This window comes from Veillonella parvula (assembly GCF_001553335.1).
GTDB classification, from domain to species: Bacteria; Bacillota; Negativicutes; order Veillonellales; family Veillonellaceae; genus Veillonella; species Veillonella parvula_S.
This window is the reverse complement of sequence record NZ_KQ960775.1, coordinates 1-57,671: the sequence shown is the minus strand read 5'-3', so window position 1 is coordinate 57,671 and position 57,671 is coordinate 1. Positions and strand designations below refer to the sequence as shown.

The following is a 57,671-nucleotide window of genomic DNA, read 5'->3' as shown; positions in this document are numbered from 1 at the left end:
CTCAGTTGCGCGAAAAGATGACTGAGCTAGAACAGTCATTAGAAGATCGTAAAATCATTCAAAAGGGAACTGGTATATTAATGAAACTATATTCTATATCTGAAGTGGAAGCGTATAATCGCATCCGCACCTTAAGTATGAATAAACAAATATCTATTATAGAAACATGTAATCTCATCATTAAACAGTCTAATAAGTCAAATAATATCTAAAAAGTCAAAAAATCAAAATTAGTACTTGCAATTATTTTAACTTCGGTTATAATAATACTTGTAATTAGCACTCAATGAGTTAGAGTGCTAATAAATTATGGAGATTAACTAGTAAAAAGGAGTGACATTATATGTTAAAACCATTAGCTGACCGCGTTCTTATCCGTCTAGAAGCAAAAGAAGAAAAAACTAAAAGTGGTATCTTCCTTCCTGATACAGCTAAAGAAAAGCCTCAAGAAGGTGTAGTTGTAGCTGTAGGTGCTGGTAAAGTATATGACAATGGTCAACGTGTAGCTCCAGAAGTTAAAGTTGGCGACACTGTTATGTTTGCAAAATATGCTGGTAGCGAATTAGAAATCGATGGCGCTACTCATTTGATTATTAGCGAACGCGATATTTTAGCAGTATTATAATCGCTGATTTATAGTCTATATGACTATAAAAACTGATGATACATTCTATATTGCCTAAGGGCACATATATTTCGTTACATTGGATAGTGTTACTATTTAGGAGGTAATACATATGGCAAAAGAAATCTTGTTTAATGAAGAAGCTCGTCGCGCTTTAGGTCGTGGCGTCGATCAATTAGCAAATGCTGTAAAAGTTACATTAGGTCCAAAAGGTCGTAATGTTGTGTTGGATAAAAAATTTGGTTCCCCAACAATTACAAATGATGGTGTAACTATTGCTCGCGATATTGAACTTCCAGATCCATTTGAAAACATGGGTGCTCAATTAGTAAAAGAAGTTGCTACTAAAACTAACGACGTAGCAGGTGATGGTACTACTACCGCAACAGTATTGGCGCAAGCTATGATTCAAGAAGGTATGCGCAATGTAGCAGCCGGTGCGAACCCAATGATTTTGAAAAAAGGCATTGAAACAGCAGTAAAAACTTTGGTTGAAGAAATTAAAAAACGCTCTATCAAAGTTTCTGGTAAAGCTGAAATTGCTCAAGTTGCAAGCGTATCCGCTGCTGACGAAGAAATCGGTGGTTTAATTGCTGAAGCTATGGAAAAGGTTGGTAATGACGGTGTTATTACTGTTGAAGAATCCAAAGGTTTGCAAACTGCATTAAATGTAGTAGAAGGTATGCAATTTGATCGTGGTTACATTTCCCCTTATATGGTAACTGACCCTGATCGTATGGAAGCCGTTATGGATAACCCATATATCTTGATCACTGATCGTAAAATCAGTGCCATCGCAGATATGTTGCCAACACTTGAAAAAGTAGTAAAAGTAGGCAAAGAACTTCTTATTATAGCTGAAGATGTAGAAGGGGAAGCATTGGCTACATTAGTAGTAAACCGTTTGCGTGGTACATTCAAAGCTGTAGCCGTTAAAGCTCCTGGCTTTGGTGATCGTCGTAAAGCTATGCTTGAAGATATCGCTATCTTAACAGGCGGTACTGTTATTACTGAAGATATGGGTCGCAAGCTTGATTCTGTAGAGCTTGAAGATCTTGGTACAGCTCGTCAAGTTCGCATCACTAAAGATGAAACTACAATCATCGATGGCGCAGGTGATAAAGATGTAATTGCTAAACGCGTTAACCAAATTCGTGCACAAGTTGAAGAAACATCTTCTGATTTCGACCGTGAAAAATTACAAGAACGTCTAGCTAAATTGTCCGGTGGTGTTGCAGTTATCGAAGTAGGTGCTGCTACAGAAGTTGAAATGAAAGATAAGAAACTTCGCATTGAAGATGCATTGAATGCAACTCGTGCAGCTGTTGAAGAAGGTATTGTAGCTGGTGGTGGTACTACATTCATCGATATCATCCCTGCATTGAATACATTGGAAGCTACTGGTGACGTTCAAACTGGTATTAACCTTGTAAAACGCGCTGTAGAAGAACCACTTCGTCAAATCGCATACAACGCAGGTCTCGAAGGTTCTGTAGTAGTAGAAAAAGTTAAAAATACTGAAGCTGGTGTAGGTTTCAATGCCTTGACTGAAGAATACATCGATATGGTTAAAGCTGGTATTGTTGATCCTGCAAAAGTTACTCGTTCTGCCCTTCAAAATGCCGCATCTATCGCATCTCTTGTATTAACTACTGAAACAATCGTAGCTGATAAGGTAGATGAAAATGCAGCAGTTCCTGCAATGCCTCCAATGGGTGGTATGGGCGGTATGATGTAATCAGCTGCTTAGAATTAATTTTATAAGAAACATAATAATCCTAATGAATTGTGAATTACATTTTTCATATTCATTAGGATTATTTTTTACTGATAAATTAATCTATTGTAAGGGTGTAATATTTTAAATTTCAAATTTCAAAAAAACTATGATTGTATTTAAGCTGACTATATTATGTTGATTACATCGATAAAATTGATTTTGTATACAATGTATGATATAATTCTATAGAATTTAATAGTGAGTCTTATTGACATAGTTATTCTCTAATAGTATAATTAGTGTATCGAATTTATTCGATTTATTATATTTGAATTGAAAGAAGGATCACTATGTTGAACTTTATTTTTAAAAGTAAACCTAATTATGTAAACTTTGGCTTATTGATTTATCGCCTTGCATTGGGCATTTCCATGTTTTATCATGGTTATTTAAAATGGCTTAGCGGAGCTGAAGGGCTCTACAAAGTAGGGACTATGTTAGCACCTTTAGGCGTATCCGGTGGTTATGAGATGCTGGGCACTATGGCAGCACTTGCAGAAATGATTGGTGGTATTCTCATTGCAGTAGGATTATTTACACGTATTGGTGCTATTCTAGTTGTAGGTACTTTAGCAACTGCGACTATTGTGAGTTTGAATGGTAGTTTCTTTAGCTGGGACTACCCATCTCAATTAGGCTTTGGTGCACTTATGTTATTCTTTGCTGGTGCTGGTCGCTTTAGTTTAGATAAAGCTTTATTTAAATAATTAGGAAATTAGAATAAAAGACTCATCGGCTGATGAGTCTTTTATTTATGTAGAAAGGTTATCATGAACAAAAAAACAGTTCCATTCACGTCAGAACAATTAGAAAATATTATTGCTCAGTATCCAACTCCATTCCATATTTATGATGAAGAAGGAATTATTGAGAATATGAAATTTTTCATCAATGCATTCTCTTGGAATAAGGGATTCAAGCAATATTTTGCAGTTAAAGCAACTCCAAATCCGTATATCATGCGTTTGTTACAAAAGCTTGGGGTTGGCGCAGACTGTTCTTCCTTAGCGGAACTACTTTTATGTGAAAAAGTGGGTATTACGGGCCATGATATTATGTTCACATCTAATGACACACCGTATGTGGAGTATAAAAAGGCACTTGAAATGGGTGCAATCATCAATCTTGATGATATTACACATATTGAATATTTAGAAAAAAATCATGGCTCTTTGCCAGATACATTCTGCGTGCGTTATAATCCGGGTTCTTTAAAAGAAGGGGGCAATACAATTATTGGCCTTCCTGAAGAAGCTAAATATGGTATGACACGCGAACAAATATTTGAAGCGTACAAACAATTACAAGCTAAAGGTGTAAAACACTTTGGTATTCATACAATGGTTGTTTCTAACGAACTTGATATTGACGGTTTAGTTGGTACAGCAGAGCTTTGCTTTAATCTTGCTGTAGATATTAAAAAAGAACTTGGTATCACTGTTGAATTTATTGATTTAGGTGGAGGTGTAGGTGTAGCTTATAAACCAGAACAAACACCAGTAGACTTCCGCAAATTAAGCAATGGTGTAGAAGAAGCGTATAATCGAATTTTAGTAGCTAATGGACTTAATGATGTAGCATTGGCTTATGAATGTGGGCGTATGGTAACAGGTCCATTTGGTTATCTTGTTTCTACTGCTATTCATAAAAAAGATATTTATCGTCATTACATCGGTTTAGATGCTTGTATGGCAAATCTTATGCGTCCGGCGTTGTATGGCTCTTATCATCACATTACCGTAATGGGGAAAGAAAATGCTCCCAAGGATCATGTATATGATGTAACAGGCTCCTTATGTGAAAATAATGATAAATTTGCTATTCAACGAGAGCTGCCAAAAATTGATATTGGAGATCGTGTCGTCATTCACGATGCTGGTGCACATGGACATTCTATGGGTTTCAATTATAATGGTAAATTACGTTCTGCAGAGTTATTGCTACATAAAGATGGCTCTGTTACACAAATTCGTCGTGCTGAAACATATGATGATTTATTTGGAACTCTTGATTTTTCAAATCTATAATTTAATATTGAGAATCGAATAGGATGAGAATTAATATTAATAAAAACCTATCAATATATGTAATACTTGATATTCTTTTAATTCCTGTATATTTTAGTAGGAATATCTTGCTATCATTTAGATAAGAATGTATAATGAGTGTAGATTGTTATGCACATACTTGCTAAGTTGGCGAGAATTACGGCGGTATTCACGTTAGTGCGTACCGCCTTTTTATATGTGTCAGTATATACGTTTTATATATAATGAGTGTATGTTTCTTATGGTTACATACAAATAAAAGGAGTGAACATTTTGGCTGAATTACTTCAGATAAAAGATTTAAAGGTATCTGTTGAAGAGAAACAAATCTTGAAAGGTATTGATTTAACAATTAATAAAGGTGAAATTCATGTTGTGATGGGGACAAATGGTGCTGGTAAATCTACACTTGCTAATGCAATCATGGGTAACTCTACATATACAGTAGATAGTGGTTCTATCATTTTTGATGGTAAGGATATTACTGAAGATGCAGTAAACGATCGTGCAAAAGCGGGTATTTTTATGTCCTTCCAAAATCCAATTTCTATTCCTGGTATTACTGTAGAAAACTTCATTCGTACAGCTAAATCCACAATTACTGGTGAAAATGTACGTGCATTATCTTTCAAAAAAGAATTGAAAGAAAAAATGGATGAATTATCCTTTGATTTATCTTATGCGCAACGTTATGTAAATGAAGGCTTCTCTGGTGGTGAACGCAAGAAGAATGAAATTCTTCAAATGTCCATTTTGAATCCTAAATTGGCTATTCTTGATGAAACTGATTCTGGCCTTGACGTAGATGCGGTTCGTATCGTATCTGAAGGTGTACAACGTTTCCATAACGAAGAAAATGCTGTATTAATCATTACTCATCATAACCAAATTTTACAAAAACTAAAACCAGACTATGTTCATGTGTTGATCAATGGCAAGATTGTTAAAACTGGTGATGCTTCTCTTGTACGTGAGATCGAAGAAAAAGGTTATGACGCATACAAAGCATTAGCATAGGAGGCATAATGGAAGAAAGAATGAAAACCCAAGTCGCGGATATGGACCGTGGCGTCTATGATATAAAGAACGAATTTGAATATTCTTATATCTCTGATGCCGGTTTAACAGAAGATATTATCCGTGAGATTTGGTCTAATAAAAATGAACCAGAATGGATGCTCGATTTCCGTTTAAAGTCTTTGGAAATCTATAATCGCATGGGCATTCCGAATTGGATTCCTGATATCTCGGGCTTAGATATGGCAAATATTCATACATATGTTAAGCCTAAAGTAGATATGAAAGAAAACTGGGATGAAGTTCCAGAAGAAATTAAAAGTACTTTTGACCGCTTAGGTATTCCAGAAGCGGAAAAAACATCTCTAGCTGGTGTTGGTGCTCAATATGATTCTGAAGTTGTTTACCACAGTATTCAAGAAGATCTTGTTAAGCAAGGTGTTATCTATACTGATATCGAAACAGCATTACATGAACATGAAGAAATCGTAAAAAAATACTGGATGACATTAATTCCACCTACAGACCATAAATGGGCTGCTCTTCACGGTGCCGTTTGGTCTGGTGGTTCCTTCGTATACGTTCCTGCAGGTGTACAAGTAGAGATTCCATTGCAATCTTACTTCCGTTTGAATGCACCAGGTGCTGGTCAGTTCGAACATACGATGATTATCGTAGAAGAAGGGGCTAAATTGCACTTTATCGAAGGTTGTTCTGCTCCTAAGTATGATGTGTCTAACCTTCATGCAGGCGCTGTTGAACTGTTCGTTAAAGATAATGCTACATTGCGTTATTCTACAATTGAAAACTGGTCTAAAAACATGTACAACCTTAACACAAAACGTTGTGTAGTAGGTAAAAATGGTACAATTGAGTGGGTATCTGGTTCCTTTGGCTCCAAAGTTTCTTGTTTGTACCCAATGAGTATTCTCAACGGTGAAGGTGCACATGCTGAATTTACAGGTGTAACATTCGCAGGTGAAGGACAATTCCTCGATACAGGTTGTAAAGTGGTACATAATGCACCATATACAACAAGTAATGTTAACTCTAAATCCATTTCTAAATCCGGTGGCGCTGCAATTTATCGTGGCCTTTTGAAGATTGGCCCTAAAGCTGAACATTCCAAAGCAACAGTTTCTTGTGAATCCTTGATGCTTGATGCTGAGTCTCAATCTGATACAATTCCGGCTATTATCGTAGAAAATGACAATGTGGATTTAGGTCATGAAGCTAAAATCGGTCGTATTTCCGACGAAGCAATTTTCTATCTTATGACTCGTGGTATTAGCGAAGAAGAAGCTCGTGCGATGCTAGTTCGTGGTTTCGTAGAGCCAATCTCTAAAGAATTGCCACTTGAATATGCAGTAGAAATGAACAATCTAATCAATCTTGAATTAGAAGGTTCTATCGGTTAAGGAGGAATTATGAGCGAATTACTATTTAATGAACTCCCTAGACCGACATTCAGATGGTTGCGCGTTAATCATACTGTAAGCTCTCTAGCTGGAGAAGATACAGCGGTACAATCTATCGCTGTGGAAGCTAATAAAGATATACTTTCACCATTACCTGTTGGTACAGCATTACTAGATGGTAATTATGAAGGTGCTAATAAAGAAGCTGTTCATGTATTAGTTGAAAAAGCGAAAGGCTATGCTATCAATGTGCCTCCTAAGGCGAAAGAAGTTGTAGGCATCCGCATTGATGCTAATGCTCGTGTGGCAAACCGTTTCCAATTTATCGTTGGTGAAGGTGCTGAGCTAGAAGTACAATTCTATGTAACTGGTTCTGGCGATGCATTGACAAATGTTAGCTATTTAAACGAATACGATGTGAAAGAAGCTGGTAAGGTTGTAGTAAAAAAGGTAAATCTTTTGCCTGAACATGTACAACATATCGAGCATCGATACACTAAATTAGAAGAAAAAGCAGATGTAGAATACATCAATATTGAAATTGGTGGCAGTGAAAACATCTTGAATTACTATCATGATTTAGTAGGTCAAGAATCCCGTATGGTTCATGACATTGCTTATCTTGGTAATAAAGAGCAAAAATTTGATATTTCTATGGTTATGAGTCATGGTGGTAAAAAATCATTTAGTGATATTCATACCTTAGGTGCTCTTAGTGGCAATTCTAAAAAATCCTTCAGAGGGACCCTTGATTTCCTTAATGGAGCAACAGCTTCTGAAGGTGCGGAAGAAGATACTTGCTTATTGTTAGATCCAACTGTAAAATCTGTTTCGTTACCACTTTTATTGTGTAAAGAAGATAATGTAGTTGGTAATCATGCAGCAAGTGCAGGCCAAATTGATCATAATAAATTGTTCTATATCATGAGCCGTGGCTTTAGTGAGGTAGAGGCAAAACATATCATTGTTGAATCTATGATTCGACCTATTATTGATCGCATTGGTGATGAAACGATTGAAGAAGCAGCGTTAGCAGCTGTACGTAATAAAATTTAAAGAGGCGTTTTTATGAGACCAATTGCAGAAGCATACAAAGACTTTCCTATATTACATAAAGAGCATAATGGGCATCGTGTTATCTATTTAGATAGCGGTGCTACTGCTCAAATTCCACAGTCCGTAATTGACCGTGTTGTGGAACATATGACACAACGTAATGGTAACCCACATCGTGGTTCTCATATTTTAGCCATTGAAGCATCTGAAGACTATGAAAATGCACGGGATCGCGTAGTTGAATTTATCAATGCTCGCGAACGAGAAGAGGTTATATTTACACGTAATAGTACGGAGTCAATGAACTTGATTGCCCACAGCTATGGCCTTCATAATGTGAAAAAAGGTGACAAGATTGTCATTACTGTTGCTGAACATCATGCGAATCTTGTAACATGGCAATATGTGGCAGAACAGACGGGGGCAACCTTAGAATACATGTATCTTGATGAACATGGGCACTTAAAAGATGGTGAAATCAATAAAATTGATGAAAAGACTAAAATTGTTGCTTTCGCTCATGTTAGTAACGTGCTTGGTATGGAATTCCCAGTAAAAGAATTAACTGAGAAGGCTCACTCTGTAGGTGCTATTGTTGTTCTAGACGGTGCTCAATCTACACCTCATAAAAAAATTGACGTACAAGCATTGGATTGCGATTTCTTCGTATTCTCTGGCCATAAAATGTGTGCATCTCAAGGGATTGGTGTACTATACGGTAAACGTGATTTATTAGAAACTATGCCTCCATTCCTATTGGGTGGCGATATGATTGAGTATGTAAAAGAGCAAACTGCTACATTCAATGAGCTTCCATATAAGTTTGAGGCAGGTACTCCAAATGCTGATGGTGCCGTTTCCTTGCATGCAGCTATTGACTATTTGGAATCCTTTGGAATGGATGCTATAGAAGCCTATGAAGAGGAGTTAGTAGCTTATATTCTTCCTAAGATTGTTGAATTGCCACATGTCCATGTTATTGGTTCTCAAAATCCTAAGGAAAAACATGGCGTTATTGCGTTCACTGTAGATGATGTACATCCTCATGACGTAGCTACAATTTTGGATTCTAAGGGGATCTGCGTTCGTTCCGGTCACCATTGTGCACAACCATTAGGTGCGTTCTACAATGTATCTGCATCTACTCGTTTAAGTATGTACTTATACACTCGCAAGGAAGATTTAGACGCATTCCTTGAAGTATTAAAGACTGTTCGTTCAGTAATGGGTTTTAAAGATTAGGAGAATTACCACTAATGGAAATGGATCAATTATATACGGAACTTATTTTGGAACATAACCAAGATAAACGTAATAAGCATGAATTATCTGAATTTACAAATTCTGAACATGGACATAACCCTAGTTGTGGTGATGATCTAACATTACAACTCAATGTAGTAGATGGTATCATTAAAGATGCTGCATATACAGGTTCTGGCTGTGCTATTAGCCAAGCATCTGCATCTATGATGATTGATATCATTAAGGGCAAATCTGTTGAGGAAGCGCTTCGTTTAGTAGAAATTTTCTTAGGTATGATTAAAAAAGAGATTACCGATGAAAATGAGTTAGAAGAATTAGAAGATGCTATGGCTCTACAAAATATTTCTAATATGCCAGCACGTGTAAAATGTGCAGTTCTTGCATGGCATACATTGAAAGAGGCTTTAAAGAAATAATATGAAGAAAACGATATTATTTGATTTAGATGGAACCTTAACTGACTCTCAAGAAGGTATTCTTAAAAGCATTAAATTTGCATTGGAACATTTCGGTTATACTGTACCTGATGAAGAAACATTACAATTGTTCTTAGGACCACCATTGGTAGATGCTTTCCAAGAACATTGTGGTTTGACCTTTGAGCAAGCGGAAGAAACATACTTTAAATTCCGTGAACGTTATGGTACCATCGGTAAATTTGAAAATAAAGTATATCCGAATATTGTAGACTTATTGGCTAAATGCAAAACTGAACAATATACTATAGCTGTAGCTACTGCAAAACCAGAACATTATGCTAAAGATATTCTTGATCACTTTGAATTGACACCATACTTTGATGTTATTGTTGGTGCTAATTACGAAGAGGGATTGTTACACAAAAAAGAAATTCTTGAAAAAGCTCTCACGCTATGTGGTAACCCATTAACTGATGAAAATGGTCGTCGATTGACATTCATGGTTGGAGATCGTAAGTACGATGCAGAAGCAGCTAATGAACTTGGCTGTATCTCCATTGGCGTTACCTATGGTTATGGTACGGAATCTGAGTTAAAGGAAGCGGATGCCGAATATATCTGTGACGATGTTGATGAAATTGCTGATGTTCTCAATCTTGAAGAAATGATGGTTCGTAGATAAGCTATATAAATAGAATTACATATCAACCCAAATAAAAAGCTAGAGGAAATCCTCTAGCTTTTTTGCATCTTCATTTTATGTTATTTTTTTAGGCCACTTTTTTTAGCTAATGTTTTGATAACCTTAGCACTTTGTTTTTTCAACTTGCCCCCTGTTTGTTTGAGTTGGATACGTGTACGAGAAACACGACCAAGTGTAGTAATCTTAGTTTTGCGACGTGGCTTCATATCACGTTCGTTACCAAAGTCGCCACGTTGCACACTTGTTGCCTTTACTTTTTCAGCTCTAAAAGATTTACGTAAGGCTTTCATAATTAATGTAAGTGGTAATGTTTGCTCGAAGGAATACAAATCAACTGCTACATAACCAAGTGCAGGATATGTGTGCAATGTAAAGTGAAAACCTGGTGCGACAGAAAGGAGGGCGATTTCCTCGTCCATAACTTGACAACTGATTTCATCTACATCAAGTTCAGCTAAGTCAAATGCGGTTGCTACACTTTCCTGTACAGCTGTAGCCGATGAAATTGCGTCTTCTTCGCAGGAATATAAATCAATTAACAGTTCTTGTCCTAATGCTTCTGCCATAACAACACCTTCCTTCAGAAAATAATATCTCATTTATTATACATAGATTTAAGGATTAAGTCCAATTATATGAAAATACATTAAAAGTCAAACGTTATTTTTATAAAATTTGACTTTTATATTGACTAAGGTCAAAAAGTCAAATATAATAGAGTTATGCTAAAGAACAAATAGTCAAAACTATAGTAAATAAACTTTAAAGGGGTGTTTTTTATGAGTATGATAGCTGATAAAATAGAAAAATTTATATTAGACCGTATGCGTGAAGAACAAGAAAAGCTAATTTTAAAGCGTAATGAATTGGCTGATGAATTAGATTGTGCGCCATCCCAAATTAGTTACGTATTAAGTACGCGTTTTTCTAATGAGCGCGGTTTCGATGTTGAGTCAAGACGTGGCTTGGGTGGATATATTCGAATCAAAAAAATTAACCCAGAAAGTTCAGATTCTTTACCTGCTGTTACAACTTATCGGATTTATGAAGGTCCAAATACGGTAGAACGATTAATTGATATGCGAGATGTAGATCAATCATTATTTCAATTATTACAATCTGAAAAGATTACCCGTCGTGAAGCTCAATTGATGCATAATTCTTTTGCTACATTAATTGAAAATGTAGACGTAGAAGAACGTAATGATGCTGTTCGTCAATTATATGCATCAATGGTGGACACTTTGCGGAAGGAGTGATGATTTGTGTTATGTGATCATTGCCATAAAAATGAAGCTACTATCCATATGACTAATATCATAAATAATCAAAAGACTGAGCAACATCTTTGCAGTGCTTGTGCCACCGAGTTACAACAAGCTAGGAAATTATCTCCTTATAGTTCTTTTATGAATGATATGTGGGATAATAACTTTTTTACTAATGATTTTTTTAAGAATATGGTGTATCCAGATAACTTATTAAAAGCTCATCAATCTAAGAGATGCCCTCAGTGTGGTATTACTTATGATGAATTCAATCGGGTAGGTAAGTTTGGCTGTGGTCAATGTTATGAGACTTTTAATAGTGAAATAAATCCATTATTAGAACGAATACAAGGTAGTTCTGAGTATGAAGGGACTATACCTAGTCGTGGTACTAATGTATTTAAAGCAAAGTATGAAGTAAAGCAATTGCGCCGTCAATTAGATACAGCTATTCAAGCTGAAAACTTTGAAGAAGCCGCAATTTTGAGAGATAAAATTAAAAATCTAGAAGTTATCATTGATGGTGATAACGAATAGGAGGTTCTTATGTTAGATACTATATTGGACTCTCCGCTAAGTCAGTGGCTGTGTCAGGATACAGAGGCGACAGACCACATTGTAATTTCAAGCCGTATACGATTGGCGAGAAATTTTGATGATATATTATTTACGAATCGTGAAGATACAGTTTCCTTAGAAAAAGTGAATATAATCTCTCGAGGCCTATTGCCAATATTAAAAAAGGCTGATGAGCACCAATATACAAATATTAGCCTTGAGCAATTAAGTCAACGTGAGCGTGCTGTCTTAGTTGAAAAGCATTTAATGAGTCCTGCTTTAGAGGAACAATTACCGTATCGTAATTTGATCGTATCTGATGATGCTTCTATCGCAATTATGGTAAATGAAGAAGATCATTTACGTATTCAATCTATGGCTCCAGGACTTAAATTGCAACAAGCTTATAATCATGCGGTTCAAATTGATAAAGCTATTGAAGCAAAATACCCTTATGCCTTTGATGAGCGATTTGGTTATTTAACTGTTTGCCCCACTAATGTGGGTACAGGTTTACGAGCCTCTGTTATGTTACATTTACCCGCATTGACGTTATCTGGTCGTATTACGAGACTCATTCGTAACATAATACAATTAGGTTACTCTGTACGAGGGTTGTATGGGGAAGGTTCCGAAGCTTTAGGTTGTATTTACCAGATTTCTAATCAACGAACGATGGGTATTAGTGAAGAAGCAACTATTGAGCAATTGATTAAAATCGTAGAAGGAATTATTGCAGAAGAACGAAAGTCTCGGCAATCTTTATTACACAACGATAAAGAAGGTTTGGAAGATATACTTTGGCGATCCTATGGAATTTTACAATATGCACGACGTGTAAGCGGTAAAGAGGCACTTAGTAAGCTTAGTGACATTCAATTAGGTGTAGATTTAGAAATATTACCATTCTGGGGTAAAGATACTTTTAATGAGCTTGTTGCTATAACTAGACCAAACTTCCTCTCTAAATACTTAGGTAGTGAAAATTTGACAGATACCGATCGCGACAGCTATCGTGCAAAGGTGATACGTCAAAAACTTTCAAATTAATATAAGTACATAAATAATTAATGCATGATTATTTATTTTGTATAGATTGATTTATATAATTTTCTTAGTTTACTGTTAAGAGATTTGTAAAAAATAGTAAATATTAATACTAGATAGCATAATAGATTAATAGAGTTTAATATTATTTTTGATATTCCAATGGTTATTTCACCATTGTTTATATATATTTGAAAAGAAATAATTACAATTTACATAGATAGATGAGGTGATATTATGATGCAACGGTTTACAGACGATGCACAGCGTGTTCTTTCGTTAGCTCAAGAGGCTGCTTTGGAGTTAGGACATGACTATGTCGGTACTGAACACGTACTCATCGGCCTTACAGAGGTTAAAAATGGTGTAGCAGCTAAAGCTTTAGAAGAGCTTGGCCTTGTTACAGAAGATATTTTTGAAGCTGTAGAAGAACATGTAGGACGTGGTAATAAAAAAGCAACGTCAATATATATGACACCTCGCGTCAAACATGTGCTTGAGCTTGCCATTCAAGTAGCAAATCAAATGAATCACAATTACGTTGGTACTGAGCATATTCTATTGGGCCTACTTAGCGATGGTAGCGGTGTTGCAGTTGCTATTTTACGAGCTATGAATATACGTAGTAATGATGTAGTAGAAGCAATTCGTAGTATTCTTGGCTCAAATAAAGGTAGCAACAATGGTGGTCAAGAGGGAATGAATAGCAATAATGATTTAGGTGAGCTGTCAGATTTTGCAACTGATCTTAATGAGTCTGCTAAACAAGGTAAGATTGATCCTGTTATTGGCCGCGATACGGAGATTCAACGAGTCATTCAAATTCTCAGCCGTAGAACTAAAAATAATCCTGTTCTTATTGGTGAACCAGGTGTAGGTAAAACCGCTATTGCCGAAGGCTTGGCACAGCGTATTGTGACTGGTAATGTACCGGAGATTTTACGTAATAAACGCATTATTTCTCTTAGTATTGGATCTATGTTAGCGGGTGCCAAGTACCGTGGTGAATTTGAAGAACGGTTGAAAAAAGCCATTGATGAAGTACAACAACATGATGATATGATTATCTTTATAGATGAAATTCATACATTGGTTGGGGCAGGTGCTACTGAAGGCGCTATGGATGCAGCTAATATCTTAAAGCCTGCTTTGGCACGAGGTGAATTCCAAGTTATCGGTGCCACAACACTTGATGAATATAAGAAACATATAGAAAAAGATGCTGCTTTAGAGCGTCGTTTTCAACCTGTTCAAGTAGGAGAGCCTAACGAAGAGGATGCTCTTGAAATTTTAAAGGGATTAAGAGATCGGTATGAAGCTTTCCATAAGGCTAAGATTACAGATGAGGCATTAACAGCAGCTGTATCTTTATCTAGCCGATATATTACAGATCGATTCTTGCCTGATAAGGCTATCGATGTAGTCGATGAAGCTGCATCTAAGGTTCGTATGAAAGTATTTTCTGCAGCACCTGATGTTAAAGCATTAGAGGATCGCCTTAATACAGTTAAGAAAGAAAAAGAAGCTGCTGTTACGTCTCAAGATTTCGAAAAGGCTGCAGAGCTTCGCGATGAAGAACAATCACTATTAAAAGAAATTGGTGATAAAAAATCTATCGCTAAAGAAAAAAGCGATCAAAAATTAATAGTAACAGAGGAAGACATAGCTGCTGTAGTAGCGCAATGGACAGGCATTCCAGTGGCTAAAATTGCAGAAGAAGAGTCTGCAACCTTACTACATTTGGAAGAAGAACTTCATAAACGCGTAGTAGGTCAAGATGAGGCTGTTACTGCTGTAGCTAAAGCTGTACGCCGTGCAAGGGCTGGATTAAAAGACCCAAAACGGCCTATTGGTTCATTCTTGTTCCTTGGGCCAACTGGTGTAGGGAAAACTGAGCTAGCAAGAGCGCTTGCATCCTCCTTGTTCGGCGATGAATCTGCTATGATTCGACTTGATATGTCTGAATATATGGAAAAACATACTGTGTCTCGCTTAGTCGGTGCCCCTCCAGGTTATGTAGGTTATGAAGAAGGTGGCCAATTAACAGATGCGGTACGTCGTAAACCATATAGCGTTATTCTCCTCGATGAAGTAGAGAAAGCACATGCAGATTTCTTTAATATCTTGTTACAAGTTCTTGATGATGGTCGTCTTACTGATAGCCAAGGTAGAACTGTTGATTTCAGAAATACAGTTATTATCATGACAAGTAACTTAGGTGCTAAAGCTTTACATAAGAACTCGCCAGAACTTGGTTTCTTAGCAGCTAAAAAGTCTGATTCTAATGTAGATGAAAATAAAGGAATTGATTTTAAAGAGGCTAAGAAATCGGTAATGGATGCGGTGAAACGTCATTTTAGACCTGAGTTTTTAAACCGTATCGATGAAATGATTGTATTCCATCCATTAACAGAAGAGGACTTAAAAGAAATTGTAACTATATTGATGAGTGATGTTACAAAACGCCTTAAAGAGCGTGATTTACAATTAGAAATCGCTCCTGAGGCTATGCAATTACTTGTTAAGGAAGGCTCTGATTTCACAATGGGGGCTCGACCATTAAAACGTGCTATTCAACGTTTAATTGAGGACCCAGTGTCCGATCTTATTTTGAAAGGAGATGCAAAAGAAGGCAAAATTATTAAAGCAGATGCAAAGGATAACGATCTTGTTGTATCAATATGATAAAAATACAAATTATACAGTTGATGACTACCTTTCATATAAAAAATATAAGTTAAATGGTATACTATAGAATGATGATAGTTAACCATGTAGTAAAATTATGCATAAAAGGTCATGAATGGTTATCATTCATGACCTTTCTTTTTAAATGTATTGAGGTGTTATGGCAAAAGCAAAATCTGTATTCTTTTGTCAAAATTGTGGGGCTGAATCCTCTAAGTGGATGGGCCGTTGTCCACAATGTGGAGAATGGAATACATTAGTTGAAGAAATCATTAAAGAAACTAAACATAGTCGAACACCTTCTCGAGGTGTTGGAAATCAAATGGCGAAGCCTACCGCCTTGCCAGATATCGAAATTTCTTCTATTGCACGCGTATCTACAACCTTTGGTGAAATTGACCGTGTATTAGGTGGGGGCATAGTGCCTGGTGCTCTAATGCTTTTAGGTGGTGATCCTGGTATTGGTAAATCTACTCTGTTACTACAAGTATCCCAGAAGGTAGCCGATACAGTAGGAGCAGTTCTTTATGCATCTGGTGAAGAGTCTCAGTTACAACTTAAACTTCGAGCAGAACGACTGCATATTAATAGTGAACGGTTACAAGTTATTGCAGATACTGATTTAGATCATATATTGGAGCAAGCTGAAGCAATGACTCCTTCCTTACTAGTCATTGATTCTATACAAACTATGTATACTGGAGATATAGATGCTGCGCCAGGCAGTGTTAGTCAAGTTCGTGAATGCACATCTCGCCTACTTCGCTTCTGTAAAGAACGAAATATACCTACTGTAATCATTGGTCATGTAACAAAGGAAGGCAATATTGCAGGGCCTCGTATGTTAGAGCATATGGTAGATGTAGTGCTTTACTTTGAAGGGGAGCGTTCTTATCAATTCCGTATATTACGGTCCATTAAAAACCGTTTTGGTTCTACATCAGAAACAGGCATTTTTACCATGGTAGAGGAAGGGTTACAGGAATTGTCCAATCCGTCTGCTTCGCTTTTAGCCGAGCGTTCCGATGAAGAAAGTGGCAGTGCTGTTATGATTTACCTCGAAGGGGTTCGGCCCATCTTAGTAGAGGTACAAAGCTTGGTTGTTACTACGGCCTTTGGTATGCCTAGACGTACGGCGATTGGTTATGATCTTAACCGATTAATTGTATTATTAGCAGTCTTAGAAAAACGCTGTAGCTTTACATTAGGTAATAAAGACGTGTATGTAAATGTCATCGGTGGTCTCAAGGTAAATGAACCTGCTTGTGATTTATCTATGGCGGTTGCCATTGTGTCAAATCTGAAAAATCGAATCGTTCCAACAGATATGGTAATTTTAGGTGAAGTAGGCTTAACTGGTAATGTTCGCAGTATTCCTCGCATTGAACAGCGTATAAATGAAGCCAAGAAATTAGGTTTTAAAAAGTTTATTATTCCTGAAGGCAACTATAAACAAATCAAGGATAATGATAGTTCTATCAAAATTAAAGGTGTCAAATCTATACAAGAGGCAATGCAACTTGTATTTTCATAATTAGGAGGTGATTTCATGATTTATCGGATTTTACGCTATGTAATAGCCATTTTAGTAGGTACAGCCGCCTACGTGGGAATGGATAGCTTAGCACCTATTATTGACCCATATTTGGTTTCTCAATTTGAATCTTTTGGGGACATGTCGTTAACAATTGCACGTATTGCAGTATTAATCGTAGGTACTCTATTAGGCCTTGTTATTGGTTATCTGATTTCATCATTTATTCTGAAACAAGGTTTAGTAATTGCTAAAAGATTAGAGCGTATTCTTACTCATATTCCAAATCAAGAATTGATTGCAGGCACCATCGGTTTATTATTTGGCCTTATTATTGCAAATCTAATTGGCGTTGCATTCAATCAAGTACCTATTATAGGACCTTATATTCCTATAATTTTGAGTGCTATTTTTGGATATAGTGGACTTAAAATCATGGCTCGTAAAGGCCCCGAAATGTACAATAATTACTTACAACAATGGGGAGGAGATAGCACTAAAAAAACAAGTCGTTTTAAAATGTTTTCAACTCATAAATTAGATAAATCCTCTAGTACGCCAAAATTACTAGATACTTCAGTTATCATTGACGGTCGTATCAAAGAACTATGTGCTACGGGCTTTATTGAAGGCCCTCTTATGGTGCCACTATTTGTATTAAATGAGTTACAGGTAATTTCTGACTCTGCGGATGCTACGAAACGCAACCGTGGCCGACGTGGCCTTGATATTTTGAAGGATATGCAAGATGCCAATAAGGTAGCTATAGAAGTTGTTGAAGATGATTATGATGATCTTGTAGAGGTTGATTCAAAACTTATGCGACTTGCTTTAGATAAGCAGTGGAAATTGATGACTAATGACTTTAACTTGAATAAGGTGGCTCGTGTACAGGGTATTGAAGTGCTTAACCTCAATGAATTGGCAAATGTATTAAAACCTGCTCTAATCGCTGGAGAATGGATTCGCGTTCAAATCATGAAAGAAGGTAAGGAAGTACATCAAGGTGTGGCTTATCTCGACGATGGCACGATGATTGTCGTAGAGGATGGTAAACCTTATGTTGGTCAAAATGTAGAGGTTATGGTTACATCCATATTACAAACGAGTGCAGGACGGATGATTTTTGCTCGTGTAGATGGAGGACAAAATGGGCAAGGCAATTAGTTGTATCGTTCTCGCTGCAGGTGCTGGTCGCCGTATGGGATACAAAGAAAATAAGATATTTATTCCTTTAGGGGGACATTCTATTATTCAACGTACCATACAAAATGTAGAAAAGATTGAATGTTTAAAAGAAATTATTCTTGTTGTAGCTGAAGGCGAACAAGAATATATGTCTAACCATATTCAAGGGTTGGATTTGCATATTCCTGTAAAGATAGTGCTTGGTGGAAGAGAACGTCAAGATTCTGTGGGATATGGGCTCAAAGCTGTATCAGAAGATAGTAATATTGTGCTAGTTCATGATGGAGCGCGTCCATTAGCATCAACGAAACTATTTGATTCTGTTGTTAGAGCCACAATAGAATATGGAGCTGCTACTGTAGGTGTCCCTGCTACAGATACGATTAAACGGGTTGATACAGAGCATACCGTAATAGAAACTTTGAAACGTAGTGAGTTATATCAAATTCAAACACCACAAGGCTTTCAAAAAGATCTATTTAAAGAGGCCCATCAAAAGGCTTATGACGAAAAATATTTAGGCACTGATGATGTGTCCCTCGTCGAGTATTTAGGTAAGCCTGTACATATAGTAAGTGGAGACTATTGTAATATTAAGGTGACCACACCTAATGATATTGCAGTAGCAAAACGATATTTAGGAATTGAGGATAAGCGTATGCGCGTTGGATTTGGTTATGATATTCATCAATTAAAAGCAGGGCGTCCTTGTATCTTAGGTGGTGTTCATATCGAATCTGACCTTGGCCCTGATGGACACTCCGATGCGGATGTTCTCATTCATGCCTTGATGGATGCCATGTTGGGAGCTGCAGGTTTACGGGATATTGGATACTATTTTCCACCTGAAGATGACCAGTATAAAGGGATTTCTAGCATGCTTTTACTAGAAAAAGTAAATTTCTTATTGAAAGAACGTGGGTTACAAGCCTATAATATTGATATTATGGTTATTTCTGAGACACCTAAATTAAAACCTCACATCGATATGATGAAGGCTAATTTACAGTCTATATTAGAGATACCATTAGATCGCATTAGTATTAAAGCGACAACAAATGAAATGCTAGGGGCTATTGGGCGCCGTGAAGGCATTGCTGCACAAGCTGTCGTTTCTGTATATGAAGGAGAGATTTAATCATGAGTTCCTTGAAAGTTCGTTTTGCTCCAAGTCCTACGGGTCCATTCCATATTGGTGGTGCTCGTTCTGCTTTATTTAACTGGTTATTAGCACGTAAGGAAAAAGGCACATTTGTATTGCGTATTGAAGATACAGATTTGACTCGTTCTACACGTGAAAGTGAAGAAAATATCAAAGCTTCCTTACAATGGCTTGGCATGAACTGGGATGAAGGCATTGATGTAGGTGGTAATAATGGTCCTTACCGTCAAACAGAACGTCTAGATTTATATAAAGAAGTAACACAACGCCTATTGGATGAAGGCAAAGCTTATGAGTGCTATTGTACACCTGAAGAGTTAGATGCGGTACGTCAAGATCAAATGGATCGTGGGGAAACACCCAAATACAATGGTCATTGTGAACACTTAGATGAAGAGACAAAGGCTAAATACATTGCTGAAGGTCGTAAACCTACAATTCGTTTGCGTGTACCGTTGAATAAAACATATGCTTTTGATGATATGGTACGTGGGCATGTATCTTTTGAATCTAATGGCGTCGGTGATTTTGTAATTGTAAAATCTGATGGCATTCCTGTATATAACTTTGCCGTAGTAATGGACGATCATATGATGGGGATTACTCACGTTATTCGTGCAGAGGAACATTTATCTAATACACCTCGTCAAATGGCTATCTATGAAGCTCTTGGCTGGGAAGTTCCTAAGTTTGGTCATATTTCTTTGATCCTTGGTAAAGACTACAAGAAGATGTCTAAACGTCATGGCGCTACCTCTGTTGAACAATACAAACAATTAGGTTATTTGCCAGAAGCACTTGTAAACTTCTTGGCACTTCTTGGTTGGGCTCCTGAAGGTGAAGAAGAATTCTTCACACAAGATGAATTAATTCAGGAATTCTCTATGGATCGGGTAGCGAAAAATCCTGCTGTGTTTGATATTGATAAGTTGAACCATATAAATTTCCACTACATGAAGAATTTGAGTGATGAGGAGTTATTCCATCTTTGTTTACCGCATTTGAAAGAGGTTGGTTTAGCTCCAGATAGCTTGAATCAAGCTGATATTGATTGGTTGACATTATTATGCTCTACATTCCGTGATCATATTAGCTATGGTGCTCAAATTAAAGATCATGTAGGCTTGTTTATGGGCGAAACAGTATTCCTTGAAGAGGGGCATGAAGAGGAGTTGCGTGCTGTATTGAATGAAGAAACAGCTCCAACAGTTCTCGGCGCTTTCCGGAATGCATTGGCTGAACTTGATGAAATTACACCTGAAGTTGTAAAAGCAACAATCAAGGCCGTAATGAAAGAAACCTCTTTAAAAGGTAAATTCGTATTTATGCCAATCCGTGTAGCTTTAACAGGTCAAATGCATGGTCCGGATTTGAATAATATTGTTACATTACTTGGTAAAGAAAAGTGCTTACATCGTTTAGATAATGTAGGTGCATTAACAAAATAAATTTGATCAATTAATCAAAGGAGTTCACGTAACAAGTGTTATGTGAACTCCTTTTGTATGTGTTGTTAATATTCTATAGAAATGCTATAATAATCGGCGTATTAAATTTTGATTTATTATGAAAGCGAGTGTTTTTATGAGTGTTATTCGTTCTATTAATCACTTATTCAATAGTTATCTATCCTGGATAGTACTATTGATGGCTGTTTTAGCATATATGCTACCTGCAGTATTTTCTTGGATGACTCCATATATTGCTTACATGCTACAGTTTGTTATGTTTGCGATGGGGTTAACATTAACGGCTCAAGTCTTTATTGATGTATTTAAGCAACCAATGAAGGTTATTCTCGTATCCGTAATCCAATTCTTATGGATGCCATTGGCAGGTTTCTTAGTAGCCTTAGCATTTAATTTTCCTCCAGAAGTTGGGATTGGTTTTATCTTGTTGGGTGCATGTCCTGGTGGTACTGCTTCTAATGTAATGACCTTCCTTGCAAATGGTAATGTTCCCTTATCCGTATCAGCAACAACTGTATCCACATTATTGGCACCTATTTTAACGCCTTTATTTGTCGTATTATATGCAGGTGCAACATCTTCTATTGAAATTCAATTTATGCCAATGTTTATATCCATTGTAAAAATCGTGTTAGTACCAATTATTTTGGGGATTGTATTGAATTACTTTATTGGCGCAAAAATTGAACCTGTAAAATCTGTATGTCCAACCATTGCAGCTATCGCGGTATTGCTTATCTTGGCAGCTGTAACTGCAGTTAACCAAAAGCAAATTGCCGAAACTGGTTTTATTATTTTTGTAGCGTGTTTAGTACAAAATTTGAGTGGTTATGTTGTGACATACTTTATATGTAAAGCTCTTAGTATTGATGTGTCTTCTCGTCGTGCTATGCAAATCGAAGTGGCTATGCAAAATTCTGCATTATCCGTATCTTTAGCACTAAAACACTTTACACCACAAGCTGCGGTAGCAGGTGCAGTATTCTCCATCATTCATAACTTTACAGGATCTATCTTTGCAGGTATTTGCCGTAAACATGATGATCAAGATAAATTAGAAAATGCTTAATATTAATTGATTTGATGTAATGACATTATTATTACTTGTGTACTATAAAAGCTATTGTTATGAATGATAATATTAATTTAATATTCTGATTATATATCCTCATCTTTCTAATTAAGCTATTTAAAATACCTATGTATGATATGTGAATAGCTGCCTATGAAAGATGGGGATCTTTCTTGTAAATATTGACATTCTATAGCTTTATTGGTAAAATATTTTTATATATAAATATAGATTATTTTAATAGCTGAGACTGAAAGAAGTACTCTACAACTAACTTTTTAGCGAGAACCGATGGTGGGAGGGTTCATGGATAGGTAGATGAAATGCATTCACGAGCTGACACTCCGATTATAGGTAGGTTTGTCCGGCGACGCACCGTTATGCGATGAGTGGGTATCGCTATTGGTACCTAACAGAGTGGAACCGCGGACCATCGTCTCTGTATGAGATGAGAGGTCTTTTTTATTTTACAAAATTGGAGGCATCGGTAACGATGAGAGAAATTACTGTTTATAATACTATGACGCGCCAAAAAGAGGTTTTTAATCCTGTAACACCAGGTGAGGCAAAAATGTACGTATGTGGTGTCACACCATACAATCATCCTCATATTGGCAATGCTCGTCCTTTCGTGACTTGGGACGTAATTCGTCGCTATATGAAACATGTAGGCTATAAAGTAACATATGTACAAAACTTTACTGATGTGGATGATAAAATCATCAACACTTCTAATGGTGAAGGTGTCTCTTGGGATACCATTGCAAACCGTTATATCGATAGTTATTTTGAAGTAATGGATGCGTTAGGTGTACAACGTGCAGACATTTATCCACGTGTATCTACACATATTGATGATATCATTGCTATGATTCAAACATTGATTGACAAGGGCTACGCCTATGAACTCGATGGCGATGTATATTATAGTGTGGAGAAATTTGAACATTACGGTGAGTTATCTGGTCGTACATTAGACGATATGGAAGCAGGCGCACGTATTGAAGTAGATGGTCGTAAGAAGAATCCTATGGACTTTGCTTTGTGGAAAGCAGCAAAACCTGGTGAACCTTATTGGGAAAGCCCATGGGGGAATGGTCGGCCAGGGTGGCACATTGAATGTTCTGCTATGAGCCAAAAATATTTAGGCACAGAATTTGACTTCCACGGTGGTGGTAGCGATTTGATTTTCCCTCATCATGAAAATGAAATTGCTCAATCAGAAGGTTGCTCTGGTCAACATCCAGCAGTGCGCTACTGGTTGCACAATGGTTTTATCACTATTAATTCTGAAAAAATGTCTAAGTCCTTGAATAATTTCTTCTTGGTAAAAGATATTTTAGAACAATATAGTCCTGATGCATTGCGTTACTTCTTATTGAGCACGCATTACCGTAGCCCATTAGATTTCTCTGATGAGCGTCTAGAAGAAGCTAATAAATCTTTGGAACGGTTAAGCACAGCTATTGAAAACCTTCTTTACCTTGAAAAATGTGAGCCAGGCTCATGTGATGAAGCTCAACGCTTATTAGAAAAAGCGAAAGCATACGAAGAAGAGTTTGAGGATGCTATGAGTGATGATTTCAACACTGCTCTAGCAACTTCTAGTATGTTCGGTCTTGCAAAAGAAATTAATATCTACTATCAAGCTGTAACAAGTAGAGAAGGCGTTGTTTGTCAAGAGGCAATTGCTGAAGTGAAACGAATCTTCAAATTTATGACAGATGTTATTGGTGTTCTTGAAAAAGCTTGGGAAGGCAATACGGGTGCTAATGCTGCTGAATATGAAGAATTAATGCAAGTTATTCTTTCTGTACGTCAAGCTTGTCGCGAGCAAAAACAATGGGCATTAGCTGATTGTATCCGCGATCGATTAGCTGAGATTGGTATTACCATTGAGGACTCTCCTCAAGGTGCACGGTGGAAAAAACGTGAAGTTTAAACAATTTCAATTCTTAAAGAATGAAGCGATAAAGAAACTAACGGCTCTTGAAGAAGAGCCGCTTCGTTTGCGCAAACGAACAATAGAGGAGTGCCTAAGTGCCGATGCAGTTATGCTAGCTTATATCGGTGATGCAGTATACTCCATGTATGTGCGCGAACGCGTAGTACAAATGAATATTACAAAAGTACAGATTTTACATACTATCGTTACTGAATTTATTTGTGCTAAATCACAGGCAAAAGTATTGCTAGAAATAGAAAATACTTTCACAGAAGATGAACAAGCTATTGCACGCCGTGCTAGAAATAGTAATGTAAACGTGCCTAAAAGTAGTACTGTTCAAGAATATCGCAGTAGTACGGCCTTTGAAGCAGTACTAGGATTTCTTTATGAAACGCGCCAAGAAGAGCGCTTACAGCATATCTTGGGGCAAGCCTTTTCTATAACTCTACGAGGTATGTAGTATGGATAATTATATTGTAGGTCGCAATGCGGTTAAAGAAGCCCTTAAAAGTGGCCGTTCTATTCAACGTATTCTGGTCAGTGAAGATAAGGTAAAAACAGGGTTAGCTGATATTGTAAATCTTGCTAAATCTCAAGGTATTGAAGTTAGACCAACACCAGTTAAACAGATGAATAAGTACGATTTAGAGGTACCACATCAAGGGGTTATAGCTCTTGTATCGGCCGTTCAATTTAAAGAATTGGGCGAGGTATTACAAGAAACGACACATGAGGTGCCGTTGCTCATTTTAACGGATGGTGTTGAAGATCCACATAATATGGGAGCTATCATTCGTACTGCTGAATGTGCGGGTGCTACGGCTGTACTCATTCCTAAACGACATAATGCGCCTATTAATGCTACTGTTACGAAGACATCTGCTGGAGCTATTGAGCAAATTCCACTTGTACAAATTGGCAATGTAGCGCAAACCATTAAACAACTTCAAAAACAGGGCTTTTGGGTAATGGGGGCTCATATGGAAGGTGATCGTACCTTGTATGAAGCTGATATGACAATCCCTACGGTTATAGTCATTGGTAATGAAGGTAAGGGGATTAGTCGCGTTGTAAAAGAAGCTTGTGATTTCCTTGTAACAATTCCTATGTATGGAAATTTGAATTCTTTGAATGCATCTGTTGCAGCTGCAGTTCTTATGTATGAGGCGGTACGTCAACGCCAGGCGAAATAATCATGCTAAAAGATATCTTAATTGTAGACGGCTATAATGTTATTTTTGCTTGGACTCATTTGAAAAAATTGGCTCATGAGTCTTTAGAGCATGCGAGAATGGAGCTTCGAGATAGATTGTTGAACTATGGTAAATTTAAGGGTTACGAAGTAATCCTTGTATTTGATGGTAAGTATACAAAATCTGGAGGTTCCATTGAATCCATTACAAGTGGATTTATCGAAGTGTATACTGAGGATGGAGAAACGGCGGATTCCTTTATTGAACGAGAGGTATTTTTACGTAAAGGTAAATATACTAATGTATATGTTGTGACCTCCGATGGAGCAGAGCAAAATCAAATTCTAGGCTCTGGCGGGTTGCGTATTCCTGCTCGTGAGTTGCAAAATATGATTCGTATAGCTAAGGAAGAAGAACGACTTCAATATGCTCATGAACATAGACGTGATCAATTTTCAGTGCGTCGTAATGAAGTGGGAGGTTTATTATCTCCTGAAGTTGCTGAAAAGCTTGAGAAATTGCGTCGAGGTCATTGATAGTTGAAAATCATATACCGTTCCAGTATAATAAATATATTGGTTTTTCTCGCTCAATTGTAAGGAGGAGCTTATGAAAATGATTCATACACGCAAGTCCGATTACAATTTCAAGGAAATGACCGATGAGCAAGTTGTGGTCATAGCTCAGGAAGAGCAAAATGAGTTTGCAATCGATTATATTGTTAATAAATATAAGAACTTTGTAAGAGCTAAGGCTCGCTCCTATTTTTTGGTAGGTGCCGACCGAGAGGATATCATCCAAGAAGGGATGATTGGACTCTATAAGGCGACGCGAGATTTTAAACATGATAAATTAGCGTCTTTTAGAGCTTTTGCAGAACTTTGTATAACTAGACAAATTATTACAGCTATTAAATCGGCTACAAGACAAAAACATGCGCCTTTGAACTCCTATATATCCTTAAATAAACCGGTGTATACAGAGGACTCTGAGCGTACATTGATTGAAATGCTATCTTCAACAAAGATTACAAATCCTGAAGACCTCATTATCAGTCAAGAGGAACTAGATGATATTGAGCACAATATTGGTCATATTTTAAGTGATCTCGAATGGGAAGTCTTGGAAGGATACCTTGATGGACGTTCCTATCAAGAAATGGCTGAGGTCACAGATCGTAGTGTTAAATCTATTGATAATGCGCTACAAAGGGTAAAACGTAAATTAGAGAAGTATTTAGAACATCGTGTATTGGGCTCGCATCGAGCATCACAGGAAGGATGACAGTCGTGACAAATTTCTTAATGATTGTAGAAGTAATCGTATCTATTTTATTAATTGTAGTAGTTGTTGCACAAAATAGCAAAAATGCAGGCATGGGCGGTGCTGTTTCTGGTGCGGCAGACTCTTCTTTTGGTGGTAAGCAACGCGGTTTAGATGCTTTCTTATCTAAATGTACGATTATATTGGGGATTATCTTTGCTGTGTTGAGCTTAGTGTTAGGGGCAATGATTAATCAATTCTAATGATGAAAGCCTGCTTTGCAGGCTTTTTCTTTTTTCATCCTAATAAGGGGGTGCAGACTTGAAGAAGAAGGTATTGGACTTTTATAAATCTATACAACCACATGCATACCATATTGAGGATGCAGCAATGGATAATCGTATTCGAGGTGGCAAAGATCTTGAAATGTTTATTCGATCTGCGAAAATGCTCGCCCGTGAAGGCGTATTAACTTCATCTCGACCAGATGTATACCGATATGAAGATCAACAGCATGAAGAATATGAAGGTATCTACAAAGGATATCGTAAATCTTATGGATTTGTTATTATGCTGGATGATGAAGATATTTATGTAGCAGAACAAAATAAAGGAACTGCTATGCATAATGATAAGGTACGTGTTCGTATTGTACCATCAGATTATACAAAGCATAAACGTGAAGGCATCATCGTTGATGTTATTGAGCGTGCTAATGAAACCATAGTTGGTACTTACGACAGACAACAACACTTCGGCTTTGTTGTACCAGATGATGAACGTATTGGAACAGATATTTTTGTAGATTTAAAAGATACTTTAGATGCTCGGAGTGGAGCTAAGGTACTAGTAAAAATTACAAAATGGCCTGAAGGCAATAAAAAACCTGAAGGAATTATAACAGAAGTTTTAGGTTATAAGGGGGATGTAGGCCTAGACATTAACTGTATTATGGCTAATCATAAGATTCCTTTTGCATTCCCTAAAGAGGTAATTGAGGCAAGTGAGAAGATAGATACTATTGTTCATGAAGATCCGAAGCGGTGGGATCTTAGAGACTTACAAATGGTAACTATCGATGGAGAAGATGCAAAAGATCTTGACGATGCTGTAAGTGGTCGTAAATTACCAAATGGTAATTATGAGCTAGGCGTACACATTGCGGATGTTAGTCATTATGTTACTTCAGGCCAGCCTATTGATAATGAAGCATACAAGCGGGGGACTTCAGTTTACTTAGTTGACCGCGTAGTACCAATGTTACCAGAGGCATTATCGAATGGTATTTGTAGTTTAAATGCCCATGAAGATCGCTATGCTATGACGTGTATGATGGAAATTGATGATTCAGGTACAGTTGTTAATTATCGTATTCGTCCGTCTATTATCCATGTAGGACGTCGTTGCAGCTATAAAGAAGTTTATAAAGCGTTAGAGGAAAATATTGTTCCTGACGATTTAGTAGATTTTATTCCTATGCTTCGTGACTTAGCAGAAATTTCTAAGATTTTAAATCGTATGCGTCGTCGTAGAGGGGCATTAGACTTTGATTTTCCGGAATATAAGGTATTACTTGATCTCGATGGTACACCGTTGCGTATCGTAAAACGCGATCGAACTATGGCAGAGCGGCTTATCGAAGAATGTATGCTCATTGCTAATGAGACGGTAGCTACGCATTTAAAGGATACTCAACGTACATCGGTATATCGTATTCATGAACATCCTAGTGAAGAAAAATTGGATTTATTCCAAAAGGTATTACATTATTTAGGTCAAACTCTTGTCCTTAGTGCTGATGGTGTAACACCACGAGATTTCCAAAAAATCCTTGATGTAGTGAAGGGACAAGATATTGAGCAAGTGGCTCAAATTATGACCTTACGTTCTATGCAGCAAGCGAAATATAGCATTGAAAACGTCGGCCATTTTGGGTTAGCATCCACTTGCTATACGCATTTTACATCTCCCATTAGACGTTATCCGGATTTGATGGTACATCGACTTTTAAAAGCGGATATGCACTGGAAGGGTGGATACTCTAAACGAGATGTAGATGAAGCTTTCTTAGCTGGTGCTGTGGAACATTCTTCCATACAAGAACAAGTGGCAACCGAGGCAGAACGAGAAACTACTGATCTAAAGAAGACTCAATACATGGTTCCATTTGTAGGCGAAGTTTTTGAAGGCACTATTGCGAGCATAACCTCCTTTGGCATGTTCGTAGAGTTAGAGAATGGTATCGACGGTCTCGTGCATATTAGCATGATGAACGACGATTATTATTTCTTTGACGAAGAACATTTTGTTCTTGTTGGTAAGCGGACAGGTAAAACCTATCACTTAGGTGAAAAGGTTACTGTTACACTTGTAAAAGCCGATGTAGAAAAGAAACAAATCGATTTTGTTCTTGGTGAAGTAGATAATCTGATGGCTATCCAAGAACAATTGAGTAGTGGCTCTGACTATGCTACTAGTCGTGATGGTTTTGGAAATTTAAAGGGGCGAAAGTCATCCCGAAAAAACGGTAGAAAAACTTCTAAACGAGATGATTCAAAAGCTGGGCGTTCTAGATATGATGCTTTCAGTAAAAAATCTAAAAAAGGTAAATCGAGTCGCAAGAAGTCAAATAAAGCTACAAAACGTAGTCAATCTAAAAAATCTAAAAGTAAACGTAAACGATAGAGGAGAATATGGCAAAGAAATCTAGCCCATCGCTTATTGCTGACAATCGTAAGGCGCGTCATGATTTTCATATTCATGAAACCTATGAAGCAGGTATTGCTTTAACAGGAACTGAAATAAAGTCTATTCGTCAAGGTAAGCTTAATCTTAAGGACAGCTTTTGTCGTATAGATAAAGGGGAAATTTTATTGTATGGTGTACATATCAGTCCGTATGAACAAGGTAATCGTTTTAACCATGAACCGGAGCGGACACGCAAGTTGTTGATGCATAAATCTGAAATCAATAAGTTACATGCTCAAGTTAAGGAAAAAGGATTTTCTTTAGTGCCGCTAAACTTTCATTTTAGTCACGGTTATGTAAAGGTTACTGTAGGTCTAGTAACTGGTAAGAAACTTTATGACAAGCGTCAAGATATGGCGGAACGTGATGCCAAGCGCGATATTGCTAAGCGAATCAAAGAACAACAAAAATATTAAGAGTCATAAGGAATCAAGTCGATATGGCTTGGTTCTTTTTTATATATTTGTTAACTATGTTATTTTTAGTGGTTGATAAAAATACAGTGAGAATTTATAATGTAAACAATAAGAGGTGTTTGTAGTTGACATTTTCTAAGTAAAGGAGATACATTATGAATCAGAACATTCGGTACATTACAGAGGTTGCTATTTTAACTGCCATGATTACTGTATTAGGGGCTATTAAAATACCTAATGTCATTCCAGGTATAGAGTTTCAATTATCAGCCCCGTTGGCGGTAGCGATATGTGCCGTATTCGGATTTAAAAAGTATATTATAAGTGGTTGTTTATCTAGTCTAATAGGCTTAGCATTAGGTACTCAAACTATTTTAAATGTTATGATTGCTATGCAATTCCGGCTCATTGTGGGACTAATTCTTTGGATATGCCATAATCACATAATAGGTATTATGGTTTCAGGTCCAATTGCATCTGCTTTAGCGCGGTTATCTTTGTCTTTATATGTTGGTAAGGCTGCATTACCTATGATAGCTCTCGCAGTTCCAGGTATGATCTTTACAGTAATTATGGCACCAGTATTTGTGAAAGTATTCCATAAAATTCACAACCAAGTACCTCAAAGTAATGTAGTTAAAGGTAAGGTATCATAATGGACGAATTATATAGTGTGCGTATGCGCGCGGCTCAAGGTGGTCCCCATGAAAACGGGGGCCACCATATTTCTGGCGCAGAACGCATTGTGACCTTAAATCAAGTTGGAGCTATCGCTCAGTCTTTAGCCGAACGAGCACTGCATCATAGTAAGGGGATAGCTGATTTTATCAATATTACAGTGGACTTGATTCCTTCAGAAACAATTACATATATAGAATGCTTAAAAGTAAATGAACATTTTGCTAATACTGTTGCTGAGGCGCATCAATTAGCTGTTGAACTTTTACAGGGCGCTGATATTAGTGAAACTGCTGTTAAACATGCTATTTATCTATTAGAAGGTTTAGATTCATCTATGCGAGGTGCTATGTTGGTTGACGCAATTTCTGGTGAGCGCATAGATTCTGGTAACCGTGGTGTTCGCGTGAGTCATATGGATTCATTTGATTCGGAAAAACTAGGGGAAAATGAACATATGAGAGAGGCCTTAGTATTGGCTTCTAAAGTGCAATCTACTGAGGGGATTGTAGGTGAATTATGTTGGTCTGATGATCCTGATTACACAGTAGGCTATGTGGCTTGCAATGATATTTACCATCGAATTCCTAGCTTGAAAGAATTTGGATCTAATCTAGGAGGGCGTGTATTTTTTGTTAAACCAAATACTGATGTGGACTGTGTAATCAAGTATTTGGAAAAAGCACCAGTACTTGTTCAGCGGTGATTGTATGTATAAATTCTTCCAAGAGCAATTAAATAATAAAATCAATAACCTAAATTTTCGTACATTAACGGAATATTGCCCTATAGACGCAGTACGTGTTAAAAGAAATGATAAAGAATATTTGATGATGGCATCAAATAACTATTTAGGGCTTACTTTTGATGAACGTGTAATAGAGGGGGCTATTAAGGGGGCTCAACAATATGGCACTGGATCAGGTGGATCGCGTCTTGTATCCGGTACGTTCCCATTATTTACGGAGCTAGAAAGAGAATTAGCAAAATTTAAGAATACAGAGAAGGCTCTCGTATTTAATACGGGTTACATGGCAAATGTAGGAACCATTTCTGCCATAGCAGATAAGAATACTATTATTTTTAGCGATGCTTTAAATCATGCTAGTATTATAGATGGTTGTAGACTGAGTAGAGGATCTGTAAAGGCTTATAACCATTGTGATGTAGACGAATTAAAGTATTTATTGAAAGAAGTAGATCGAAATACACGAAAGCTCATTGTCACAGATGGTGTATTTAGCATGGATGGCGATATAGCTCCATTGGATAAGCTCTACGATCTTAGCCGTGAGTATAATGCTTTACTTATGGTAGACGATGCTCATGCGACGGGAACCATTGGTAACGGTCATGGCACGGCTGCTTATTATGGTCTCGAGAAAGAAGTGGATATTCAGCTAGGTACATTGAGCAAATCGTTAGGTTCTGTTGGCGGCTATGTAGCTGCTAATAGCACCATCATTGATTATCTTGTGAATATGAGTCGTAGCTTTATATTCTCCACTGCATTATCTCCTGCTGACATAGGGGCAGCCCTGTCTGCATTACATGTTCTTGAGTCTGATACATCTGTTTTAAGGCAACTACAAAATAATGTGAACTATATGGCAGATTGCTTAAATTCTATAGGAATATATGCTACGAATGATACTCCAATTTTCCCAATACTTATCGGTAGCAATGAGGATACTTTAGCAGTATCAAATTATTTATACAATGCTGGAATTATAGGTACAGCGATACGTCCGCCTACAGTTCCTATTGGTGAAAGTAGGATTCGTTTAACCGTTACAGCTGCCCATAATAAAGAACAAATTGATTATGTGTGCCGGACATTGGATAAAGCTATCAAAGAATTGAATTAATTTTATGATTCTATATAATAGCTTCATCTTTAGTAGGAGATAAAGTAATCTAGAAGTTATAGATTTTACTGAATTATAAAGGCTCTATATAATTGACAGCTGTATTAAATGGGCTTATAATTATGAGACCGACGCACGGGGATGTAAAGGTTTCGACAGGGGTGCGTGTGGTATAGATAGCGAGTCGGCGTTCCATGAGGCCGTTAAACGGTGGGAAAATATTTAAACGCAGAAGAAAATTTTGCATTAGCTGCATAAGCTACGTCCCTCATACTTGTGCCTACCAAGTGTGAATGGACGTCAAACAGTAGGCTGGTCTAATTTAGTTGTTCATATGAATTAGGCGAGACAATATGAACTGGGGTTGTGTAGCTTGTCTGTGAGCGATAGCAACCTGAGACTTAAATCATAGACTGTGCTCGGAGAAGTCTATATGGCAACACTCTTGGACAGGGGTTCGACTCCCCCTCATCTCCACCAAAATAGAAGCGGACATTTTAAGAAATAAGTCTGCGCTTACAGATAAATTTGTGATTATTCGGCTATAATTGATATAGAACAGCCGATTAAGTGGTTTTAAAACCGCCTAGGTAGATTCTTAGGCGGTTTTTGTATATTAAGAATAAAATTTTCATATTAATTTAAATAAAGAATCTTAGAGGTAATAAGGCATGGAAATAAAATGTCAATAATTTTTAACATTTTTGTTGTATACAATATATGTGGGTTTAATCAGATTTTATCTATGTTCTACAAAGGTAAAGGGGTATCAGAAAAATTGACTTTATCTATAGAATCCTGTAGAATATATAAAGATATTTATGTAATTATGTGACATGAATGATTAGTTTCTGAAAAGGAGTACAGATAATGAAGTATCGTTATTCCCGTATGTTAGCAGCTCTCGTAATGTCTGCTGTGATGATTGCAGGGTGTGGCAACAATCAACAGCAAGCTGGTGAGATTAATGTTAATACGTATAAACTTACAGCAAGTGATACACAAGTTGATCAAACATTTGCTGGTACTGTAGTTGCCGAGAACTCTGTAGCTGTACATGCTCGTGTAAGTGGTTATATTGTTGAGAAGTTTGTAAAAGGTGGCGAACAAGTAGTAGCGGGACAACCACTATATCGAATTGATTCTCGTCAATATGAAGCGAGTCTTGCCAATGCAGAAGCACAAGCAGCTCAAGCTAATGCAAACTTGAAAAATGCAGAAGTGGATCTTCAACGTTATGAAACTTTGGCATCACAAGATGCGATTGCTCAACAACGTGTAGATACGCAACGTAGTGCTACAGAGCAAGCTAAGGCTACGTATGAAGCGTATGAAGCATCCGTAAAAATTGCTCAAGATAATATGGGGGATACCATGGTATATGCACCATATTCTGGTACATTACGCATGGATGACGTAGATACAGGCACTTACGTTCAGGCTGGCTCTACTACACTAGTTACTATTGATTCTATTGACCCAATCTTCGTTGAGTTTAGTATGACTGAGCAAGAATATCTTGACTTCATGAAGAATCCTACAACGGATGATTCTAATGGTCCAAATATTCAATTAAAACTTGCTGATGGCGAAACATATAATGAACTTGGTTCTATCGTTCAAGCGGCTAAGAGTTTAGATCAATCTACGGGTAAGCTTGTATTGAAAGCATCCTTCCCAAATCCTAATCATTTATTATTACCTAATATGTATGCTACTGTTGTTTCCCCTGGTGAAAAGATTAAAAATGCAATCCTTGTACCAAGTCGTGCAATTTTACAAATCATGGACAAAAACTTTGTTTATGTTGTAAATGCTGCTGGTGTAGTAGAACAAAAGACAGTAGAGGTTGGTGGTACTAAAGGTAATGAAACAATCATTAAATCTGGTTTAGCTGCTGGTGATACAATCATCGTTGACGGCTTAACTAAGGTGAAGAATGGCGTAAAAGTAAATGGTAAACTACTAACTAAAGAACAGTTGAAAGCTACAAAATAAAAGGAGGATAGATCGTGTCGAAATTCTTTATTAATCGACCTATCTTTGCCATCGTAATAGCCATTGTTATCACGTTGGTAGGGCTTATCTCCATGATGAACCTTCCGGTAGCTCGATATCCACAAATTTCTCCACCTACAGTTCGCGTTAATACTACCTATACTGGTGCAACTGCTCAAGTTGTTAATGATACAGTAGCCAGTGTTATTGAAACGCAGATTGTAGGCGTACAAGATATGGACTATATGACTTCTAATAGTTCCAGTAACGGTAGCTATTCGTTGACTGTTCAGTTCAATCAAGGTACAGATGCTGATATGGATGCGGTTAATACGCAAAACCGTGTTCAAGCAGCACTTGCACAATTGCCTTCAGAGGTACAAGCTGTAGGTGTTACAACTACTAAATCTTCTGGTGATATGGCACTTATATTCTCTTTGAGTTCACCAAATGGCACATATGATGCAACATTCTTAAAGAACTATGGTACCAATTATATGATGGATACTATCAAATCCATTAAGGGTGTTGGTTCTGTACAGGAGTTCGGATCTGATTATTCTATGCGCATTTGGTTGGATCCTGCGAAGATGCAAAAACTTGGTGTTACTATCTCTGAAGTTACGGCGGCTATTAAAGGTCAAAACTTACAAGCCGCAGCAGGTACAGTAGGGAAAAATCCTACAAATGGTGAACAAGCATTCCAATATCCTATCAAAATTGATGGACGTCTCGTAACACCTGAGCAATTTGGTAATATTGCTATTAAAAGCACTAATGGTAAGGTATTACATCTAAAGGATGTCTCCCGTATTCAAATTGGGGCTGAAGGATATGACTTCATTGCAAAATCTGCTCATAAAGAGGTTGCTGGTTTTGCTATTTCCCTACAAAATGATGCTAATGCATTAGAAACAATTGCTAATGTTAAAAAGGTTCTAGATGAGCAATCTAAATCCTTCCCACCAGATATGCAATATAATGTAGTTGTGGATAATACTAAATTCGTAAGTGCATCTATTAATGAGGTTGAGCATACATTTGTAGAGGCATTGCTCCTTGTTTTAGTTGTAGTATATGTCTTTTTACAATCTTGGCGCTCCACAATTATTCCTATGATTGCTGTGCCAGTATCTTTGCTTGGCACATTTGGCTCTTTTGTTTTATTAGATTTCTCTATTAACACTTTGACGCTTTTTGCCATGGTTTTGGCTATCGGCCTTGTAGTTGATGATGCTATCGTAGTGGTAGAGGCTGTTGAATATGAGTTAAAATATAATGGTTTACCTCCAAAAGAGGCGGCTATTAAAGCGATGGAAAACGTACAAGGTCCTGTAATTGGTATCGCCTTCGTATTGGTAGCGGTATTTGTACCGGTTGCTTTCATGGGGGGGATGACAGGCATCCTTTACAAACAGTTCGCATTAACGATTGCCGTTTCCGTTGTAATTTCAGCTATTATTGCACTTGTGTTAACACCAGCATTATGTGCTACCATATTGAAACCACATATAACTAAAGAGCGTGAAGATTGGTTACATCGCCAATTAAATAAATTTAATGCTGCTCTAGAACGATTCAGTAATTGGTATGGTCTCCAATTAGCGCGTTTAAGTCATCGTTTGAGTTTAATTGTTATTGCATTGCTAGTCTTTGCAGGTGGTACAGCCTTAGTATTCCACTTCTTACCAACTTCTTTCGTACCAGCTGAAGATAGTGGTTACTATATGATTGCTATTAATGAGCCACCTGGTGCTACGTCTGAACGTACTATGGCTACACTTGAAAAAGTTGCATCTTTCTTGGAAGAAAAAAATGATCCTGAAAAACCTAAGGACGAACAATTATTCCAAGAAGTATTTACTGTCGCTGGTTTTGACCTCTTAGGTGGCGGTCAAAAGTCTAGTGCTGGTGTAATTTTTGCTACTATGTCCGATTGGAAATATCGTACTACTGCTGCAACTTCTATCAATGCAATGGTTGGTCAAACCTTTGGTTTTGCTGCTCAAGGTGTACCAGAAGCAACAGTTATTGCTATGAATCCACCATCTATTCCAGGTCTTGGTACAACTGGTGGTTTTAGTATGTACATCATTAACAAAGCTGGCGATAGTCCACAAGTTATGGCTGATCGTACTAATGAATTTATTGCGGAAGCTCGTAAGAGCCCAGCAATTCAATCTATTTATACTACTTTTGATACATCTACGCCGACATTACAATTTGATGTAAATCGTGAAAAAGCGGCTCAAGATGGTGTAGCATTAGCTGATATCTTTACCACTTTGCAAGGGTTCTATGGTAGTATTCAAGTTAACGACTTTACTACTTATGGTAAAAACTATAAGGTTGTAGTCCAAGCGGAAGACACATATCGTCAAAATGCGGACCAGCTTAATATGTTAGCTGTTAGAAATAGCAATGGCCAAATGGTTCCTGTTTCTAACTATATTACAAAGGAACAAACGGGTACACCATCTAGCATTACTCGCTTTGATAATGCGATGGCCGTACAAATTGGTGGTTCTCAAGCTAGAGGATATTCCTCTGGTGATGCTATCAATGCATTAAAAGAGGCCGCCGCTAAAACATTACCTGCTGGTTATACATATGATTGGGCAGGGCAATCTCGTGAAGAGTTAAAAGCCGGTTCTCAATCTATGTTGATTCTAGGTTTAGGCCTTGTCTTTGTATTCTTAATCTTGGCTGCCTTATATGAGTCTTGGAAGGTTCCATTTGCCGTATTGTTCTCCGTACCATCTGGTATGATTGGTGCTTCTTTAGTACCATTCTTATTGAACTTCACAGGCAGATACTCTTTGGCAAATGATATTTATATGCAAATTGGTCTTTTAACCTTGGTTGGCTTGGCTGCAAAAAATGCGATTCTGATTATCGAATATGCTAAGATTCGCGTTGACGAGCGTGGTATGAACGTTGTTGATGCTGCTATCGAAGCTGCAAAAATTCGTTTGCGTCCAATTTTGATGACATCCTTTGCATTTATCCTTGGTGTATTACCATTGGCAGTATCTACTGGTGCTGGTTCTGGTGCACGTACTTCCATGGGGATTACAGTAGTAGCAGGGATGACAACAGCTACATTGTTTGGTATCTTTATCATTCCAATGTTGTTTATCATTATTGAAACACTTGGACCTGGTTTGTTAACAAACCGCAAAAAGAATCACGACTAATCATTCACATTAGATAATTTTGTAGAATGTTAAAAACACGTCACTACTTAGTAGTGGCGTGTTTTTTTGTATGATTTATGATATAATGATATAGTTAAAAATCAGATTGACGTAAGTCGATATTAAGTATGAAATTAATATAAAAGAGGTATATTATGAGTGATGTAAAAACATATGTAGCAGGTCATAAAAGCCCTGATACGGATTCAATTTGTTCTGCTATTTCCTTTGCTAACTTACTAACACAAATGGGAACACCAGCAACTCCAGTCTGTGCAGGTGAAGCTAACAAAGAAACAACATATATTTTGAATCATTTTGGCTTTGAACACCCACAAATTGTTAAGAATTGGGAAGAATTTGCTCCAGAAGGCGGCAACTTGTATTTAACAGACCATAATGAATCAAAACAAATTATTGATGGTTACAAATCCATGAATATGTGTGGTGTAGTTGATCATCACCGTATTGGTGATTTCGAAACTGATGGACCTGTATTTATGCGTTTAGAACCAGTTGGTTGCTCCAATACAATCATTACTAAATTGTACATGGAGAATAATCAAGAAATTCCTAAAGGCATTGCAGGCTTGATGTTATCTGCTATCATTTCTGATACTGTATTATTCCGTTCTCCAACATGTACAGAAACAGATAAAGAAATGGCTCATAAATTAGCCGAAATCGCTGGCGTAGATATTGAGTCCTATGGGCTAGATATGTTGAAAGCGGGAGCAGATATTTCTGATTTAACTAATGATGATATCGTTCGTACCGACATGAAAGAGTTCTCTGAAGCAGGTAAGACTATTTCTATCGGTCAAATTTCTGTTATGGATACAACTGATGTATTGGCTAAACAAGGCGAGCTAGTACAAGCTTTAGAGGCTCTTCGCAGCACTAATAACTACGATGCATCTTACATCATGATTACAAATATTCTCGATGAAAGTACAACATTGTTGTTTAGTGGCGATGTAGAAGGTGTAGTTACTAAAGCATTTGAAAAAGAAATAAAGGATAATGGTGTATTCTTACCTAATACTATGTCTCGTAAAAAACAAATTGTACCACCAATTCTTGGTGCCATGAAATAGTATACAAACTAAAAGAGAACGTTGCTCGCAACGTTCTTCTTCTCTATTTATAAGACTTCAAGTATATTGCATGTATATTGTAATAGCTATTATAAATGTGTTTATTTACATATAATAATTTAGCTTTTAACTATACATACTTGTTTCACAGCTTATTAAAGATTATTTATGTATATTTGAAGTTTGTATTACATATGTAAGGGCAATAGGTGTGTTTCGATGAATTCATTATTAACAGGTTTAAATAAAGAACAACAACAAGCTGTCCAGCATACGGAAGGCCCTTTATTGATTTTAGCCGGTGCTGGATCTGGTAAAACAAAGGTCTTAACAGTTCGTATTGCACATTTATTGGCACAAGGTGTTAATCCTTATGAAATATTGGCCATTACTTTCACCAATAAAGCGGCGAAAGAAATGAAAAGCCGTGTAGAAGGTCTTGTTGGCGATGTGGCAAATCGTATATGGCTCAGTACATTCCATAGTTTTTGTGCTAAGTTTTTACGCTTTGAAATCGATAGTTTCTTAGGGTATAACAGCAATTTTACTATCTATGACACATCTGATTCTCAAGCTGTTATTAAGGCCGCATTGAAAGCATTAAATTTGGATGATAAATACTATCCAGTAGGGGCTATGATAGCCGCCATATCAGATGCTAAGAATCAATTGCTTTTTGCTTCTGATTTTAGAAAACAAGCGCGAGACTTTTACCAACAAAAGGTTGCCGATGTTTATGAGTATTATGAGCGAGAGTTGCGCAAGAATAATGCATTAGACTTTGATGATCTTTTATTAGTAGCCGTTAAATTATTACAGTCTAATGCAGCTGTTCTTGATAAATATAGTCATCGTTTCCGTTATGTTATGATTGACGAGTATCAAGATACGAACCATACACAATATTTATTGGCGAAATTATTAGCTTCACATTGGAAGAATATTGCCGTCGTAGGGGATGCTGACCAAAGTATTTATGCTTGGCGTGGTGCGGATATTCAAAACATCTTAGATTTTGAAAAAGACTATCCTAATTGCACATCTATAAAATTGGAGCAAAATTATCGCTCAACTAAGATTATTCTAGATGCAGCCAATGCTGTTATCGATAATAATGAGGGCCGTCCAGAGAAAAATCTTTGGACCGATAAGATGGAAGGTGCGAAAATTCAGCATTTTACGGCTCAATCTGAACATGAGGAAGCTGCTTTTATCGGTGACACAATCGCAAAGAAACATGATATTTACGATGTTCCATACGGGGATATGGCCATTTTATATCGTACAAATGCCCAGTCTCGTGTCCTTGAGGAAGCACTCATTAAGCGGGCCTTACCTTATACGATGGTAGGGGGCACAAAGTTCTATGATCGTAAGGAAATCAAAGATGTTTTAGCATATCTACGCGTATTATATAATCCTTTTGATGATTTGAGCTTGTTGCGTATTATCAATGTGCCTAAACGGAGTATTGGGGCCACTACGGTTGCTAAGCTACAAGAATATGCTCGTGCGAATGGTACATCTTTATTTATGACGCTTACGCAATTACATTTAATTGATTCTATTAAGGGAAAAACTAAGGAAAAGTTAGAAGAATTTGGTATTCTCATCTTTACTCTTATATCTGAAATGGAGAATCGAACTGTACTAGATATCTTGGAATCTATTCTAGATAGAACAGGTTATTTGGCACAATTAGAAGAGAGTACAGACCCGCAGGATCAAGCTCGTGCTGAGAATATTGGTGAGCTTTTATCTGTGGCAAAAGACTTCCAAGATACAAATCCATCTGGTACTGTAGAGGACTTTTTAGAGCAAGTCGCGCTTGTCAATGATGTAGATTCTTTTGAGCAAGAAGAGGCTAAGGTGACATTGATGACATTACATGCCGCAAAAGGTCTGGAATTTCCTATTGTATTCTTATGTGGTTTGGAAGAAGGTTTATTTCCTCATAGTCGTACCTTGATGAACTCTGAAGAAATTGAAGAGGAACGTCGTCTTGCGTATGTAGGCATTACGCGTGCTGAAAAGGAATTATATATTTCTAATGCCACTACTAGAACAGTATTTGGCCGTACTAGTAGTTATTTACCATCTCGATTTATCGATGAAATTCCCGAAGAATTAGTAGATGGCTTACGTGCTAAGCGTAAAGTGCCTGATGATATTAAACGTCATGTACCTCAACATATGAGTGTTACTAGCCGCCCCGTGACGAAGCCAATCGTACGCAATGAAGTAATTGCCGACTGGAAGGTGGGCGATACGGCGATTCATAGTAAATGGGGTAATGGCAAAGTAATCAACGTAACTGGTGAAGGTGCTGGTATGAAATTGACCATTGAGTTTCCTACACAAGGTGTGCGCGTTGTAATGGCAAAATTTGCACCAGTTAAAAAGGGATGATTATCCTAATTATGTATATGGTTAAATGGGGAACATATACAATTATTTAAATAACTATATTTCTGTAAAAAAGGATATAAAATGGATCCGAAAGATAGAATTAAAGAGTTGCAACAGGAACTCACTCATGCGCAGTACTTATACTACGTAAAGGATGCTCCTACTATGAGCGACTTTGAATATGATAAAAAATATCGTGAGCTTGTGGAGTTAGAAACAGCTCATCCTGAATATATTGTGCCATCTTCTCCAACACAACGGGTTGGTATGAAGGTGGAAGGCTCCTTTGAAAAGGTCGTTCATGGACGTCCTATGTTAAGCCTTAGCAATGTATTTAATGCTGATGAAGTACGAGCATTTGGCAATCGTGTAGAAAAGGAACTTGGCCATAAGCCTTCTGCGTATGTTGTAGAACTAAAAATCGATGGCTTAGCGGTTAATTTACATTATGAAAATGGTATGTTTGTCCGTGCTGTTACGCGTGGTGATGGTCGCGTTGGCGAAGATGTAACAGCTAATGTACGTACCATTAAATCTATTCCATTATTTTTAGATAATGCACCTGAGTTTATTGAAGTTCGCGGTGAAGCATATATGCCTCATAGTGAATTTAAACGTATTAATGAAGAACGTGATGAAGAAGGTCTCCCAACCTTTGTAAATCCCCGAAATGCTGCAGCAGGTTCCTTACGCCAACAAGACCCAGCTATTACTGCTAACCGGAATTTAGCATTTTTCGCATATGCTATAGGTTCTGAAGTGGGAGCCAATATTCATAGCCAAGAGGAATTGCTTAAGAGCTTAGAGAACTTTAAGTTCTCTGTAAATCCTCATTATCGTGTATGTAAAACAATTGATGAAGTAATTGAAGCCATTAATTATTGGGGTGATAAGCGCCATGAACTTCCATATGATACAGATGGAATGGTTATTAAGGTAAATAGCTTTGATGATCAAGAGGTTCTTGGTAGCACTGCAAAGGATCCTAAATGGGCCACTGCGTACAAGTATCCACCTGAAGAAGTGGAAACAATCCTTAAAGATATTACCATTAATGTAGGTCGCACAGGGGTTCTAACTCCTACTGGTGAGCTTGAATCGGTATTTGTATCTGGTACGAACGTAAGCCGAGTCACATTACACAACCAAGATTTTATCGATGAAAAGGATATTCGTATTGGGGACCACGTTATCATTCACAAGGCGGCGGAAATCATTCCGGAGGTTATCCGTGTTGTTCCTGAAAAGCGAAATGGTTCTGAAATTCCTTTTACAATTCCTAATACATGTCCTGTATGTGAATCTCCTGCAGTTCGTCGTGAAGGAGAAGCGGCAGTTCGATGTACGAATAAACATTGTCCAGCTATTGAAAAGGAACAAATTATCCACTTTGCCTCTCGTGATGCTATGAATATCGATGGCCTTGGTCCTAGTATCGTAGAAAATTTAATCAACAACAAGTTAATTACAAATGTGGTTGATTTATATCACTTAACTGTGGATCAACTTGTTACGATGGATCGTATGGGTAAAAAATCTGCAGAAAATTTGGTGAAGGCTATTAATGATTCTAAATCACGCGGTTTGGATCGAGTCTTATATGGTTTAGGAATCCGTTTAATTGGCTCTAAGGCTGCTACCACTATAGCTAATGTAGTCAAATCTATGGAACGGTTCATGACTATTACTAAGGATGAGCTAGTTGCAGTTGAAGAAATCGGTCCCACAATGGCAGATAGCATTATTGAATATCGTCAAGATCCAGCACATGTGGCAATTATTGAAGGCTTAACTCAAGCAGGTCTTAAGATGACTGTAGATGTAGTAGAAGCTGCAGGCAATCAATTGGAAGGCGAAATCGTCGTTCTCACAGGCAAGCTTGAGGTGATGGGACGCACTGAAGCTGGTAAAATTCTTGAAGCTCATGGGGCTAAGGTTACTGGTTCCGTTTCTAAGAAGACAACACTTGTTATAGCTGGTGAAGATAGTGGTAGTAAACTCACTAAAGCAAATGAATTGGGTATCCGTGTGATAAACGAAGAAGAATTCGTAAAACTATTAAAAGAACTTGGAGAAGATATTTAATTTTTGATGGGACCCCGTTTTATTAGCAATAATTAGTAAAAAAGAAATTACTATACCTGCTTGCTCCGTCCTACGTAAAGTCGCTGTATAGGTATAGTAATTTCTTTGAAAATAATACATCTATGCTTTATAATAAGTAATTATGAAAGGATGTGTTCCGATGAAAATCAGCCAAGAGGAAATAAAAAAAATCGCCTTGCTTTCACGTTTGGAAGTTAAAGAAGAACATATGGCACATGTAGAAAAAGAGTTGTCCGACATCTTGACCTATGTTGCTGAACTAGATGCATTAGAACTAGATGGTGTTGAACCAATGGCTCATGCTGTACCTTTACACAATGTGTTTAGAGAGGATGAAAAGAAACCATCCCTTGATCATGAGTTAGCTTTATCCAATGCTCCAGAAGCAGAAGATGGGTACTTTAAAGTGCCTCGTGTTGTACAAGAATAGGAGATTTTGCTGTGCCGACAATTCATGAATTACATAAGAAACTTGTGAATAAAGAAATCAGTGCCGTTGAATTGACGAATGCTGTTATTGCTCATAAAGCTAAAGTGGAACCGACTGTGCATGCGTACTTGTCCGATTCTCATGACCGTGCTTTAACTATAGCTAAGGTTGTAGACGAAGCAATTGCTAAGGGTGAAGCGGTTTCTCCATTAGCTGGTATTCCTGGTGCGATTAAAGATAATATTTGTATCAAAGACGAACCTGCAACTTGTGCGTCTAAAATGTTAGAGAACTTTGTGCCTCCATACAATGCGTCTGTTATCGAACGCTTACAAGACAATCATTATATTAGCCTTGGTAAACTTAATATGGATGAATTTGCTATGGGCGGTTCTACAGAGAATTCTGCATTAGCAAAAACGACTAATCCATGGAATATTGACTGTGTACCGGGTGGTTCTTCTGGTGGTAGTGCAGCTGCTGTTTCCAGTGGTTCTGCAATTTGGGCTCTCGGTTCTGATACAGGTGGATCCATTCGTCAACCAGCCTCTTTCTGCGGTGTAGTTGGATTGAAACCAACCTATGGTAATGTATCCCGTTACGGCCTTATTGCTTTTGCATCTTCTTTAGATCAAATTGGACCTGTTACACGGGATGTAACGGATGCTGCATTGGTATTGAATGCTATTTCTGGTTATGATACAAAGGATTCTACATCGATTCCAGGTGCTCGTGTAGATTACACTACTGCTCTTGTAAATGATGTAAAAAATCTTAAAATCGGTGTGCCAAAAGAATTCTTTGGCGAAGGTCTCGATAACGAAGTTCGCAAAGCTATGGAAGAGGCTATCGAAACATATAAAAAATTAGGTGCTGAAATCGTTGAGATTTCCTTGCCTAACTCTAAATATGCGTTGTCTGCATACTATATCATCGCATTGGCAGAGGCAAGTTCCAACTTGGCTCGTTATGACGGTGTAAGCTATGGTATGCGCGTACCGGCGGATAATTTAGTAGAAATGTCTACTAAAACTCGTACAGAAGGCTTTGGTCCAGAAGTACAACGTCGTATCTTGTTAGGTACATATGTATTGAGTGCTGGTTACTATGATGCTTACTATTTGAAAGCATTAAAAGTTCGCCGCCTCATTAAAAATGAATTTGATGAAGCATTCTCCAAAGTGGATTTGATCTTAACACCAACTGCACCTAATACGTCTTATAAATTTGGTGAAAAAGCAAATGATCCATTGGCAATGTACTTAGAAGATATCTGTACAGTACCAGCAAACCTTGCAGGCATTCCAGGTATTAGCATTCCAGCAGGTATGAGCAGCAGCAATTTGCCAATTGGCTTGCAATTGCTCGGTCCTGCTATGGGTGAAGAAACATTGTTACGTGCCGCTTTCACATTTGAACAAGCACGTCCAGACTGTCAATTAGTAGCACCAACTGGGGAGGTTTCTATATGAGTAGTAAATACGAAACAGTCGTTGGTTTAGAGGTTCATACAGAGCTTAAGACTAAGTCTAAAATCTTCTGTGGTTGTACCACTGAATTCGGCGGCGATCAAAATACACATGTATGCCCAGTATGCCTAGGCTTACCTGGTGCTATGCCTGTGTTAAATAAACAAGTAGTAGAATTTGCTATCAAAGTAGGTTTAGCATTGAATTGTGAAATCCTTAACTTTAACAAATTTGACCGTAAAAACTACTATTATCCTGATTTGCCTAAAAACTATCAAACATCTCAATATGATTTGCCAATTTGCCTAAATGGTCATTTAGATATTGAGGTTAATGGTGAAACTAAACGCATTGGTATTACCCGTATTCATATGGAAGAAGATGCAGGCAAACTCGTTCATAGTGGCAACACTATTTCCGACTCTAAATCTTCTAATGTTGACTACAACCGTACGGGTGTACCTCTTCTTGAAATCGTATCTGAACCAGATATTCGTTCCGGTGCAGAAGCGCGAGCATACGTTGAAAAATTACGTTCTATTTTGCAATATTTAGAAGTATCTGACGGTCGTATGGAAGAAGGTTCTTTGCGTGGTGACTGTAACGTATCCGTACGTTTACGTGGCACTACAGAATTTGGTACACGTACAGAAACTAAAAATGTTAACTCTTTAACTGCAATTCAAAAAGTTGTTGAATATGAAGCGTTGCGTCAAGCTAAGTTGATCGAGGCTGGTGGCAAAGTAGATCAAGAAACACGTACTTGGGATGATGCTCAAGGCATTACTATTGGTATGCGTAAAAAAGACGAAGAAAACGACTACCGTTACTTCCCTGAACCAGATTTGGTACCAATCGTAATTACAGACGAAAAAATCGAAGAAGTGCGCCGTGCATTGCCAGAATTACAAGATGCTAAAATTGCACGCTTTGTATCTGAATATGGTTTGTCTCGTGAGGATGCTACAATTCTCACAGTATCTCGTAAGACTGCAGACTTCTTAGATGATACTGTTAAAGCAGGTGCAGATTCTAAAACTGTGGCCAACTGGATGCTTGGTGACTTATCTAAGATGATTAACGAAAGTGGTTTAACATTTGCTGAATCCAAGGTAAGTCCTGAAAACTTGGCTGGTATGATTGCTCTTATCGATAAAGGTACAATTTCCGGCAAAATTGCGAAAAAAGTTATCGTATCCATGTGGGAATCCGGCAAGGATGCTGATACTATTGTAAAAGAGGAAGGTCTAGTTCAAATCACAGATACTGGTGCTATTGAAGAAATTGTTAAGCAAGTTATTGCTAATAATCCACAACCAGTGGCAGACTTCAAGAGTGGTAATGGTAAGGCTATAGGCTTCTTAGTTGGTCAAGTTATGAAGGAATCTAAAGGCCGAGCTAATCCGGGAATGGTAAATGAATTACTTAAGAAATTCTTAAATGACTAATCTACGTGTAAGCATATATTAACATTAATCAATATATAAAAATACAATCCCTTCAGATATATGGCTTTATATTTGAAGGGATTTCTATTTGCCATTATGATGGTAAAATATGGTATAATAAATTGTATAAAATCAATTAGTTTTTGTTCATATAAAGGAAATACATATGAATGATCAACACAATATAAACAATAATCAAAATACATATAGAAATGGTCAATCAGATGATACTTATAGTCGCAGTACTTATTCTGGTGAACCTAATACACGCGTATTATCCGACGATGAGAGACGAGAATTTGATGGTGTAACTATTGAAGAGGTAGGCGATTTTGTCCATGTAGATTCAACGCCAACCAATATCAATGACGAGCAACAATATTACGATGAAAACAATCAATATGAACCGAAAGTTAAGGTGTATAGCTTTAATAGTACAAGCTGGCTTAGTCGAATTATATTGTTCATTGTTTTAGGGATTATTTTGGCTGCTGTTGTATTCTTTGGTAGTATCATTCTCACTGTCGCATCTGTTGTTATTTTAGTGGGTGCTATTATTTCTATTATATTTAGTCTCTTTTAATGGTATAATAGATATATTATGACTAGACGGTGGCTGAGCCATTCGATGATTTAAAGGGGACCTATGAATGTAGTTTTATCCACATTAAACTCAAAATTTATACATTCTTCTCTGGCTTTGCGTTATCTCAAAGCGTATGGGCAGGCTCACGGACAGGCATACGATATAGTAGAATATACTATTAATATGCCTGTTTTACATATTCTTAGCGATATTACAGAGCGCAATATAGATGTATTGGGCTTTGCTTGCTATATCTGGAATATTGAGATGACTTTACATGTAGTAGACATGGTGAAAGCTGTGCGACCAGATATTAAAATTATTTTAGGTGGGCCAGAGGTGTCTTTCACAGCCGATGAAATCTTAAATCGTTGTGCTGCTGTGGACTATGTCGTACAAGGTGAGGGGGAAGAAGCTTTTTATCAACTTATTAGTGCACTAATCGCTGGCAAGGATGGCTTAGAAGAGCAGATTCCTGGCGTACGTGGTCGACACATTTCTGGCCGACTCCTGGGCTCTACTGATACGGTGGAGGTAAAAGATCTGAGTACTATACCATTCCCATATGTAGAAGAGGATATGATAGATTTAGAATATAAAATCATCTACTATGAATCCTCTCGAGGGTGTCCATTCTCTTGTCAGTACTGTTTATCTGGTAATAAAAATACAGTTCGCTTTTTTCCGCAGGAAAGAACTTTTAAAGAACTACAGTGGTTTATCGATCATAAGGTAAAACAAGTTAAATTTGTTGATAGAACTTTTAACTGTGCGCCACATCATCATCGACCTATGATGGAATTCATGCGTGATGCCGATACGGAGACGAATTTCCATCTAGAAATGGAACCAGAGCTAATGACGGAATGGGAAACAAATATTCTCTGTGAAACACCACCAGGCCGTATTCAAATTGAGGTAGGGGTTCAAAGTACACATAAGAAAACCTTAGATGCTATTAATCGATATAATGATTGGCCGTATATTCAAAAGGCTATTCGCCCTATTATTGAAGCAGGCCGAACTCATGTGCACATGGATTTAATTGTAGGCCTGCCTTACGAAAATAAACAGCGGTTTGGATTATCCTTTAATGATCTTTTTAGTTTACAGCCACATGCGTTACAAATTGGATTTTTAAAACTGTTAAAAGGTTCTGGTGTACGCCGTATGGAGGAGTATCAATACATTAGTGATCCCTTAGCGCCATATGAGGTATTAAGTACTCACGTGCTCCCTTATAGAGATATACGTTTCTTAAAACACTTTGAAGATGTCTTTGAACGCTTTTATAATAGTGAACGATTTAGAACTGTGTTTGGCTATATTGGTAGTAAGCTTATAAAAGAACATACTGATACATCTATAACTGGGGAAGATACAGAAACTAATCATGTACCACCTATGAAAAAGTATGATCCTTCTAAAGTGGAGACAAAAAACGATGCCTTTTCCTATTTTTGTGACATGACACAATCTTGGCTTGATGCAGGGAATCATAAGATTAATTTGAAAGATATAGATCAAATAGAGTTCTTGTACAATTTTTTCTTGTCTAAAGGTGATACAGTAGCTGCCGAATTATTACAATATGATACACTCGTTAGCTATCGTGGTAAGGTCCGCAGTGAAGCCGTAGGTTTACCGAAGCAGACAAAAGAACTTTTACAAGAAGGGGAAGCATTCTGGCGCAATGAAAAAATTGCATCTCAGTATATTCCTAATTATACATTTAAAGAGTGGCGCAAAATTCGTCAACAATATGTAGAAATGCCTATGTCTAAGGACACGGCTAAAGTATTAGGTATAGAGAATGTACCAAATGTACCTTTTACAGTTGTAATCGACGTAAATAAAGAGGTAAAACCTTTTATACGTCCTGAAATAGAGGCTTGTTAGTAATATAAAAATAGTTTATCTAATTTTTTATAATCAAAAGATTAGAGAATTTATGATAGTTGAAATATTACATAATAAGCGATGATTGGTTAGTTTAATAGGAGTGTTATGACCGATACAACGAGACCAAAACGATACCGCATGGTATCTAAATATTATAAAGAAACATATGGGGAAAAGGTTTATAAATTACCTGTAGCACTACCCTTGACCTGTCCTAACAGAGATGGTTCGGCTGGTGTTGGAGGCTGTACCTTTTGTGGTGAAATTGGCGCGGGCTACGAAAATCGTCCTGCCTGGATGACGGTGCGCATGCAATTAGAGGAAAATATTGCTCACATAGGCCCTAAATATAAAGCAAAGAAGTTCATCCCTTATTACCAAAACTTTAGTAATACCTACTTGAATCTTGATGATTTTAAAAGCTATATTGAACAAGGTTGTATCGATGAAGCCGTGGGCATTGCTATTGCAACTAGACCCGATTGTATTGCCGATGAATACTTAGAAATATTGGCGGATATTAGAAAGCGATTTCAAAAGGATATCTATATTGAGTTAGGTCTTCAAACGGTTAACTATGAGACGTTAGAAAAAATTAATCGCGGTCATGATTTAGCCCAGTTTATTGATGCCGTATTACGGATTAAGCGATATGGATTTAACATAACTACTCATATGATAGTTAATTTACCATGGGATACAATGAAGGATACAATCGAAGGGGCTCGTATTTTATCTGCACTCGGTGTTGATCAAGTGAAACTGCATGCTTTGTATATTGTAAAAAATACATTGATGGCCAAGTGGTATCAAGAAGGTCAGTTCACCTTAATCAGTGCTGAAGAATATGCTGACCGGGTTGTTAATTTTGTACGTCATTTACACCCTGACATTGTTTTACAGCGTCTTGTAGGGAGAGCGCCTGAAGATAATACGCTTTTTACAAACTGGTCCATGGGTTGGTGGCGCGTACAAGATTTAATTGATGATAAACTAGACGAACTAGATGCTCATCAAGGTGATCTCTGTGATTACCTAAATGGTAAAGCAGTTCGTAAATTTATAGATTAGGAGGTTGTATGAGCGAACAAGTATTTACATTTCCTACATATGACCTAGCACAATCCATACTAGGTCAACATAATCGATATTTACATATGATGCTTGAGGTAATTTCTGCCGATGTAGTAGCTCGAGGTGATACGGTAGTTATCAAGGGGGATGAAGACCAAGTCAATGCCCTCTATCGTACTCTTGAAGAATTAGTATTTCTCTATCGTGAAGGCAGTACGATTACTGAGTCTCAGGTGCGCATTGCGGCTAAACTCGTGGCTAATGGTAAAGCTGATGCTGTTCATACTATGTTTGAGGATACTTTATCCGTTAATATGCGCGGTAAAAATATTACGCCTAAAACTGAAGGTCAAAAATACTATGTAGATAGTATCCGAAAAAATACTATTACTTTTGGTATTGGTCCTGCTGGTACAGGTAAAACATTCCTAGCAGTAGCTTTAGCTGCATTCTATTTAAAAAACCGCAATGTAGATAAAATTATTTTGACACGCCCTGCCGTAGAGGCTGGTGAACGTTTAGGCTTCTTACCTGGTGAATTACAAGACAAAGTAGACCCATATTTGAGACCTCTTTATGATGCATTACACGAAATGTTTGGTATCGAGCAAGTGCAACGCTTTATGGAGCGCGGTACTATCGAGGTAGCACCACTAGCGTACATGCGTGGTCGTACCTTAGAAAATGCCTTTGTCATTCTCGATGAGGCTCAAAATACGACGGCAGAACAGATGAAGATGTTCTTAACCCGTTTGGGTAACAACTCTAAAATGGTAGTCAATGGTGATAAGACACAAATCGACTTGCCTCCACGTGTCGTATCTGGTCTCGGAGAGGCTGAAAAGGTATTGCGTCATGTGCCTGGTATTAATATGGTTTACTTTAGTGATCAAGACGTTGTTCGTCACGATTTAGTAGGCCGTATTGTAAAAGCTTACGATCAGTATCATGAACGTAAATTAGCTGGTGAGACTGCGGAAACTAACGCAGCATCTAAAGAGAGTGTAGCGAAAGGATAAGCATGTATATAAACATTAGCTATGATGAAGGAATTCAAGAGGATTCCAATATTGAGGCTGTTATACGCAAGGTCTGCGATGAAGTGAGTCGCGTATATGGCCTCGACGAAGATGAAATGAGTATTTTACTCTGCAATAATGCTAAAATTCATGAGCTGAATAAGGAATATCGAGGCATTGATAGACCTACAGATGTATTATCCTTTGCCCTCAATGAAGGGGATGATTACGAAGGTAGTGAAGAGGAACATCACTTACTTGGTGATATGATTATATCCTTAGAGCGCACTCGTGAACAAGCTATTGAATATGGACATAGTTTTGAACGAGAATTAGCATATTTAACGACTCACAGTTGCTTACATATTTTAGGCTATGACCATATGAACGATGAAGATAAAAAAGAGATGCGTACAGAGGAAGAATTTATCCTAGGTAATCTGGGTTATGTGCGGGAGGATGCACCATATAATGAATAAGAACGAACATTTTAAATCAGGCTTTGTTGCCGTTGTAGGACGCCCTAATGTGGGTAAATCTACCTTAATCAACGCTCTTATTGGCGATAAGATTGCTATCGTATCCGATAAGGCTCAAACGACACGCAACCGTATCATCTGCGTATATACAGATGAAGCCAAACAAATCGTATTTATGGATACACCAGGTGTTCATAAGCCAAAACATAAGCTAGGCGAATTCATGGTAGATGCTGCTATTGAGTCCTTAAAAGAAACGGAAGCCGTTTTATTTGTCGTAGCAGGCAATGAAAAACGTGGCCCCGGGGATAACTTTATTATTGAACAATTAAAACGAGTAAAAGTTCCTGTTTTTTTGGTAGTCAACAAAATTGATACACTAAAAAAAGAAGAGCTTTTAGAAGCAATCGTTTCTTATCAAGATGCATATCCTTTTGCAGGGGTCATTCCTATTTCTGCAAAAGATAAAGAGAACTTATCTGAAATTCTTAAGGTTCTAGAGGAAACATTGCCGGAAGGTCCACAATATTTCCCAGAGGATATGATTACGGATCAACCGGAACGTCTTATTATTTCCGATATCGTTCGTGAAAAAATCTTGTTAGCTACACGAGATGAGATTCCTCATGCTATCGCTGTAGACGTAGATGAAATGAAAACACGTGATGATGGTACTACCTATATCCGCGCTACAATCTACTGTGAAAGAGACTCTCAAAAGGGCATTATCATCGGTAAAAAAGGTGCTTTGTTAAAACAACTTGGTGCTGAAGCGCGTGCAGATATTCAAAAACTATTAGCTACAAAGGTTTACTTAGATCTTTGGGTTAAGGTAAAAAAAGATTGGCGAAATAAATCTGGTATGTTATCTGAACTTGGTTATAGAAAATAATTTGATATAATAAAAAGATAATAAGTATTTCCATAATCATATGAAAGGAATAAAGATGGATAGTGTAGATGGCCTGTTACCCATAGGGTTTGGTCTGTTATGTATTTTTCTAATTAACTTTTTTGTGGTTGCAAAGTTCTCCTTTGCCCGCCTTCGTAAAGAACATGTGGAGGATATGGATATCCTCTTGGAGAAGGATAGAGAATTTTTATTAAAGCTTTATCAAAATCCTGAGTATTTTTTAAATACTACACAGTTTTTGATTCTATTCTTTATTTTGGCCCTTGCAGGCACAGGTACTTTTGTATTCGATAATATTGTTGATCGTATAGTGGCGGTTCTTAATATTCATAGTACTTGGATGCATTTAGTGTTAGATATTATTCTATTACTATTTATTAGCTTAATCGTCCTAATTTTCGGTGAAATTGTACCTAAAGCATTGGGCTTATCCTTCCCTACAAAATATGTAAATACCTATAGCCGTATCGTCGTGGCTGCAGGTAAATTGGTGTATCCATTTATTTGGATTGCTAGTAAAATCTCCAATGTTATTTTAGGCTTTTACAAAACAAAATATTTAACAGAGCTTGATCTTGTGTACTCAGAAGAAGAAATTCGCATGATGATTTCTCGAAGCCACGAGGAAGGGCAACTGGACCAAGTAGAGTCTGAGTTAATCGATAATGTCTTTAACTTCGTAGATCGCATGGCGAAAGAGGTTATGGTGCCTCGTCAAGACGTAGACTGCGTATTTGTAGAAGATGGTTACGATGAAGCGATGAAGGTTATTCGCTCTAAAGTACATACACGTTATCCACTCTGTGTAGAGGATAAGGACCACATTATTGGCCTCGTTCATATTAAAGATTTAATGGAACGCCCTAATCAAGCCCGTAAGGATTTGCGCAATATTAAACGAGATATTCTTACTGTTCCAGAAGTAATGAAATTATCTACCTTGTTGCAATATATGAGAACGCGCCGTATATATCTAGCTGTAGTAGTAGATGAATATGGTGGCATGGTAGGTCTTGTAGGCTTAGAAGATATTATAGAAGAGCTAGTTGGAGATATACAAGACGAGCATGAGCCGCATTTACCAGCTACGATGTCCTATGCAGATGGTTCCTTCGAGTTTGATGGTAAGGTCCTTGTAGACGAAGTAGAAGAAATTATGAATATTGAAATTGATAATTCTGATTCTGATACAATTGGTGGATATGTCTTTGGTTTATTAGAACGTACACCAATCGTAGGTGATACGGTGGATGCTCATGGTTACACCTTTGAAGTTACTCAAATGCAAGGATATCGTATCTCTCGCATTAAAGTAACACCTATACCAGTAGAAGAACCAACGGAAGAAGAAAATGAAGAAGCTTAATGGTGGTTTTAATACGCTAGCCATCGTCATAAGTCGAAAAAAGTATAAGTTGTATTCCGTATTTACATTTATTACGCCTAGCTTGGGACTTATTAAAGCATCGATTCCACATAAGCGAATGATGACAATGCGCAACAGTTCCTATTTACGTCCATTTAGTGCCATGTATATTACAGTCGTACCTGATGGGGAATATGTAAATGTGACGCAAATTGATGGGTCCTATGTGGTGGAATCCTTAGATGTAAACCTCGATAATATTGCTTATGCAGCGATAGCGAGTGAGCTCATTCAAGAGTTATTTGCCATGTATGACGTAGACCGTAAGGTCTTTGATACGGTAGTAAATTACTCAAAGCAAATTCGTCGTCGCAATGTACAGCTAGGAACGATAATGCTTGGATGGCAGCTATTATCTCTTGCCGGTATTGTGCCAAGTGCTAATGCGTTTACCCATCAAGATGGAATCGAGCCATTCTGGATGCAGGTGAAAGAAACAACAAATCTTAGCATTTCTCGTTCTGTGAAAGCCGCATTACCTCAGATTCTCGCTTACCAGTGGGGTGAAGATACGCCTTTAGAACTTCCGAAAACAATATGGAAGGAATTAGAAAAGCTTTTATTCTCTTACTGTGAGCAAGAAATAGGTAAACCATTACAAAGCGTTAAGTTTTTAAATTCCATAATTTAATGTGAAAAGCATCAATCATAGTATTGGTGCTTTTTCTGTATCTATGGTTACATATGAAAAAATATAATACTAATAGACATATGTGCATCTGTAGTTGACACTTTTAATAACAATTCTTTATAATATAACAATGTTATATTATATGTTTTTATAGGAGGTCATTATGCAGCTTTTGGGAAATCTTAAAATACATTTTCTAGCGCTCGTACTAACTGTAGTCGCTGAATTTATAGGCATAAAAAAACTAGGTCCTGTTATATTATTGCCATTATTGTACACATTGATTCTAGGTTTATTAATTTCTATTCCTAAGTTTAAGATTCTTACCATTAAACAAATGGAAAAATCCGCTGATTATATCGGTATCGCCGTTATGATTCTGATGGTAAAAGTAGGCTTAGGTATCGGTCCAAATCTCGGTATTCTTACAAGTGCTGGCTGGGCATTATTATTACAAGAATTAGGTCATTTCTTTGGTACTATTGTATTTGGTTTACCTGTAGCTTTATTAGTAGGTATGCGTCGTGAAGCAGTAGGAGCTTGTTACTCTGTAGACCGTGAGCCGAATGTAGCGATTATTATCGATAAATTTGGCTTTAGCTCTCCTGAGGGCCGTGGCGTTATGGGCATGTACATCTGTGGCGTTCTTATCGGTGCTATGTGGTCCTCCGTATTGGCTGGCATGTTGGCACAATCTGGTTGGTTTCATCCATTGGCATTAGCTATGGGTGCTGGCGTAGGTAGTGCTAGTATGATGGCGGCAGCTACAGCTCCAATCATTGCAGTATATCCAGATTATGAACAACAAATTATGGCTCTTGCTGGGGCTGCAAACTTGTTAACTACCGTTCTAGGCGTATACTTTGGCCTATTTGTTTCGTTACCAGTTATGGAGAAAACATACAATTTCTTTACAGGCCGTACCCGTGAACAAGATTTAGCAGAGGAGGCAGCACATCATGAGTAAAAGTGAAAAATTAACACAATTTGTCATCGTTATTTGTATCGCTGCTATCATCACTGCAGTAGGTAACGTAATGGATGGTAAACATCTATTTAGCGATAGTTTAGTTGGCGTAGCTATCTTGGCAGTTCTTGCTACAATTGGTGCTTTAATCTCTAACTTGCCATATGCTAATAAATTACCTATGGTATTCTGGGTATCTTTAGTTGGTGTTATTGCATCATTACCAGGTATGCCTGGCCAAGAATGGATTATTGCTAAAACTAGTCAAGTTACATTCCTTGCAACAACAACACCTGTACTTGCTTATGCTGGTTTATCCTTAGGTAAAGATCTTGGTGCATTCCGTCGCTTATCTTGGCGCATTATTCCTGTTGCACTAGCTGTAACAGCAGGTACTTTCATCTGTGCAACAGCATTAGCCCAATTAGTACTTCATTTAGAAGGTTTAATTTAATACTAAATCATAATGTTAGATGTCTAAATTATGTTAAGATATAATTATAGATTTATATTTTAGAAGATATCTATACATCATGATGACATGATCGACCGTATTTTATACGGTCGATTTTATAAAGGAGATAGTATGAGCCGTATAACAAAGGAAGAAGTAAAACAACGTGTTTGTAAAGCTATTGTTGATGCACAACCGCGTTTACGAGAACTAGCAGAATCTATTATGGCTGAACCAGAATTGGGTTTTAAAGAGGTAAAAACCTCTAAAAAGGTTCAAGATATGTTTTATGAACTTGGCATTTCTTATACTACTGGTCATGCACTGACAGGTGTAAAAGGTAGAATGAAAGGCCGTGATAGCAAATATACGGTTGCCATGGTGGGGGAATTAGATGCTATTCTCTGTCCTCGCCATCCTCGTGCCGATGATTTAACAGGCGCCGCCCATTGTTGTGGTCATAATGTACAAATTACAAATATGTTTGCTGTCGCTATGGGCCTACAAGCTGTGATGGATCAACTCGCTGGGGATGTCGTATTATTTGCTGTCCCTGCAGAGGAAATGATTGAAATTGATTACCGCAATAAATTGCGTGAGCAAGGTAAGCTTAAGTATATGGGTGGTAAGCAACAGCTCATCTATGAAGGAGCTTTCGACGATATTGATATGGCTATGCAAATGCATGTGGAGACAGCCAAAACACCAGCTGGTGAAATGGGACTTGGTAGTACCTCTAATGGTTTTGTATCTAAACTGATTGAATATCACGGTAAGGTAGCTCATGCGGCTCAAGCACCCCATGAAGGCATCAATGCTCTTAATGCTGCTTTGATGGGCGTAATGGGGGTTAACTCCATTCGTGAAACTTTCAAAGAAAGCGACTATTTCAGATTCCACCCAATTATTAATCAAGGTGGTACATTGGTTAACTGCATACCTGATTATGTTCAAGTTGAAAGCTACGTTCGTGCGTCCAATATCGACGCTATTGTAGATGGCAATTGTCGTGTAAACCGTGCCTTAAAAGCTGGTGGCGATGCAGTAGGGGCAACTTGTGTAATTAACGATTTGCCAGGTTATTTGCCGATGAGAAACGATGTTCGTATGAATGAAATGTTACGCCAAAACTCTAATCCGCTATTTGGTGAAGAAAATGTATTCCAAGGCGATCACATGACGGCAAGTACCGATATGGGCGACGTATCTCACTTGATGCCGGTTATCCATCCTTGGGTTGGCTGTATTAATGGCGTACTGCACAGCGCAGAATACGAAATCTCTGTACCTGATGTAGCGTACATTAAAACAGCACAAGCCTTGGCTATGACTATCGTAGACTTACTATACGATGACGCAGCAGGCGCTAAAGATGTATTAGACAACTTTACACCAGCATTAAACAAACAAAGCTATATTGAACTCTTAGACCGTATTGCTAAGGGTGAATAAAATAAACCACCTATTGAAGATAAATTGATTATCTTTGATAGGTGGTTTTACAGTTTAAACTCTCTATTGACTATCAAAATAAAAACATAATAAAATATAAAGCAGGTTTACATTTTATTACAAAAGGAGAAATATGAAAAAGAGAGAATTATTATTCTGTCTAAGTTTAGTGTGTATGGTAC

51 protein-coding genes, 1 other RNA gene and 1 other annotated feature (1 of these 53 running past the window's edge) are annotated in these 57,671 nt (G+C 37.5%); of the genes, 51 read left to right on the top strand and 1 reads right to left on the bottom strand.

The annotated features are described in order from the left end of the window. The 11 genes from HMPREF1865_RS00770 to HMPREF1865_RS00720 form a co-directional block, all read left to right on the top strand. Nucleotides 1-212, top strand: the 3' portion of a protein-coding gene (locus tag HMPREF1865_RS00770) for an ANTAR domain-containing response regulator (protein WP_060918870.1). It extends 367 nt beyond the left edge of the window; only the last 212 of its 579 coding nucleotides appear in the window; its start codon lies off the left edge, out of view; the stop codon is at nt 210-212. 131 nt (nt 213-343) lie between these two features. Next, entirely contained in the window at nt 344-625 is a 282-nt protein-coding gene (groES, locus tag HMPREF1865_RS00765) for a co-chaperone GroES (protein ID WP_004696047.1), read from the top strand. A gap of 112 nt (nt 626-737) precedes the next feature. Next, on the top strand, nt 738-2,363 hold the full coding sequence (groL, locus tag HMPREF1865_RS00760) for a chaperonin GroEL (RefSeq protein WP_004696042.1): 1,626 nt from the start codon (nt 738-740) through the stop codon (nt 2,361-2,363). Nucleotides 2,364-2,695: 332 nt separating this feature from the next. Beyond that, nucleotides 2,696-3,112, top strand: a complete 417-nt coding sequence (locus HMPREF1865_RS00755; RefSeq protein ID WP_004696040.1) for a DoxX family protein — start codon at nt 2,696-2,698, stop codon at nt 3,110-3,112. Between the two features lie 63 nt (nt 3,113-3,175). Beyond that, nucleotides 3,176-4,432, top strand: a complete 1,257-nt coding sequence (locus HMPREF1865_RS00750) for a diaminopimelate decarboxylase family protein (RefSeq protein ID WP_060918869.1) — start codon at nt 3,176-3,178, stop codon at nt 4,430-4,432. A gap of 294 nt (nt 4,433-4,726) precedes the next feature. Then, a complete protein-coding gene (gene sufC / locus HMPREF1865_RS00745) occupies nt 4,727-5,470 on the top strand; it encodes a Fe-S cluster assembly ATPase SufC (RefSeq protein WP_004696035.1) in 744 nt (247 codons plus the stop codon). An 8-nt stretch (nt 5,471-5,478) separates the two neighbouring features. Further along, nucleotides 5,479-6,888 carry a Fe-S cluster assembly protein SufB gene (sufB, locus tag HMPREF1865_RS00740; RefSeq protein WP_060918868.1) on the top strand — a complete coding sequence of 470 codons (1,410 nt, stop codon included), beginning with the start codon at nt 5,479-5,481 and terminating at the stop codon, nt 6,886-6,888. Nucleotides 6,889-6,897: 9 nt separating this feature from the next. Then, a complete protein-coding gene (locus HMPREF1865_RS00735; protein ID WP_060918867.1) occupies nt 6,898-7,944 on the top strand; it encodes a SufB/SufD family protein in 1,047 nt (348 codons plus the stop codon). A 12-nt stretch (nt 7,945-7,956) separates the two neighbouring features. Next, on the top strand, nt 7,957-9,186 hold the full coding sequence (locus tag HMPREF1865_RS00730; protein ID WP_004696029.1) for a SufS family cysteine desulfurase: 1,230 nt from the start codon (nt 7,957-7,959) through the stop codon (nt 9,184-9,186). Nucleotides 9,187-9,200: 14 nt separating this feature from the next. Further along, complete coding sequence (gene sufU, locus HMPREF1865_RS00725) at nt 9,201-9,626, top strand: Fe-S cluster assembly sulfur transfer protein SufU (RefSeq protein ID WP_004696027.1); 426 nt, start codon at nt 9,201-9,203, stop codon at nt 9,624-9,626. Nucleotide 9,627: 1 nt separating this feature from the next. Next, nucleotides 9,628-10,311 carry an HAD hydrolase-like protein gene (locus HMPREF1865_RS00720; protein WP_060918866.1) on the top strand — a complete coding sequence of 228 codons (684 nt, stop codon included), beginning with the start codon at nt 9,628-9,630 and terminating at the stop codon, nt 10,309-10,311. An 80-nt stretch (nt 10,312-10,391) separates the two neighbouring features. Here the strand turns inward: HMPREF1865_RS00720 and HMPREF1865_RS00715 are convergent, their stop codons facing one another. After that, complete coding sequence (locus HMPREF1865_RS00715) at nt 10,392-10,898, bottom strand: S-adenosylmethionine decarboxylase family protein (protein WP_060918865.1); 507 nt, start codon at nt 10,896-10,898, stop codon at nt 10,392-10,394. Between the two features lie 213 nt (nt 10,899-11,111). On the opposite strand from HMPREF1865_RS00715, the gene HMPREF1865_RS00710 reads away from it, so the two are divergent. The 40 genes from HMPREF1865_RS00710 (at nt 11,112) to HMPREF1865_RS00515 (ending at nt 57,489) form a co-directional block, all read left to right on the top strand. Beyond that, nucleotides 11,112-11,591 carry a CtsR family transcriptional regulator gene (locus HMPREF1865_RS00710; protein ID WP_004696020.1) on the top strand — a complete coding sequence of 160 codons (480 nt, stop codon included), beginning with the start codon at nt 11,112-11,114 and terminating at the stop codon, nt 11,589-11,591. A 6-nt stretch (nt 11,592-11,597) separates the two neighbouring features. Continuing rightward, a complete protein-coding gene (locus tag HMPREF1865_RS00705) occupies nt 11,598-12,137 on the top strand; it encodes a UvrB/UvrC motif-containing protein (protein ID WP_060918864.1) in 540 nt (179 codons plus the stop codon). A 9-nt stretch (nt 12,138-12,146) separates the two neighbouring features. Beyond that, entirely contained in the window at nt 12,147-13,208 is a 1,062-nt protein-coding gene (locus tag HMPREF1865_RS00700; RefSeq protein WP_060918863.1) for a protein arginine kinase, read from the top strand. 234 nt (nt 13,209-13,442) lie between these two features. Next, nucleotides 13,443-15,890, top strand: coding sequence for an ATP-dependent Clp protease ATP-binding subunit (locus tag HMPREF1865_RS00695; protein ID WP_060918862.1), 2,448 nt, complete (start codon nt 13,443-13,445; stop codon nt 15,888-15,890). A 163-nt stretch (nt 15,891-16,053) separates the two neighbouring features. Next, nucleotides 16,054-17,427 carry a DNA repair protein RadA gene (gene radA, locus HMPREF1865_RS00690; RefSeq protein WP_060918861.1) on the top strand — a complete coding sequence of 458 codons (1,374 nt, stop codon included), beginning with the start codon at nt 16,054-16,056 and terminating at the stop codon, nt 17,425-17,427. Nucleotides 17,428-17,442: 15 nt separating this feature from the next. Then, complete coding sequence (locus HMPREF1865_RS00685) at nt 17,443-18,594, top strand: PIN/TRAM domain-containing protein (protein WP_060918860.1); 1,152 nt, start codon at nt 17,443-17,445, stop codon at nt 18,592-18,594. Then, complete coding sequence (gene ispD / locus HMPREF1865_RS00680) at nt 18,578-19,753, top strand: 2-C-methyl-D-erythritol 4-phosphate cytidylyltransferase (RefSeq protein ID WP_060918859.1); 1,176 nt, start codon at nt 18,578-18,580, stop codon at nt 19,751-19,753. The genes HMPREF1865_RS00685 and ispD overlap by 17 nt, the downstream gene beginning before the upstream one ends. Before the next feature lie 2 nt (nt 19,754-19,755). Then, complete coding sequence (gene gltX, locus HMPREF1865_RS00675) at nt 19,756-21,225, top strand: glutamate--tRNA ligase (protein ID WP_060918858.1); 1,470 nt, start codon at nt 19,756-19,758, stop codon at nt 21,223-21,225. Between the two features lie 136 nt (nt 21,226-21,361). Next, nucleotides 21,362-22,315 carry a bile acid:sodium symporter family protein gene (locus HMPREF1865_RS00670; protein ID WP_230949586.1) on the top strand — a complete coding sequence of 318 codons (954 nt, stop codon included), beginning with the start codon at nt 21,362-21,364 and terminating at the stop codon, nt 22,313-22,315. A gap of 240 nt (nt 22,316-22,555) precedes the next feature. Then, nucleotides 22,556-22,762: a binding site (T-box leader), on the top strand. 49 nt (nt 22,763-22,811) lie between these two features. Next, on the top strand, nt 22,812-24,260 hold the full coding sequence (cysS, locus tag HMPREF1865_RS00665) for a cysteine--tRNA ligase (protein WP_004696001.1): 1,449 nt from the start codon (nt 22,812-22,814) through the stop codon (nt 24,258-24,260). Then, entirely contained in the window at nt 24,250-24,726 is a 477-nt protein-coding gene (locus tag HMPREF1865_RS00660) for a Mini-ribonuclease 3 (RefSeq protein ID WP_060918857.1), read from the top strand. The genes cysS and HMPREF1865_RS00660 overlap by 11 nt, the downstream gene beginning before the upstream one ends. A gap of 1 nt (nt 24,727) precedes the next feature. Next, nucleotides 24,728-25,459 carry a 23S rRNA (guanosine(2251)-2'-O)-methyltransferase RlmB gene (rlmB, locus tag HMPREF1865_RS00655; RefSeq protein ID WP_060918856.1) on the top strand — a complete coding sequence of 244 codons (732 nt, stop codon included), beginning with the start codon at nt 24,728-24,730 and terminating at the stop codon, nt 25,457-25,459. A 2-nt stretch (nt 25,460-25,461) separates the two neighbouring features. Continuing rightward, nucleotides 25,462-25,995: an NYN domain-containing protein gene (locus HMPREF1865_RS00650; RefSeq protein ID WP_004695995.1), complete on the top strand. Its 534-nt coding sequence runs from the start codon at nt 25,462-25,464 to the stop codon at nt 25,993-25,995. 73 nt (nt 25,996-26,068) lie between these two features. After that, on the top strand, nt 26,069-26,743 hold the full coding sequence (gene sigH, locus HMPREF1865_RS00645; RefSeq protein WP_004695993.1) for an RNA polymerase sporulation sigma factor SigH: 675 nt from the start codon (nt 26,069-26,071) through the stop codon (nt 26,741-26,743). Nucleotides 26,744-26,748: 5 nt separating this feature from the next. Continuing rightward, a complete protein-coding gene (gene secG, locus HMPREF1865_RS00640; protein ID WP_004695991.1) occupies nt 26,749-26,985 on the top strand; it encodes a preprotein translocase subunit SecG in 237 nt (78 codons plus the stop codon). Nucleotides 26,986-27,043: 58 nt separating this feature from the next. Continuing rightward, the gene (gene rnr / locus HMPREF1865_RS00635; protein WP_060918855.1) at nt 27,044-29,407 is read left to right on the top strand and encodes a ribonuclease R; all 2,364 of its coding nucleotides are present in this window, start codon (nt 27,044-27,046) and stop codon (nt 29,405-29,407) included. 8 nt (nt 29,408-29,415) lie between these two features. After that, entirely contained in the window at nt 29,416-29,886 is a 471-nt protein-coding gene (gene smpB / locus HMPREF1865_RS00630; RefSeq protein ID WP_004695987.1) for an SsrA-binding protein SmpB, read from the top strand. A gap of 155 nt (nt 29,887-30,041) precedes the next feature. Next, entirely contained in the window at nt 30,042-30,542 is a 501-nt protein-coding gene (locus HMPREF1865_RS00625) for a hypothetical protein (protein ID WP_060918854.1), read from the top strand. Then, nucleotides 30,542-31,270 carry a 6-carboxyhexanoate--CoA ligase gene (locus HMPREF1865_RS00620; protein WP_060918853.1) on the top strand — a complete coding sequence of 243 codons (729 nt, stop codon included), beginning with the start codon at nt 30,542-30,544 and terminating at the stop codon, nt 31,268-31,270. Before HMPREF1865_RS00625 ends, HMPREF1865_RS00620 begins: the two co-directional genes overlap by 1 nt. A 4-nt stretch (nt 31,271-31,274) precedes the next feature. After that, nucleotides 31,275-32,432, top strand: a complete 1,158-nt coding sequence (gene bioF, locus HMPREF1865_RS00615) for an 8-amino-7-oxononanoate synthase (RefSeq protein WP_060918852.1) — start codon at nt 31,275-31,277, stop codon at nt 32,430-32,432. 137 nt (nt 32,433-32,569) lie between these two features. Next, nucleotides 32,570-32,912, top strand: a transfer-messenger RNA (tmRNA) gene (gene ssrA, locus HMPREF1865_RS00610). A gap of 390 nt (nt 32,913-33,302) precedes the next feature. Then, a complete protein-coding gene (locus tag HMPREF1865_RS00605; RefSeq protein WP_060918851.1) occupies nt 33,303-34,430 on the top strand; it encodes an efflux RND transporter periplasmic adaptor subunit in 1,128 nt (375 codons plus the stop codon). Between the two features lie 14 nt (nt 34,431-34,444). Then, complete coding sequence (locus tag HMPREF1865_RS00600) at nt 34,445-37,627, top strand: efflux RND transporter permease subunit (protein ID WP_060918850.1); 3,183 nt, start codon at nt 34,445-34,447, stop codon at nt 37,625-37,627. 155 nt (nt 37,628-37,782) lie between these two features. After that, nucleotides 37,783-38,724 carry a manganese-dependent inorganic pyrophosphatase gene (locus HMPREF1865_RS00595; protein WP_060918849.1) on the top strand — a complete coding sequence of 314 codons (942 nt, stop codon included), beginning with the start codon at nt 37,783-37,785 and terminating at the stop codon, nt 38,722-38,724. 219 nt (nt 38,725-38,943) lie between these two features. After that, nucleotides 38,944-41,133 carry a DNA helicase PcrA gene (gene pcrA, locus HMPREF1865_RS00590; RefSeq protein WP_060918848.1) on the top strand — a complete coding sequence of 730 codons (2,190 nt, stop codon included), beginning with the start codon at nt 38,944-38,946 and terminating at the stop codon, nt 41,131-41,133. 81 nt (nt 41,134-41,214) lie between these two features. Next, the gene (ligA, locus tag HMPREF1865_RS00585) at nt 41,215-43,218 is read left to right on the top strand and encodes an NAD-dependent DNA ligase LigA (RefSeq protein ID WP_060918847.1); all 2,004 of its coding nucleotides are present in this window, start codon (nt 41,215-41,217) and stop codon (nt 43,216-43,218) included. Between the two features lie 160 nt (nt 43,219-43,378). Beyond that, nucleotides 43,379-43,669, top strand: a complete 291-nt coding sequence (gene gatC, locus HMPREF1865_RS00580) for an Asp-tRNA(Asn)/Glu-tRNA(Gln) amidotransferase subunit GatC (protein ID WP_004695967.1) — start codon at nt 43,379-43,381, stop codon at nt 43,667-43,669. A gap of 11 nt (nt 43,670-43,680) precedes the next feature. After that, entirely contained in the window at nt 43,681-45,141 is a 1,461-nt protein-coding gene (gene gatA, locus HMPREF1865_RS00575; protein WP_060918846.1) for an Asp-tRNA(Asn)/Glu-tRNA(Gln) amidotransferase subunit GatA, read from the top strand. Further along, a complete protein-coding gene (gatB, locus tag HMPREF1865_RS00570) occupies nt 45,138-46,586 on the top strand; it encodes an Asp-tRNA(Asn)/Glu-tRNA(Gln) amidotransferase subunit GatB (protein WP_060918845.1) in 1,449 nt (482 codons plus the stop codon). The genes gatA and gatB overlap by 4 nt, the downstream gene beginning before the upstream one ends. A gap of 166 nt (nt 46,587-46,752) precedes the next feature. Next, a complete protein-coding gene (locus HMPREF1865_RS00565) occupies nt 46,753-47,169 on the top strand; it encodes a DUF308 domain-containing protein (RefSeq protein WP_060918844.1) in 417 nt (138 codons plus the stop codon). 63 nt (nt 47,170-47,232) lie between these two features. Beyond that, the gene (locus HMPREF1865_RS00560; RefSeq protein ID WP_060918843.1) at nt 47,233-49,071 is read left to right on the top strand and encodes a B12-binding domain-containing radical SAM protein; all 1,839 of its coding nucleotides are present in this window, start codon (nt 47,233-47,235) and stop codon (nt 49,069-49,071) included. 108 nt (nt 49,072-49,179) lie between these two features. After that, nucleotides 49,180-50,145 carry a tRNA modification radical SAM protein MnmL/YtqA gene (gene mnmL / locus HMPREF1865_RS00555; protein WP_004697313.1) on the top strand — a complete coding sequence of 322 codons (966 nt, stop codon included), beginning with the start codon at nt 49,180-49,182 and terminating at the stop codon, nt 50,143-50,145. Between the two features lie 8 nt (nt 50,146-50,153). Then, nucleotides 50,154-51,167 carry a PhoH family protein gene (locus HMPREF1865_RS00550; RefSeq protein WP_004696978.1) on the top strand — a complete coding sequence of 338 codons (1,014 nt, stop codon included), beginning with the start codon at nt 50,154-50,156 and terminating at the stop codon, nt 51,165-51,167. Between the two features lie 2 nt (nt 51,168-51,169). Continuing rightward, complete coding sequence (gene ybeY, locus HMPREF1865_RS00545) at nt 51,170-51,646, top strand: rRNA maturation RNase YbeY (RefSeq protein ID WP_060918842.1); 477 nt, start codon at nt 51,170-51,172, stop codon at nt 51,644-51,646. Beyond that, on the top strand, nt 51,639-52,538 hold the full coding sequence (era, locus tag HMPREF1865_RS00540; RefSeq protein WP_060918841.1) for a GTPase Era: 900 nt from the start codon (nt 51,639-51,641) through the stop codon (nt 52,536-52,538). Before ybeY ends, era begins: the two co-directional genes overlap by 8 nt. 55 nt (nt 52,539-52,593) lie before the next feature. Continuing rightward, on the top strand, nt 52,594-53,925 hold the full coding sequence (locus HMPREF1865_RS00535) for a hemolysin family protein (protein ID WP_060918840.1): 1,332 nt from the start codon (nt 52,594-52,596) through the stop codon (nt 53,923-53,925). Further along, complete coding sequence (gene recO, locus HMPREF1865_RS00530; RefSeq protein ID WP_060918839.1) at nt 53,912-54,616, top strand: DNA repair protein RecO; 705 nt, start codon at nt 53,912-53,914, stop codon at nt 54,614-54,616. The genes HMPREF1865_RS00535 and recO overlap by 14 nt, the downstream gene beginning before the upstream one ends. A 163-nt stretch (nt 54,617-54,779) precedes the next feature. Next, nucleotides 54,780-55,583, top strand: a complete 804-nt coding sequence (locus HMPREF1865_RS00525; RefSeq protein WP_060918838.1) for a DUF3100 domain-containing protein — start codon at nt 54,780-54,782, stop codon at nt 55,581-55,583. Next, nucleotides 55,576-56,037 (top strand): hypothetical protein, encoded by a 462-nt coding sequence (locus HMPREF1865_RS00520; protein ID WP_004695934.1) that lies wholly within the window; start codon nt 55,576-55,578, stop codon nt 56,035-56,037. The genes HMPREF1865_RS00525 and HMPREF1865_RS00520 overlap by 8 nt, the downstream gene beginning before the upstream one ends. Before the next feature lie 132 nt (nt 56,038-56,169). Next, nucleotides 56,170-57,489, top strand: coding sequence for an amidohydrolase (locus HMPREF1865_RS00515; protein WP_021148188.1), 1,320 nt, complete (start codon nt 56,170-56,172; stop codon nt 57,487-57,489). Nucleotides 57,490-57,671 lie beyond the last annotated feature (182 nt).

Coding starts and splice junctions, on each gene's coding strand:
- groES (WP_004696047.1), top strand. CDS start 344: ATGTTAAAACCATTAGCTGACCGCGTTCTTATCCGTCTAGAAGCAAAA.
- groL (WP_004696042.1), top strand. CDS start 738: ATGGCAAAAGAAATCTTGTTTAATGAAGAAGCTCGTCGCGCTTTAGGT.
- HMPREF1865_RS00755 (WP_004696040.1), top strand. CDS start 2,696: ATGTTGAACTTTATTTTTAAAAGTAAACCTAATTATGTAAACTTTGGC.
- HMPREF1865_RS00750 (WP_060918869.1), top strand. CDS start 3,176: ATGAACAAAAAAACAGTTCCATTCACGTCAGAACAATTAGAAAATATT.
- sufB (WP_060918868.1), top strand. CDS start 5,479: ATGGAAGAAAGAATGAAAACCCAAGTCGCGGATATGGACCGTGGCGTC.
- HMPREF1865_RS00735 (WP_060918867.1), top strand. CDS start 6,898: ATGAGCGAATTACTATTTAATGAACTCCCTAGACCGACATTCAGATGG.
- HMPREF1865_RS00730 (WP_004696029.1), top strand. CDS start 7,957: ATGAGACCAATTGCAGAAGCATACAAAGACTTTCCTATATTACATAAA.
- sufU (WP_004696027.1), top strand. CDS start 9,201: ATGGAAATGGATCAATTATATACGGAACTTATTTTGGAACATAACCAA.
- HMPREF1865_RS00720 (WP_060918866.1), top strand. CDS start 9,628: ATGAAGAAAACGATATTATTTGATTTAGATGGAACCTTAACTGACTCT.
- HMPREF1865_RS00715 (WP_060918865.1), bottom strand. CDS start 10,898: ATGGCAGAAGCATTAGGACAAGAACTGTTAATTGATTTATATTCCTGC.
- HMPREF1865_RS00710 (WP_004696020.1), top strand. CDS start 11,112: ATGAGTATGATAGCTGATAAAATAGAAAAATTTATATTAGACCGTATG.
- HMPREF1865_RS00700 (WP_060918863.1), top strand. CDS start 12,147: ATGTTAGATACTATATTGGACTCTCCGCTAAGTCAGTGGCTGTGTCAG.
- HMPREF1865_RS00695 (WP_060918862.1), top strand. CDS start 13,443: ATGATGCAACGGTTTACAGACGATGCACAGCGTGTTCTTTCGTTAGCT.
- radA (WP_060918861.1), top strand. CDS start 16,054: ATGGCAAAAGCAAAATCTGTATTCTTTTGTCAAAATTGTGGGGCTGAA.
- HMPREF1865_RS00685 (WP_060918860.1), top strand. CDS start 17,443: ATGATTTATCGGATTTTACGCTATGTAATAGCCATTTTAGTAGGTACA.
- ispD (WP_060918859.1), top strand. CDS start 18,578: ATGGGCAAGGCAATTAGTTGTATCGTTCTCGCTGCAGGTGCTGGTCGC.
- gltX (WP_060918858.1), top strand. CDS start 19,756: ATGAGTTCCTTGAAAGTTCGTTTTGCTCCAAGTCCTACGGGTCCATTC.
- HMPREF1865_RS00670 (WP_230949586.1), top strand. CDS start 21,362: ATGAGTGTTATTCGTTCTATTAATCACTTATTCAATAGTTATCTATCC.
- cysS (WP_004696001.1), top strand. CDS start 22,812: ATGAGAGAAATTACTGTTTATAATACTATGACGCGCCAAAAAGAGGTT.
- rlmB (WP_060918856.1), top strand. CDS start 24,728: ATGGATAATTATATTGTAGGTCGCAATGCGGTTAAAGAAGCCCTTAAA.
- HMPREF1865_RS00650 (WP_004695995.1), top strand. CDS start 25,462: ATGCTAAAAGATATCTTAATTGTAGACGGCTATAATGTTATTTTTGCT.
- sigH (WP_004695993.1), top strand. CDS start 26,069: ATGAAAATGATTCATACACGCAAGTCCGATTACAATTTCAAGGAAATG.
- smpB (WP_004695987.1), top strand. CDS start 29,416: ATGGCAAAGAAATCTAGCCCATCGCTTATTGCTGACAATCGTAAGGCG.
- HMPREF1865_RS00625 (WP_060918854.1), top strand. CDS start 30,042: ATGAATCAGAACATTCGGTACATTACAGAGGTTGCTATTTTAACTGCC.
- HMPREF1865_RS00620 (WP_060918853.1), top strand. CDS start 30,542: ATGGACGAATTATATAGTGTGCGTATGCGCGCGGCTCAAGGTGGTCCC.
- bioF (WP_060918852.1), top strand. CDS start 31,275: ATGTATAAATTCTTCCAAGAGCAATTAAATAATAAAATCAATAACCTA.
- HMPREF1865_RS00605 (WP_060918851.1), top strand. CDS start 33,303: ATGAAGTATCGTTATTCCCGTATGTTAGCAGCTCTCGTAATGTCTGCT.
- HMPREF1865_RS00595 (WP_060918849.1), top strand. CDS start 37,783: ATGAGTGATGTAAAAACATATGTAGCAGGTCATAAAAGCCCTGATACG.
- pcrA (WP_060918848.1), top strand. CDS start 38,944: ATGAATTCATTATTAACAGGTTTAAATAAAGAACAACAACAAGCTGTC.
- ligA (WP_060918847.1), top strand. CDS start 41,215: ATGGATCCGAAAGATAGAATTAAAGAGTTGCAACAGGAACTCACTCAT.
- gatC (WP_004695967.1), top strand. CDS start 43,379: ATGAAAATCAGCCAAGAGGAAATAAAAAAAATCGCCTTGCTTTCACGT.
- gatB (WP_060918845.1), top strand. CDS start 45,138: ATGAGTAGTAAATACGAAACAGTCGTTGGTTTAGAGGTTCATACAGAG.
- HMPREF1865_RS00565 (WP_060918844.1), top strand. CDS start 46,753: ATGAATGATCAACACAATATAAACAATAATCAAAATACATATAGAAAT.
- HMPREF1865_RS00560 (WP_060918843.1), top strand. CDS start 47,233: ATGAATGTAGTTTTATCCACATTAAACTCAAAATTTATACATTCTTCT.
- mnmL (WP_004697313.1), top strand. CDS start 49,180: ATGACCGATACAACGAGACCAAAACGATACCGCATGGTATCTAAATAT.
- HMPREF1865_RS00550 (WP_004696978.1), top strand. CDS start 50,154: ATGAGCGAACAAGTATTTACATTTCCTACATATGACCTAGCACAATCC.
- ybeY (WP_060918842.1), top strand. CDS start 51,170: ATGTATATAAACATTAGCTATGATGAAGGAATTCAAGAGGATTCCAAT.
- era (WP_060918841.1), top strand. CDS start 51,639: ATGAATAAGAACGAACATTTTAAATCAGGCTTTGTTGCCGTTGTAGGA.
- HMPREF1865_RS00535 (WP_060918840.1), top strand. CDS start 52,594: ATGGATAGTGTAGATGGCCTGTTACCCATAGGGTTTGGTCTGTTATGT.
- recO (WP_060918839.1), top strand. CDS start 53,912: ATGAAGAAGCTTAATGGTGGTTTTAATACGCTAGCCATCGTCATAAGT.
- HMPREF1865_RS00525 (WP_060918838.1), top strand. CDS start 54,780: ATGCAGCTTTTGGGAAATCTTAAAATACATTTTCTAGCGCTCGTACTA.
- HMPREF1865_RS00520 (WP_004695934.1), top strand. CDS start 55,576: ATGAGTAAAAGTGAAAAATTAACACAATTTGTCATCGTTATTTGTATC.
- HMPREF1865_RS00515 (WP_021148188.1), top strand. CDS start 56,170: ATGAGCCGTATAACAAAGGAAGAAGTAAAACAACGTGTTTGTAAAGCT.